The following is a 56,000-nucleotide window of genomic DNA, read 5'->3' as shown; positions in this document are numbered from 1 at the left end:
GTGACCACCGGGAGGAAGTACAGCACCCGGTAGAAGCCGCCGCCCTTGACGTTGTTCAGCGCGACGGCGATGAGCAGCGCGAGGCAGAGCCCGAAGGGCACGGTCAGCAGCGCCAGCTTGACCGTGTTCCACACCGCCAGCCCGAACCCGGGATCGGAGAGCTGGGCGGCGAAGTTGTCGAAGCCGACCCATTCCTTCTGCCCGAGCCCGTCCCAGCGCATGAAGGCCAGCACGACGGCGAAGCCGAGCGGGAAGACGAGGAACACCAGCAGCGCGGCGACCTGCGGCGCGAGGAAGAACGCGGCCCACCAGCCGTCGCGGTTGCGCACCGGCCGCGCGCGGTGGACCGTGCGGGGCCGGGCCCGCGTGAGGACGGTCACGGCTAGCCCAGCTTGCCTTCGACGAGCTTCTGGAGCTGGGTCATGCCCTCGTCGAAGCCGACCTTGCCGGTCCACACCTTCATCAGGTGCTCGTTGATGTCGGCGGTGAGGCCGGGCACGGCGACCTCCTCGGGGTAATTCGCGAAGCCCGTGTCGCGCACGTCGAGAAAGGTCTGGGCATGGGCGGGGTAGCCGTCGGCGAGGACGACCTGCTCGGCGCCCTTGACGGACGGCACGGCGCCGCCGCTCTTGAGCCTGATGAGCTGGCCCTCCTTGCTGACGAACTCGGTGAGGAAGGTGAACGCCTGCTCGGGCAGCTTGGTGTCCTTGTTGAGCGCCAGGTAGGAGGCGGCCACCGCGCCGGGCATGGGCCCGCCGGTCTGCGAGGGGAACGGCACGATGTCGTAGTCGTCCAGCTCGCCGCCCTTCTTCAGGGTGTCGATCACCCACCGGCCTCCGGCGTAGAAGCCGGCCTTGTGCTTGAGGAACTGCGGGCCCGGGCCGTTGCTGTCGGGCAGCAGGTCGGCGCTGAGGAACGTCTTGTCCTGGTAGCCCTTGGCCAGAGCCTGCAGGGCCTCGCGTGCCTTGGGATCGGTGGTGGCGACGAACTTGCCGCCGTCCCAGACCTTCCCGCCGAAGCCGTTGATCATGGAGTACGTGGAGCCGTACCAGTTCCAGAAGATCGACCCGGCCTTGCCCGCCGCCTTGAGCTTGGCGTTCATGCCGAGGTACGTGGCCATGGTCCACCGCCCGGCCTCGTTGAGCGCGGCGGGGTCCTCGGTGATCCCGGCGTCCTTGAGCGCCTTCTTGTCGAACCAGAGCACCTCGGGGTTGGTGTCGTTGGGGACGCCGTAGATCTGGCCGTCCTTCCTGGCGCCGCCGTAGATGCCCTCGAAGAAGCCCTCGGGCTTGCTCTTGGAGGAAGGGCCGGCCAGCTTGTCGTTGAGCGGGGTGAGCACCCCGGCGGAGACGAACTTGCCGATGTTGTCGTCGCCCACGAAGAACACGTCGGGGGCGGTCTTGCTGGTGAGCTGGGCGAGCAGCTTGGGGTGGTAGTCCTCGTACTTGGCGACCGGCTCCAGCTTGAGCTTGATGTCGGGGTGGCGCTTCTCGAAGTCCTCGGTGAACTTCTCGTAGAGCTTGATGTCCTCGGCCGATCCCCAGGTGGACCAGCGGATGGTGACCGGGCCGGATCCGCTGCTCACGCCTGGGACGTTCCCGCCGCCGCTGCCGCTGCACGCGGTCGTCGCGACGGCGAGGATGCCCAGGACTGCCAGGGCACGGTTCATGGTCGGCTCCTTCAGGGGGTTGCGTGGGGGGTGTGGGGGTCAGGCGAGCCCGCCGCCGTCGACGACGAGGGCGGACCCGGTGATGTAGCTGGCCGCGTCACCGGCCAGGAAGAGCACGGCCTGGGCGATCTCGTCCGGGGTGCCCGCGCGGCCCATCGGCCGGTCTGCCGCGTCGGACTGGAAGGCGGCCCAGTCCTCGCCGAGCTGGCGGGCCTCGTCGCGCAGCATGGGCGTGTCGGTGTCGCCGGGGTTGACGGAGTTGACGCGGATGCCGGCCTTGGCGTGGTCGATGGCGAGCGCGCGGGTCATGTTGACCACGGCGGCCTTGGAGGCGCAGTACGAGATGGCGTTGCCGCCGCCCTTGAGGCCCCATCCCGACCCGGTGTTCACGATCGAGCCGCCTTCGGTCATCGCCGGGATGGCGTGCTTGCACATGAGGAACACCGAGCGGACGTTGACCGCCATGACGCGGTCCCACTCCTCGACGTCGAGGTCGAGCGCGGTGGTGCGGCGGATGATGCCCGCGTTGTTGAACAGGACGTGCAGGCCGCCGAAGGTCTCGACGGCGGCGCCGACGACGCGCCGGCAGTCCTCGGGGTCGGAAACGTCGGCCTGCACCGCCACAGCGGTCGCGTCTCCCGCCTCCGCGACGATCTGCGCCACGGTGGCGTCCGCGCCGGCCGCGTCGATGTCGGCGACCACCACCCGGGCGCCCTGCCTGGCGAAGAGCAGGGCGGTGGCCCGCCCGATGCCCGAGGCTCCGCCCGTGACGATCGCGACCTTGCCGTCGAGCGTCTTCATCCGTCGAACTCCTCACTTGCCGCACAAATGCGATAAATCGTGCTTTCGCGGTATCCAGTGATCACCTGGACGTGCCCGCCGAGCTTGTTGTCGAGGTCCTCGTCGCCGCTGTCGGCCAGCAGCGGCCGTCCCTTCAGCGACGCGAGCTTCTGCTGGGTGGCCAGGACGAGCAGCTGCTCACCCGGTCCGGAGCGGCCCCCGTTGAGCACCGCGTCGAGCACTCGGGGCGAAACCTGCTGGTTCCCGCGCCCCAGCACGAATCCCTGCCCGCCGATGACCGACAGAACCAGCACCGCCTCCTTGCCGCTGACCAGGTCGAACAGCTCGGATTCCGCGACGTCCGCCGCCACCAGGCGACCGCCCTCCGGAGCCGGCTCCACCACGTCCACGCCGAGCAGCGTGGTGGCGAGGCCCAGCGCGCGGCCGACGGCCCGCGTGGTGGCGCCCGGCCCGAGGACGTATCGGATGCCGGGCCGCATCCTGGCCACGACCTCCCGTGCGACGCCCTCGGCGGTGGCGGGCGCCACGCCTGACGATCCGGTCTTGCGCCCCGACAGCGCGGCGCGGGCGGCGGGGACGCGCAGGCTGCCGTACAGCCGGGGGCTGACCAGGCCGCGGCGGTAGGCGTCCTCGTCGAGATCCACCACCTCGGCCTCGGCCGTACGCGCCGGGTCGAACTCCGCCGCGGCGAATCCGGCGGCGGCCGGGCTGACGGCGAAGCAGCCGGAGTAGACCTTCACCCCGGCCGGGACGCCGAGCACGGGCGGCGCCTGGCCACGGAGCGCGCGGACCGCGTCGAGCACGTCGCGCGCCGTCCCGTCGCCGCCCGCGAACAGCAGCAGGTCCACCCCGGCCAGGGCGGCCACGGCGCGCCGCGTGTCCTCGGCGCTCGTCCCGGCGGACCCCCCGGGAAACGCCTTGGAGGGCCCGGTCGGCGGCCGGACCAGGTCGTACGGGGCGCCGGAGGCGCGCACGCTGTCCTCGCCCATCCGGCCGGGCACCGTGAGGACCCGGGTCCCGGGACGGCGGGCCATCAGCGTGCGGACGGCACGCGCCGCCCGCTCGCCGGCCCGGGGCCTCGCGCCCCTGGCCAGGGCCGCACGCTGCACCTCCACGCCGTCGCTGCCTTTGAGCCCGGCCGCGCCGCCGAGACCGGCGACCGGGTTGACGACCAGCCCGACCACCGCCGCGCCCGTCATGACAGGTGCTTGCGGACGTAGGCGCGCCAGGTGGGCGCCCACTCCTTGGGGTCGTCGAGCGACGTCATGTCGATCTTGTGGACGGTCTGGTTGTACGGCGCGCCCTTGACGAACTCGGGATCGCGCCGCGCCTCCTCGGCCACGTGCGCCAGGATGAGCGCGTACTCGTCGAGATCCTCCTTCGAGTACGACTCCGTGGGCTCCAGCGTGAACGGCTCGGGCACCACGTACGGGTGGTGGCTGGTCCAGTAGTGCACCCCGAAGTCGGCGGCTCTGACACCGATCTCCTCCGAGTGCACCCCGGTCTGCTCCGACAGCTCCTGCCACGAGTAGCGCACCTGCTCGACCCTGCGCCTGTCCCACGGCGCGGACGCGCCCGGGATCTGCAGGATCTTGTGCATCAGGTAGTTGTTGTTGAGTACGGCCGTCTCGGCGACTTGCCGCAGGCCCTCGGCGCCGAGCGCCATGATCCAGGCGTAGGCGCGCACGATGTTCGGGGTGACGCCGAGGAACGGCCGCACCTTGCCGATGGAGGCGGGCGGCGTCTCCAGGCGGTAGGTCTCGCCGTCGAAGGCGACGACCGGGCCGGGCAGGAACGGCGCCAGGTCCTCGGAGACGCCGCACGCCCCTGCCGCCGGGCCCCCGCAGGCGTGCGGTGTGGAGAACGTCTTGTGCAGGTTGAAGTGGCACAGGTCGAATCCGGCGTCGCGGGCGCGGGTGATGCCGAGGATGCCGTTGGCGTTCGCCTGGTCGTAGCAGGCCAGGCCGCCCGCCTCGTGCACCAGGTCCACGAACTCCCTGATCCGGGGGTTGAAGATGCCGGTGTCCTCCGGGTTGGTGATCATCAGTGCGGCGGTGCGCGGGCCGACGGCGGCGCGCAGCGCCTCGAGGTCGGGCAGGCCGTCGGCGTCCGGCATCAGGGTGATGACCTCGTAACCCGCGGTCTTGGCGCAGGCCGCGTTCGACGGGTGGGAGAACATCGTGGTGATCACCTGGTCGCGGCGCGCCTCACCGCGGGCCGCGTGGTACGCACGGATCATGGCGATGTTGGCGTAGATGGCCGCCGACCCGGAGCCCGGCTGGAGCGAGACCCGCGCCATGCCGGAGATCTCCGCCAGCATGCGTTCGAGCCGCCAGTAGATCTCCAGCACGCCCTGCACGGTGTCCTCGTGCTGGAGCGGGTGCAGCTCGGCGATGGCGGCGGCGAACTTGTCGTTGACCTTGGGGCTGTACTTCATCGTGCAGGTGCCCTGCCCGACGTCGATGTTGAGGTCGACGCCCAGGTTCTCCTGCGACAGCCGCAGGTAGTGCCGCAGCACGTGCAGCTGGGACATCTCGGGCAGCTTCGGCGGCTGCGCGCGGCTCACGGAGCCGGGCAGCTCGACGCGGGGGGCGCCGGGCTCGGGCACGGCGACGCCGCGGCGGCCGGGCGCGGACAGCTCGAAGATGATCGGCTCGTCCCAGCGCGCCTGGTGGAAGCGGCGCAGCGGCGGCTTCGGCGCGACGGGGAGCTCGGCGAAGGACTCCGTGGTGTTCACAGCGTCTCCTGTACGGCTGCGGCGAGCCGGTCGATGTCGGCGATGGAGTGGCGTTCGGTCACGCAGACCAGGACCGTGCGGTCATCGAGCGCGACGCCGCCGTAGATGCCGCGCTCGCGCAGCCCGTCAAGCAGGGCCGCGCTGGAGGGCACCTCGACGGCGAACTCGCGGAAGTGGATCGCGTCGCGGTGCAGCACCGTGACCGACTCGGCCAGGGCGTCCATGGCGTAGCGGGTGCGGGCCAGGATCGTCTCGCCCAGATCGCGCATGCCCTGGGGACCCATGAGCGCCAGGTAGACCCCGGCCGTGATGCCCCAGAGGGCGGCGGCGGTGCCGACCCACTCCTTGCCCTCCTCGCGATGCGCGAAGGAGGTGCGGTCGTAGTAGACGTCGCCGAAGCCGTACTCGCCGGGCACCTTCGTCGGCGCGATGCCGAACAGCCGGGACGGGTACTCCGCGACCAGCGGCTCGTGGTCATGGGTGGCGATGTAGCCGGCGTGACCGCCGCCGTAGCTCTGGTGCATGCCGAGCGACTGGATGTCGCCGCAGGCGATGTCCGCGCCGTAGGACGCGGGCGGGGCGAGCACGCCGAGGGAGATCGGGTCGGCGCCGACCACGAGCAGCGCGCCGTGCGCGTGGGCCAGGTCGGCCAGCTCGCGGCCGCGGGTCTCGACGACGCCGTAGACGTTCGGGGTCTCCAGGTAGATCGCGGCGTAGGAGTCATCGAACGCCTCGACCGTGATCTCGCCGCCCTCCCCCACCGCGGCCAGGACGATCTCGATGTCCGGGGCGAGGAAGTCACGCAGCTTGCTCAGTTTGTCGGCGCTGATGGCGGCGCTGACGCAGACCTTCGAGCGCGTGGTGTAACGGCACGCCATGCGCAGGGCGGTGCCGGCCGCCTGGAAGCCGTCGTAGGTCGGGACGTTGACGACGTCCATCTCCAGCAGCTCGCCCATCATGCTGACGTACTCGAACAGGGCCTGGAAGCGGCCGTGGTCCTCGTACGGCTCGCCCGCGTACGCGGTGAGAAACTCGCTCCTCGAGTTCACCTCGTCGCACACGGCCGGGACGTGGTGCGGGTAGCAGCCGTGGCCGAGGAAGCTCAGCGCCTGCTCCGTGTCGGTGACGCGGTCCAGCAGGCCCTTCATGTGGCGTACCAGGTCGTGTTCCGCCGTGAACGGCGCGGGCAGGTCGAGCGGCCGGGCCAGGCGCAGCTCAGAGGGAATGTCGGCGTAGAAGTCCTCGACGCTCGACGCGCCGATGGCGGCGAGCATCTCGGCCCGCACGCCGGGTTCGGCGTTCGGGATGTACGGGTGCGTCACGTGTCTCCTTCGATCCTGAGCACTACGGCGTCGCGCGGGGCGAGCTCGATGTCGCCGCGCAGGCGGGTCTGGGTGAGCAGGTCCGTGCCGCTGTACGGCAGGGTGATCCGCTGCGGGGTGGTCGTGTGGTTGAGCAGGAAGAGGTGGCGACGGCGGCGGACCGCCTCCACGCCCGCGGGCACCTCGACGGCCGCGACGCCGCCGAGCACCTGGTCGAGCACGGGCGTCACGTCGTCGAGCAGACAGCTGACGTAGGTGACGTTGCCCTTGCGGGTGATCGCGGGCAGGCCGTGGAGCTCGCCGCCCTCGTACGTGGCGAGCACCGTCGCGGGATCGTCGCCGTCGAGGCGCACCCACTCCGTCCAAGTCCTGGCCAGGCCGGTGGCGCCGCCCGCGTACCGCACCGGCTGGGTCGCGCCGTCGGTGAGCGGCCAGAACTCGTCGATCGCGACGCCGAGCAGGTCGCGCAGCGGGCCGGGCGCGCCGCCGTCGTGGACGCGGTCGGCGGTGTCCACGACGCCGCTGAACGGGCCGACCACCAGCTCGCCGGTGACCGACGCCAGCCTCCCGGCCTGTTCGGGGGTGCACAGGTAGAGGTTCGGGACGATCACCACGCGGTAGCCGGACAGGTCGCCGTCCGGCGGCGCGAGATCGACCGTGATGCCGCGGGCGTGCAGCGGCGCGTACCAGGCGAGCAGCAGGTCCTTGAGCTTGAGCCGGTTGGACGGCATCGACTCCGGCGCCTCCATGCCCCACCAGCTGTCCCAGCCGAGCACGAGTGCCACCTCGGCCCGCGGGTCCGTGCCCGCGACCTCCGCGAGTCGCCGCAGGTCGGAGCCGAGGCGGAGGGTGTCCTGCCAGCCGCGCGTGCGCGTGCCGCCGTGCGGGAGGAGGGCCGAGTGGAACTTCTCCGGGCCGTACCTGGCCTGACGCCACTGGAAGAACATCACGCCGTCGGCGCCGTGCGCCACCGCCTGGAGGCTGTGCAGCCGCATCATGCCGGGCGGTTTGGGGACGTTCACCTCGCGCCACGACACCGCCGACGGCGCCGACTCCAGCAGCAGCCAGGGGCGCCGTTTGAGCGAGCGCATCAGGTCGTAGCTGAGCGCGACCGCCACGTGCGACTCCGGGTCGGCCGGGTCGGGATAGGCGTCGTCGCTCACCAGGTCCTCGGCCGCGGCCCACGCCCAGTAGTCGAGGCCGTGCAGGATGCTCATGAAGTTCGTGGTGACGGGAACGTCCGGGGTCATCACGCGCAGCACGTCACGCTCGGCCGTGAACAGCTCCAGCAGCGCGTCGCTGCAGAAACGGCGCCAGTCGAGGAGCTGGGCCGGGTTGACCGGGCCTGGCGCCTTGCGCGGCGGCTCGATCTGGCCGAACGCGGTGTAGTGCTGGCCCCAGCAGGACGTGCCCCAGGCGGCGTTCAGCGACTCGATCGTGCCGTGGCGGGCCTCCAGCCAGGCGCGGAAGTGCCGGGCCGACTCCGGGCAGAAGCACTCCAGCGTGTGGTCGGCGTACTCGTTGCCGACGTGCCACATGGCCAGGGCGGGGTGGCCGCCGTACCGCTCGGCCATGGCGGTGGCCAGCTGCACGGCGTGCTCGCGGAAGACCGGCGAGCTCGGGCAGTAGCCCTGGCGCGAGCCGAACTCCAGCCGCACCCCCTGCGCGTCGACCGGCATGACCTCCGGGTGCTCGCGGACCAGCCACGGCGGCGGGGTCGCGGTCGCGGTGGCGAGGTCGGCCGCGATGCCGTGCTCGTGCAGCAGGTCCAGGACGCGGTCGAGCCAGCCGAAGTCGTACGCGCCGGGCCGCGGCTCCAGCCGCGACCACGAGAAGACCGCGACGGTGACCATGGTCACCCCGGCCTCGGCCATGAGTCGCACGTCCTCGGCCTAGACCTCCTCGGGCCACTGCTCGGGGTTGTAGTCGCCGCCGAACACCAGACCGGGCACGCGCGTCAGGATCACTCTCGCCCCCTTCTCGTGATATTTTGTATTCAGAATTCATAGTGCAGTATTTTGTATCGCGTCAAGCGGTAAGCTTGGCCCGGCCGGAAACCGAAGGAGCGTCATGCCCATCGAGCGGCGACCGCTGCGCGAGCAGATCAGGGAAGAGCTGCTGACCAGGCTTGACCGGGGCGACTTCGCCGCGGGCACCGACATCAACGAGGCCGCGCTGGCCGCGGAGCTGGGCGTCAGCCGCACACCCCTGCGCGAGGCGCTCATCACCCTCGCGGGCGAGGGCGTGCTGGAGAGCAGCCAGGGCCGCGGCTTCAGGTTCGCGCCAGTGAGCCGCAAGGAGTTCCGGGAGCTGTGCGAGATCGTCGCGGCGCTGGAGTCGCTCGCGCTCGACTGCTCCGACCCCGCCCACCTGCGCCGCATCGCACCCGAGCTGCTGACGATGGCCCAGGAGTTCCCCGACCGGATCGCGGAGCAGCAGGAGATAGAGCGTCACGACGACGAGTGGCACGACCTGCTGCTGAGCGGCTGCCGCAACGAGCGGCTGCTCGACCTCATCACCAGCGTCAAGGCGGGGATGCGGCGCTACGCCCATCTGCTGGCGGGCGACGACACTCCGCTGGAGCGGGAGGCGACCGAGCACCGCGTGGTGGCCGAGCTGCTCATCGCCGGAGACCTTCCCAAGGCCGCGCAGGCCCTACGCGACAACTGGGTCAACGGCATGGAGCGCATGATGTCCCGCATCCCCTCAGCCGATTAGCCCCCGGCAGGCGGGACAGCGCCGTCGCCGCCAGCAGCCGATGCCCGGGCCGCATCCCAGCGACATGATTTCCGCGCCACCGGGCCAGGTCCGCCCTGGCTCGGTCATGTCCCGTCGGGTGGTGTAGATCCGGCCTCGAACGCAGCGCACCCGCACGTCGTTGAGTGAGGGTGCGTGCAGGCATACGGGCCCGTACGGCCGAAAATCGCTTGCCTCGTATGGCGGGCTCAGAGAATGTGGTGTCCATGATCCTCTGACGGACAGCACTCTGCTACTCCGAGATGCCACGGCGCCGACTCGCGCCGTGATGCCGCCCGTCCATACCTTGTTCAGCGAAGAGAGCGTCTTTGTCTCAGCAACCCTCTCGGCAGGAGTTTCCGCTGCCGTCCACCCCGGCCATGGGGTCGGCCACCGTCACCGTGTTCGCCTCCCCCACCAGCTGGATCGAGTCCGATGCCGTCGCGCAGTGCCATCAGGTGGCCGCCCTCGACGGCATGATGCACGTCGCCGCCATGCCGGACCTGCACCCCGGCAAGGGAGCCCCCATCGGCGCCGCCATGGCGTCGACCATCTTGTACCCGTTCCTGGTGGGCTCCGACATCGGTTGCGGCATCGCCGTGTTCCCCGTCAAGCTCAAGCGCGCCGTACCCGAGAAGCTCGCCGCCCGGTTCCCCGACCTCGATCGCGCGCTGGACCCTGAGCGGGATGCCGACGACCCGGCCTGGGCCGTGGTGAAGGGCGACATCCCCGCCGGTCACCTCGAGGGCCTCGGGACGGTCGGCCGGGGCAACCACTTCGTCGAGCTGGCGCGCATCGGGACCGTCTTCGAGCCGGACCACGCGAGCCGTCTCGGACTCGCCGCGGGCGACCTGGTTCTCATCGTCCACAGCGGCTCCCGAGGGTTGGGCGAACGGATCCTGCGGGCGCACACCGAGGTCCACGGCGCGGGCCCCGCCCCTGATCCCGATGCCTACCTGGCGATGCATGACGACGCCGTACGCTGGGGTTCACTCAACCGGCGGCTGCTGGCCGCCCGGGTCGCCCATGCCCTGGGGTTCGAGCCCACCGAGCCGATCGTCGACCAGTGCCACAATCTGGTCGAGATCCGCGACGGGATCTACCTGCACCGCAAGGGGGCGGCGCCGGGTGACGGCCGCGACGTGCTCATCGCCGGTACGCGAGGCACCCCTTCCTACCTCGTGGCCGGCCACGCCGGGCCGGAGGCCGGCCATTCCGTGGCGCACGGCGCGGGCCGCAAGATGTCGCGCGCGGACGCCCTGCGCCGGGGGCGGGCCAAGCACACGGTCGAGGAGCTGCGCCGTACACCGATGGGGTCGCTGGTGGTGTGCGGCGACCGCCAGCTGCTCTTCGAGGAGGCGCCGACGGCCTACAAGCGCATCGAGCAAGTGATCGACGACCTCGTCGACCATGACCTGGCCACGCCCGTGGCCACCACGATCCCTCTGGTCACGTACAAGACGCCCGACCTCGGGTCGGCGCCCCAGAGGGACCACCGGGAGCACCGCCGCAAGCGGGGGCGTCCGTGAGCGTCCACCTGCTCATGTCGGCCGGGCGCGGCCCGCAGGAGTGTGCCTGGGCCTTGGCCCAGCTGCTGCACCGCCTGGAAACCGAGGCCACCCGGCAGGACCTGGAGACCCATCGGGCCCAGACCGTTCCCGGTGACCGGCCCGGCACCTACCGATCGGTCCTCATCCGGATCGCAGGAGACGGCGCCGAGGCGTTCGCCGCCTCGTGGACCGGAACCCTGTGCTGGCAGGCCCCCAGCCCGTACCGGGCCACCACCGGCCGGAAGAACTGGTACGTCATCGCCCAACTGTGCCAGGTCGACACCCCGCGCACGACGTTCGCGGAAGCGGACGTCGACATCGTCGCCTGCCGCACCGGCGGCCCCGGCGGTCAACACCGCAACAAGGCCAGCACGGCCGTACGGGCGACCCACCGGCCCACGGGCATCGTCGTCGTGGTCGACACCGAGCGGCAGTTCAGCCTCAACCGCCGCATCGCCATGCGGCTGCTGCGAGAGCGCATCGAGCACGGCGACGAGGCGGCGGAGCGCGCCGGCACCACCGCCCGCTGGCGCATCCACGACGAGCTCGTACGCGGCAACCCCACCCGCGTCGAACGCCCGGTTCGGTCTCCACACTGACTCGAGAACCGGACCGCCACCATGCGCGTGGCGGCGGCAGCAGCGACCCGCCGATCAGCTTCGCCACCTCTCTGAACGAGCGATCATCGGGAGTTGTTTGTTTCGTCAGGCGAAGATGGCGTTCACGGCCTTGCTCACCTCCGCGAGGGGGACTTTCTCGCGTTGGCGTTCGAAGGCGATCCACTCCTTGCCCTCCGCGGCGACCCCCTCCAGGACGTGCAGGGCGTTGCCGAGCCCCGCCGTGCCGAGGGTCAGCTGTGACGCGCCTTGCGGATCCTTGTCCTCGGTCTCGGTGACATCCGTGGGCGGGTCGGTCACCTTGACCTTGATCGGATCGCCGTTGGTCAGCGTCAGCTCGAAGACGTTCTCTCCGTTGTCGGTCTCGGCCACCTGGACGGAGGTGAACGCGTCGTAGCGGTAGTTGGTGCGGGCCCGGCTGCGGAAGGTGGCCTTCTGGAAGTCGAGGTGCACGGTCAACTGCCGCACACCGTCCTTGGTGAGCAGGAAAAGCAGGATCTTGTACTTCGAATAGCGCCATGGCCCGCCCTCGACGCGTGCCCTGTCGTAGAAGGGCGTGGCGGGCGCCTCGATGAAGGCGTGGGCGAGGACGTCCTGCCGCTTCAGCCTGTAGAGGCCCATCGCCTGCTCCATCAGCGCCTTGCGGTCGCACTCCAGCCAGCGGGCCATCTCGAGATCGTCCGGCCTGTCGGCGAGCTTGCGCTTCCACCGGTCGAAAGCCTCCTGGCGGCCGGCCAGCAGTCCCTCCTTTTCCGCCTTGTCGGCGGAGTGGCGCCTGTACTCCGCGACGATGCGCAACCAGACGCGAGCCGCGGACCAGACCGAGGCCACGGCGACGAGCGCGGCCAGCGACACGAGCAACAGGCTGACGTGCGCGCCGCTCCAGACCAGGAAGGCGCCTGCCGCGGCCGCCGCGATCGCGGCGAGCACGCACATCGCTTTCACGAGCAAGGGGACGCGCAGCTCCTTGCGGTAGTCCCACAGCTTGCCCGCCTGCCAGCGCCGCGCGACGTCGGCGACCAGGTATCTGGTGAGCCAGGCGACTCGCTTGGCGTTGACCGTGCTCTCCCGGTAGATGGTGACGACCTCGTCACGCAAGGCGCGGCGGACGCCCGCCGTCTCCGAGAGCCAGCGGGCCTGGTCCGCGTCGCGCGGGGTGTACAGCGCGAAATAGTGGTTGAACTGCCGGTCGATCTTGCTCGCGAAACCGTCGCCGCGCGTGGTGGCCGGCCGGCGCAGATCCTCGCGGTCCTTCGCCTGGCGGCGCTCCTTCCTGCACCGCCACTCCACGCCGCTGCGCACGCTCGCGTAGCAGCCGGCCGCGAGAGCCAGCAGGGCGGACAGCGCCGCCGTCCCGCTGTGCTGCCATGCCGTGGCGCCGATGAAGCCGACGGTCGCCAGGGCCAGCGCGCTGGTCGCCGTGGCTCCGGTCCAGGTGCCGAGTCCGATGAGGACAGGATCCGCCGGCCGTACCCGTGCGCCGATGGGCTCCGGCTGGAAGAACTTCCAGGCCCGGCGCAGCCGGTCCTTCGCGCGGCGGTCGCTCCTGGCCGCGTCGAAGGCGCGCGCCCAGAGGGCGTCCTCGGCGGAGCTGTCCAGGAACATCTCCATGTGCTGGAGGACGTCGTTGCGCTGCTCGTCGGTCAGCTTCTGGAGCTCCTGCTCTATGTCGGCAGCCCCGCCCTCCGGAGGACGGGACGTCAGGAGGTGGTCGACCAGCTTGATCGCGTCGGCCCATTCGTCGTCGTCCCTGACGGCGCCGCGCACGCAGCGCAGCATGGCGATCTCGTTCGGCGGGACCTGCTGCAGGGTGCGTCCGCTGAGCAGAGCCAGCAGCAGGTAGAAGCAGGAGTGGCCGTTGACGTAGTTGCGCAGGACCACGGCGTCGCGGATGTGCTCGCGCGCCTCCGGAGCCATCCCGGCGCGCAGGGAGTTGAGCCCCACCTCGAAGGTCTCCTCGGGCGATGGGGCGGCCGCGACCTGGTAGACGTTGACGGGTCCGTGGATGGCCTCCGCCTGGACGGCGACGTTCGCCGAGTCCTGGGCGAGGTTGGTCGGGCCGGAGGGGGAATCGTTCACAGGACGCCCCGGATGGCCGCGATGACGGCTGACACGTGTGCCGCCAGCTCTGCCACGTCTGCCAGGAGCCCGCGGAGTTTCTTGAGCGCGATCATCGCCTTGCTCCTACCCGCCTCGGTGCTCTCGGACAGCGACTCGGCGGCGACGGCGATCTCCTCCTCCGCCGCGGTGAACGTGTCCTCGTCCACCTCCTGGGCCTTGCGCGCCCTGGCGAGCCGGTCGCGCAGCTCGGCGAGCTGGGCGGCCGGGTCGGCTGCCGGGGTCTGGGGCGGGTGACCGATGGTGACGTTGCCGTGGATGTGCCCGGCCTGCACGCCCACCCTGGCGTTGTCGCGGGCGACGTTCTTCACGCTGTCGGACATGCTGTTCGCCTCTCTCGCCTTGCTCGCCGGATGGTTCTCGTGCTCCACGGCCAGTTCCTGGGCGAGGGCCACGGCGAAGGCGGCGGCGTTGGCCGCCGCCGTCGGCTGCCAGTTCAGGCCGTCGGTCGCGGTCTTGCTGCCGTCGGCGCGGTCGCTGATGCCGCGCACGACGGCCATGGGCAGCGACCGGTTGTGATGGGCGGCCTGTGCCACGCCGGCCGCCTCCATCTCGATCGCGAGCGCGTCGTTGTAGGTCCGGCGCACCCACTGGGCGTGCGCGGAGATCGCGGAGTCCTGTACGACCTCGCCGGCCGCGATCGGGCCGAAGCGAACCGCGGGCACGGCCGCGCCCGCGGGCAGGCGGCGGGTCCAGGTCTCGGTGCGGTAGAGGTGGCGGGCGATCTGGTCGGTCTCGTGAGCGATCTCCCAGACGCGCGGGCGGGCTTTGAGGCCGTCGTCCTCGCTGGTGCCGCCGTGGTAGGCGTACACGTGCGTGGCCACCACCACGTCGCCCAGGCCGATGCCGGGCCACAGGGCCCCGGCGACCCCCACGAACAGCAGCGCCGACGGCGAGAACTCCGCGATCGCCCGCTCGGTGATCACCGCCGAAGGGTGGTTGCCCTTGCCGACCAGGCCCAGGGCCACCCGGCGTCCGTCGCCGGCGAGGCGGCCGAGCTCGAAGCGGGTGCCGGCGGTGTGGCGGTGTACGCGCGGGTCGGTCAGGTGCGCGCGGACGGCCTGATACTCCAGATCCAGCGCGGTGAGGATCACGATCATGACCATCGACCTCCTAAGGTCGAGTCATCGGGGGATTGAGGACGTGGGCCGGACCCGCCTTGAAGAGCCGGGCGGGCCGCCCGTTCGGGGTCTTGCGCATCGGGCCGTCGGCGATGATGAAGTCGCGGGTGCCCTGGACCTTGCGGTAGAAGTTGCGGGGATCGAGGCGGACGCCCCAGACCGCCTCGTACACCTGCTGGAGCTCCGAGATGGTGAAGGTCTCGGCGCAGAACGCGGTGGCCAGGGTGGTGTGCTCCAGTTTGGTACGCGCGCGTTCGACCCCGTCGATGACGATGCGGCGATGGTCGAACGCCAGGTTCGTGCCCGGGGCAAGGGCGTCGTCCACCGGGGTCCAGGAGGCGTCGGCGGCGTCGGTGCCGGCGATGGGCTCCGGCAGGCGGGGTGCGATGGCCAGGTAGGCGACGGACACGACGCGGCCGCGCGGGTCGCGGCCCGGCTCGCCGTACACGGCCAGAGGCTCCAGATGCACGTCGGACAGGCCCGCCTCCTCCGACAGCTCGCGCCGCGCCGCCGCCTCGATGTCCTCGTGCTCGTCACGCAGGAAGCCGCCCGGCAGGGCGAGGGCCCCGAGGAACGGGTCGATGCCACGTTCCACGAGCAGGACGTGCAGGCGCGCGTCGCGCAGGGTCAGGATCACCAGGTCGACCGCGAGGAGGATGCGCGGCGGCTGCCATGGGTCGTCGGGCATGACCACACCATAGCTTTTTGTCAGATCGACAGGAAGTCCTTGTCGAGGACGGAGTTACCGCCGCGTGGGACACTGTCTCGCTGACGCCCGCCGCCGGCTCGCGCTCGCCGATCGCAGGCCGGCGGTCGGGAAACGGTGCGCGGGGGCGAAGTGGTCGGCCGGTTCCTCGCCGTCGTGGACCAGCGCGACGCAGCATGAACTCCCGGTACAGGCGCGGCCCTGTCCCCACGACGACGAGTCTCTTCATGACGGCCGTTCCGCGCCGATGCCGACGAAGGCCATCAGCGCCGGTGTCCGGAGCGTGGGTTCCGGTGTCGTGGATGAGTGCGATGTCGCCGTCGCGTGGCTCGGGCAGCTCACGGCTTCACCTACGACGGCCGCCTGCGTCCCGCCGAGCTGATGCTCACCGGCGGCGGCGACGTGGTGGAGATCCGGCGGGCCGAGACCTACGACGACTACATCGCGACCGTCCGCCGGGGAGTGTGATCTTGAACAGGAGCTTGGTCGAGAGCGCCTTCGAGCGGCGGGAGTCGTTGTCCGAGGACGAGCTGGCGGCCCTCGCGCCGCACGTCACCGCCGGAACTCGCGCAGGACGGCGACGAGAAAGTGCGCTACGCGCGACTCCTCGGCGAGGTGCCGCGCCTGCCGGGTGAGGAGGAGCTGGACGCGCGGATGCGGGAGGTGCTGCATCTCGGAATGGCAGGGCCGCTCGCCGTCGTGCTCGACCGCGAGGAGCGGATGACGCGATGGCCGACATTCTCCCGCCGACGACGCTGACCCGGCAGAAGAGCGCGTACCCACATGTCCAGAACCCGGCTCACGATCAGGCGCTGGCGAAGTGGACGGTGAACGCGAGCGGGTCGCCGCTGCGCGCGATGTTCGACACGCCGTGCCTCAACGCCCTGCCGAGACAGATCGCCACCGGCGAACCGCACGCGCGGCTGCCGGGCGGGGCGAGCGCCGCCCAGCCGCTGGTGCAGCTCGTCGAGCTGAACGCGTGGGTGCGTGAGTATCGCGTGTCCGTATCCTGAGGGCCCATAGGGTCACCCGCCAGAGCGCCTCGAAAAGGACGCCACCGCTCATCTTGCTCGCCCCACTCGTACGGTCGACGAAGGTGATCGGCACCTCCGCCACCGTGCATCCGTGACGTACGGCTCGCAGCGTAAGATCCACCTGGAAGCAGTAACCCCGCGACTCCACGCCTCCGACAAGGATCTCCTCGAGTGCGGCGGCCCGGTAGACGCGGAACCCGCCGGTGGCGTCGGCGACGGGAAGCCGGAGCGCCAGCCGTACGTAACGGTTCGCGAGTCGTGAGAGCAGCTCCCGTCTCCGCGGCCAGTTCGCCACGCGGCCGCCGGGCATCCAGCGTGAGCCGATGACGAGGTCGGCCTGCTCCGCCGCGTTCAGCAGGGCGGGGAGCCGCTCGGGAGGGTGCGAGCCGTCGGCGTCGATCTCCACCAGCGCGTCGAACCCCCAGGCGAGTCCCCAGCGGAAGCCCGCCAGGTACGCGGCGCCGAGCCCTTCCTTGCGTTCCCGATGCAGGACGTGCACGCCGTCGAGTTCGGACGCGAGCCTGTCCGCGATCAGGCCCGTCCCGTCCGGGCTGTTGTCGTCGACGACGAGAATGTGGGCGGCGGGTACGGCTGCGCGGATCCTGCCGACGATGCCGGGAAGGGTGTCTCGTTCGTTGTAGGTCGGCGTGATGACCAGGACGTTGCTCATGATCGCTCCTCAGCTCGCGTGCCGGAAGTCGGGCCAGGCGGTCTTCCACGAAGTACGCGGTGCTGAGCAGACCGTGATGGGCAGGCCCTGCTCCTCGTTCGCGACCCCGGTGCCGTGATCGATGACCCCGGCGGATTCACAGCGCGCGAAGCGCAGCCGCAACTGCTCCGGCGGCAACCCCACGGCGACCACCGTCTGCGCCGTTTCCGGCGGTGGCCCCTGGTACCACAGCTCGTTGTGGCCGCTGTAGACGGGAATGTCCGGCGCGAACCGGTCCAGCGCACCGGCCTCGCCGTAGTTCGAGGTGAGCACGACCGTTCCGGACGGCAGCGCCCGGTACACCCCGGCCACCTGGGCGGCGAAGCGCGGCCAGCCCACCGACTCCCTGGGCACCTCGTTGGGCGAGGAACTGAGCGCCGACAGCGGGAGCAGCGGCAGCGCCACGACGATCCCGATGACCGAGCTGCCGAGCAGTCCCCACCACACCAGCCGACGCCGGGCCGCCCGGCTCTCCATCCACGCGGCGGCGGGCACGCAGCCGGCCACGAAGGCGAAGATCACGCTCCCGGCGACATAGTCCGCCCGTCCCCCTGACGCCCAGCCGAGCAGGATCGTCACCAGGGCCGCGATGGCCAGTGGCCGGGTCTCCGGCCGCCCGCGCAGCCAGAGCCACCCGACGGCCGCGATCGCGAACGCTCCCATGCTGAGCAGCGCCACCAGCATGGGCACGAACATGATCCGATTCGCGGATTCGCTGAGCGTGGCGGCCATGGTGAGCTGGGGCCAGCCGTTGGTGGCCTGGTAGAGAAGGTTCGGAGAGGCGATGACGGCCGCCAGGAACGCCCCGGACCAGAACCACCTGTCGCTGAAGACGGCACGCGGCCCCTTCACCGCCATGCCGACGGTGATGAGCAGGCCGGTGGCCAGTCCGGTGAGCAGCAGGACGATGAGGTGCTTGTTGAACGTGGCGGCTCCCGCGACGGCGCCGGCCGCCACCCACCATCGCCCGTCGCCGCGCAGCAGGGCACGCAGCACGAACAGGATGCAGACCGTCCAGAACATGAAGTCGGCCGATTGGGTCAGCAGGGTGTGCCCCGCGAGCAGGGGGAACATCCCGGTGCCGAGACCGGCAGCGGCGAGCGTCTGCGCGTTCGCTCGGCCGCCGAGTTCGCGCGTGATCGCGGCGCCGATGAGGATCAGCAGTCCGGCGCACAGCGCGGGGACGACCCGCAGCCCGACGATGGTGTCCCCGAACAGCTCCGTGGACAGCCGCGCCAGGAGTGGGGTCAGCGGAGGCTGGTCGAAGTAGCCCCAGGCGGGGGTCTGACCGAGCAGGCGGAAGTAGAGCTCGTCGCGGTGGTAGCCGTACCACGGGCTCAGCACCAGCAAGGTGACCACGACGACGCCCGCGATGGGAGCGATGGTCCTCCAGGCGATCGCCGGGAGCGAGGGAGCGGTGATCCGGAGACGGGGGGCTTGAAGAAGCATGCCTCCACGGTTTCCGACGGCGCCGCCGCTGTCGTCTGGCCGGGAACAGAACCTGGAGTCAGACCCCAGGCATAGGCGGCGGCTCCCCGGGGCGGACCACGCCGTGGTCGAACGCGAAGACGACCGCCGCGGCCCGGTCGCGTACCGCCAGCTTCGTGAAGATCCGGCCGACGTGGGTCTTGATCGTGCCCTCGCCGATCACGAGCCGGCGGGCGATCTCGGCGTTCGTGAGCCCTCGGCCGATGAGCTTGAGCACGTCGAGCTCGCGAGAGGTGAGGTCGCCGAGCCGCCGGACCGCGTCGGGGTCGGTCACCGGATCCGCGCGGTAACGCCGCAGGACCCGCCCGCAGACGGCGGGGTCCAGCCAGCCGTCGCCTGCCGCCACCGCCCGGACGGCACGCTGGATGTCCTCGGCCGGAGCGTCCTTGAGGCAGAACCCTGACGCTCCGGCCCGCAGAGCCGCCGCGAGAACGCCGTCCTCACCGAACGTGGTCAGCACCAGGATGCGGGACGCCGGGTCCGCGGCCAGCAAGGCACGAGTGGCCTCGACCCCGTCCATCCGCGGCATGCGGATGTCCATGACCACGGCGTCGGGCCGGACGCGCGCGACCTCCGCCAGCGCGGCCTGGCCGTCGGCCGCCTCGCCGACCACGTCGAACCCGTACGGCTGGCGCAGGATCGTGCGCAGTCCTGCCCTGGCGAGTTCCTGGTCGTCGACGAGCACCACCGAGATCATGCCGGCAGCTCCGTCCGCACGACCCACCGGTCGTTCTCGACGCCGGCGGTGACATGGCCGCCGACCATGCGCACCCTGTCGGCCATCGCGCGAAGTCCCATGCCGCCATTGTGCCGAGATGGGCTGTCGGGCAATGAATTGGTGACCGTGCCCCGCACGGCGCCTTCCTCCGATATGCGCAGCCGTACCTCGACGGAACTTCGCGGAGCGTGGCGGCTCGCGTTGGCCAGTGCCTCCTGCACCAGCCGGTAGAGCACCATCCCGGTCGTCGGACTCACCGCCGTCAGCTCACCGTCGACGCTCGTCTCGAGTTCCAGACCCGCCGTCCGGTATTCCTCGAAGAGCTCGGGAAGCCGGGGCGCGGTGGGCTGGGGGGCGACCACGGCGGGGTCGGAGCCTTCTTCCGCGAGAACGCGCACCACCTTTCGCAGCTCCGCCATGCTCTGCCGGGCAAGGCGCTCGGCCTCGGCGATCCCCGCCGCCGCTTCCGTGGGATCGTGCTCGAGCGCCAGCCGTGCACCTCCCAGATGCAGCACCGTCACGGCCAGCGTGTGCGCGACGATGTCGTGCAGATCGGCGGCGAGCCGCTGCCGCTCGGCCAGAGCGGCGGCAGCGGCGGCGGCGTTCTCCGCGCGGTGCAACCGCTCCCCCACCTCGATGCGGTAACGCGCGGCCCAGCCGCTCCAGAAGACGAGCGTCACGGCGGCCAGCCAGTTGGGCCACCCGGGGTCCGGCGTGGTGAACGCCGCCGCGACCACGACGGAGAGCGAGGCGAGCCACATGACGATGCCCGGCCAGAGTCGCAGGTTCAGCGCGACGAACGCGATGTAGATCACCAGAACGAACCAGCCGATGCTGTTGACCGCGAGCCCCGTGAGCGCCGCTATGGCCGCGGGAGCCAGGAGCCCGGCCACCTCGGCGGAACGGCCCGGCACCGTACGCACGATGACGAGACAGAGAGCGAGGAAGGCGCCCCCTCCGGCGAACGGCCACACGCAGTCGCAGCCACGCGTGATCGTTTGCGCCCACGACAGCCCGACCAGCAGCATCAGCAGCCCGAGTCCGGCCGGTAACAGCCAGCGGGGAGTCACCACCACCCGCCCATCGTAGGAACGGCCGGTTCCACCCGCATCCACCCGGAGTGGGACCCGCCATCTGCCCACGGTCAGAGTCGGATAGATCCACCCTTCGAACGGCGCGTCGCCGTCAACGGCCGGGAGCGGATCCGCTGTCCTTCACTTTCTCGAAGGCATCGCGACCCAGGCTGATCAACCAGTTCACGAAGTACTCGAAGCCATCGGACGGCCCGAACCCGGTGATGGTCCGGGTGCCATCAGGGGCTGACCGCTCCGGCGCCTATCGCGTTCCGGACCGCGGCGAGAAGGTTCGCGGCCCTCAGATCCGGCACGCCTTCCACGACGTGGTTCATGACGTAACCGAACGCGAGGCCGGTCGCCGGATCGGCGAAACCGAGCGACCCGCCGCGGCCGGGGAATCCGAAGGCGGTTGGGGAGTACCAGAACGCGTCCGGAGTCGGGAGGCCGAAACCGGTGCCTATGCGGACGGGCACGCGCAGGATGCGGTCCACGCCACTGGCCTGTTCCGCGGTCGCGGCGGTCAGGGTGGCGGGGGTGAGAATGCGGTGCCCGTCGACCTCGCCGATGAGCGCGGCGTAGAAGCGGGCCAGCGCGCGGGCCGTGCAGATGCCGTTGGTGGCGGGCATCTCGGCGGCCTGCTCCTCCGGCCTGTTGTGGTCCAGCGGGGGTGTGACGACGGCGAGCGAGCGCCTGGTCAACGACGTGGGGTCGGCGAAGGCCGCCATGACCTCGCGCATGGGTTCGGGAAGGGCGTTCAGGTCGATTCGGGCCATGGCCTGGAAGTCGGGCGGGGTCTCGATGATCCGGCTGACCCGGTGCTGCTCGGTTTCTGGCAGCCCGATCCACAGGTCCAGTCCGAGAGGGGCGGCGATCTCGTCCGCGAGGAACGTGCCCAGGCTACGGCCGGACACCCGGCGGACGACCTCTCCGACGAGCCAGCCGTAGGTGAGCCCGTGGTAGCCGTGGTCCGTACCCGGCTCCCAGTACGGGCGCTGGGCCGCCAGCGCGGTCACCATGGGCTCCCAGGCGATCGCCTGCTCCGGGGTGATCGGGTGGTCGATCGCGGGTAACCCGGCCTGGTGAGTGAGCAGCCAGCGGACCGGGATGCGGTCCTTGCCGTTGGCCGCGAACTCCGGCCAGCACTCCGCCACGGGTGCGTCGAGGTCCAGTTCGCCCTGCTGGGACAGCAGAAGGGCGCAGGCGGCTGTGACGGCCTTGGTGGTGGAGTAGACGAGCTGCAGGGTGTCGCGCTCCCAGGCGCGGCCGGTGTCGGGGTCGGCGATGCCGCCCCACAGGTCGACGACTTTCCGGCCGTGCAGGTAGACGCTGACCGCGGCGCCTGCTTCCGGCTCGCCGGCCAGATCGGCCGCGAACGCCTCGCGTACTGCTTCGAATCCCGGTGCGGTGTCTCCGCCGATTTCGGGCATGCGTCATCGCCTTCCGTGCTGATGGGGGTTGGGGGAAGGGTTTCAGCCGCGCCATTTCCCGACGAGCCAGGCGCAGATTTCCGGCTCGGTCATCTCGGGAAACTCTTCGGTGAACGTGGCGAGCGCGCGTATGGCCTCGTCGCGGGTCAGGCCGCGCGCCCCTGCTTCCTTGAGGTACTCCTGACGTGCGAGGGAAGGACGGCCCCCGCCCGCGCCGCGGCCGGGCAGCCCCTCGCGCCACCGCACGATCTCCGCCAGCCGATCGGACCGCCAGCCGGGAGCTCCGTCGACTTCGACGTCGGGCAGGGGGAACGGGTGATCGGAGTCGTCCGCATAGCGGCTGCGCCACTTGTGCACCGCATGACGGCTCACGCCCAGGGCCTCGGCGATGCCGAGGACACCGAGATAGCGCTCGGGCATGGGTGCACCTGCTTGTCTGTACGGCCTCCTTCGCGGATTTCCAGTACTACCACGGCCGACACGGAGATCTCTCAAACGTCGTCTCTGGCGAAGACAACGTTAGCGCGCGAGGGAAACCTCGTCTACAGGAGAGACGATCTTTTCCGGTCGTCGGCGGGGTCACTGCAGGAGTCGCGCTTCGAAAGGTGCGAGGGTGACCGTGCCTGGCAGTCGGTCTCGCTCGCCAGATGGCGCTCCTGAAACCGGGAAACGCGAGGCATCCCGCGGTCGGACAGGTTCACCGCCACGAGGAGTGACTTCTCGCCGTCGCCGCGGAGGTATGCGAGATGGTCCGGGTGGGCGGAGAGCACGGTGATGCCGCCTGACGCAGCGCGGCCAGCTCTCGCCGGAGCTTCAGGAGTTCCCGGACGAGGGAGAGGGGCGGGGGTCGAGCTCCTGGCTCTCGACGCTGAACCGTCCCGCCCATCCGGGTATGGGCAGCCACGGCTCGACGTCGTCGGGCGTGGATCCGGCGTGTGACGGCGTCGCCTCCCAGTCGGGGCCTGTCGTGGTTGCTCAGCACCCAGTTGGGGGGCGCGGCGTAGTGGCGCTGGATGAGGTCGCCGCCACACCGCGGCCCTCGCGGTTGACGAGGAGGCGGCCGTCGCGGAGCTGTTCGCCGACAACGCCACTCGGTTGCTGGACGGGCACGAGCGTGAACGTCGTCGACACGGGCGAGTTCCACTGATGACACGGGTGGGGACCGGCCGATGTGGCGAAGATGGCTTCGGGCGTCCCCCTCACGGACGACGACCGCCCGCAGCTCGTCACGGTCGAAGGCGCTCTGGCCGGCTTACGGGCCGAAGGGGCGGTCGGCGTCGACCCCGACCTGATCCAGTCCAGGCCGCCCGCGACGCCGGTGTTACGCGGGAGGCCCTGGCGCCCGTGCTGCGGATCGGCGACCGGCGCGCCGCCCGGTGCCGGCACGGCGTTGAGATCCGGCATCTCCCGACCGCACAACAGCCGAGCCCGGAAGGCGCAGGTCAACTGCCCCGTGCCAGTTCTGGCACCGGACACGCGGTTTTGACAAGCCGGGCACACCTGCGCGCGCTCGGGACGCCGAGGCCGCACGGGAGGCGATGCGACTGCACTTCCGCGACGTCAAGGCGCGGATCGCGCGGGCGGAGGCCCGGCCGGTACCCGCGCCGACCTGACCCCGGTCACACCAGTCCGGCGGCAGCGAGGCCCCGACCCGGATCCGCCGTCCCGAAGGGTGGGGCAGGGCACGCGGGGTCCTCCTGACGACCTGGCTGACACGCCGCTCACTTTGCCAGGAAGCCTTAAGGATCGATCGGTTGATCGGCCGTATTGAGCGCTATTAGCCTGCGTTCCACCCTCATCTTCGAACGTTGTAAAGAAGGCGGTCATGGCGATGACCCGACATATCCGCAGAGCCTTAGCGGTGGCCACCGCGCTTCTCCTCAGCCTGAGCCTGGTCTCGCAGGCGAGCGCAGGGACGGTCACGGTCGCCAAGCCACAGCGGCCGAACATCATCTTCTTCCTCGTTGACGACATGTCCGCCGACCTGCTCGCATACATGGACACCGTGCGCGGCCTGGCCGACGACGGCACGACGTTCAGCAATTACTACGTGTCCAACTCGCTGTGCTGCCCGTCACGCGCCTCGATGTTCACCGGCCAGTTCCCGCACAACACCGGCGTGGCCACGAACAAGAACTCCGATCACGGGGGCTACAAGGCGTTCGCGCCGCACGAGTCCAGGACCTACGCCGTCTCGCTGGAACAGGCCGGATACCGCACGGGCTATCTCGGCAAGTACATCAACGAGTATCCGGTGGGCGCCGATTACCACGTCCCACCCGGCTGGGACGAGTGGCATGTGGCGTCCGGCGGCGGTTACAGCGAGTTCAAGTACCAGCTCACCCGCTACGTCAAGGGGGAGACTCCGGGCCTGGACACCTCCGACGGCACGTACCTCGTGGACGAGCTTGCCCAGCGGGCCACGGACTTCATCGAGCGCTCGCGCGAGCGCGCCGCGGGCCGGCCGTTCTTCCTGCAGGTTTCGCCGTTCGCGCCGCACTCCAGGATCGGCGCCAAGCCGGGCGACAAGGAGCCGCGCTTCCCGCCCGCGCGCCGCGACCGGCCCAAGACCCAGTTCCCGGCCGGGGAGTTCCCGCACGGCGACTGCGGCGGGCCCGACTGCAACGGCATCGACGTCAGCACTTTGCCGGCGTTCAATGAGGACACCGCCGACAAGCCTTCGTGGGTACGCCGCGCTCCGCTCGCCCCCGCGCTGGTCAAGGAGCTGCGCAAGGACTTCCGCGACCGGATCCGCATGGTGCAGTCGGTGGACGACATGGTGGCGCGTGTCCTTTCCACGCTGACGGACGCTGAGAAGCGCAACACGTATGTGGTGTTCACCAGCGACAATGGCTTCCATCTAGGCCAGCACCGTCTCGTACGCGGCAAGTCCACCGCCTACGACCACGACGTTCGGGTGCCGCTGCTGGTCAAACGGCCTACGGCAGGACGGCACGGCAACCTGGTGACCGGCGCCATCGCCCAGAACGTCGACCTGTTCGCCACCTTCCTCGACATGGCCGGGGTCGGCGCGGCCACCCGTGACAGCCGCGACGGGCGCAGCCTGCTGCCGCTCATCCAGGGCCACAAGGTGAAGGACTGGCGGAGGGCGGCGCTGATCGAGCATGTCAAGCCCGACCCGGCCGCGCCAGGCGAGCCGGACCCCGATGCCGAGCCGCTCCAGGCGGGGAACTCACAGCCGCCTGGCTACGCGGCGGTGCGCACCGCCGGAGAGCTGTACGTGGAGTACGAGGGCGAGGCGGAGCCCGAGTACTACGACACGGTGGCGGATCCGAACCAGGAGTCCAATGACCCCGGCAACGCCAGGACTTCCGACCTGGGCAAGGTCCTCGACGCGCTGGCGGGATGCGGGAAACCTGGCGCGCCGGACTGCTGGACGGCGGCCCGGCTCTGACTTGGCCCGGTCAGACGTGCGATCCGGGTCAGTCGTCCCCGCCCGCCATCCGGGAAGTGCCGGGCTTCCGCACGTCAACCCCTACTTCAGCAACTGCCTGGCCATGACCAGGCGCTGGATCTGGTTGGTGCCCTCGTAGATCTGGGTGATCTTGGCGTCGCGCATCATCCGCTCCACCGGGTAGTCCCGCGTGTACCCGTACCCCCCGAGCAGTTGCACCGCGTCCGTGGTGATCTCCATGGCGGCGTCGGAGGCGGCGCACTTGGCGGCGCTGGAGAAGAAGGTCAGCTCCTTGACCGGGGTCCCGCGCATGGCCGTCTCCGACATGCCCGCGGCCGTGTACGTGAGCTGCCTGGCCGCCTCCAGTTTCATGGCCATGTCGGCGATCATGAACTGCAGGCCCTGGAAGTCGGCGATCGGGCGGCCGAACTGGCGGCGCTCCTTGACGTAGCCGATCGCGTAGTCGAGGGCGCCCTGGGCGATGCCGAGGGCCTGGGCGGCGATGGTGACGCGGGTGTGGTCGAGGGTGGCCAGGGCGGTCTTGAAGCCGGTGCCCGGCGCGCCGATCATGCGCCAGGCGGGGATGCGGACGTCCTCCAGGATCACCTGGCGGGTGGGTGAGCCCTTGATGCCGAGCTTCTTCTCCTTGGGGCCGAAGGAGACGCCCTCATCGGACTTTTCGACGACGAAGGCGGAGATTCCGCGCGCCCCGGCTGAGGGGTCCGTCACCGCCATCACGGTGTAGTACTCCGACACACCGGCGTTGGTGATCCACATTTTGGTGCCGTTGAGGACGTAGTCGTCGCCGTCCCGGACCGCCCGGGTCTTCATCGACGCCGCGTCCGAGCCCGCCTCCGGCTCGCTCAGCGCGTACGAGAACATCGCCTCGCCGCCGGCCACCGCGGTCAGGTAGCGGGACTTCAGCTCCTCCGAGGCCGACAGCAGGAGCGGGACCGTGCCGAGCTTGTTGACGGCCGGGATGAGGGAGGACGAGGCGCAGGCGCGGGCGACCTCCTCGATGACGATCACCGTGGCCAGCGCGTCCGCCCCGGCGCCCCCGTACTGCTCAGGGATGTGCACGGCGTGGAAGTCGGCCGCGACGAGGTCCTTGTAGACCTCCCAGGGGAACTCCTCGTTCTCGTCCGCGGCGGCGGCGCGCGGGGCGATCTTCTCCTCGGCGAGGGCCCTGATCGCCTCGCGGAGCATGGGGTACTCCTCCGCCACGTCGTGCAGGTGGCCGGCCAGGCTCATTCGCTTCTCCCAACTCAAGGACAGGCACTAAGTGACTTAAGATAAGGCACTGAGTGACATGACGCCAGAGCGGGTGTACGGTGAAGCACCCCATAGGCGGATGGAAGGGAGCAGATGTCCGCGAGGCGAGACGCGCGCCGGGAGTTGATGTCCGCGGCCATCAGCCTGTCCCTTGATGCCGGGTTCGACGCGACCACGGTGGACGAGATCGCCAAGGCCGCCGGAGTGGCCAGGCGGACGTTCTTCCGGCACTTCCGCACGAAGGAGGACGCGATCCTCCCCGACCACGACGCGTGCCTGGGGCGGGTGACGGAGTTCCTCCAGGCGGCCTCTCCGCTGCGCTCGCCGCTCCTCGTGATCGCCGACGCCGCCGGGATCGTCCTGGACATGTACGCCGAGGACCCGGAGACGGCCGTCAGGCGGTACGAGCTGACGCGGCGGGTGCCGGCGCTGCGCGAGTGGGAGATCGCCGCCATCAGCCGCTACCAGCGGGCCTTCGTCGGCTACATGGACGGCCGCCGCGCGGAGGACGGCGGGCAGCAGTTCCGGCTGCGCCATGAGGTCGCCTCCGCCGCCGTGGTGGCCACGCACAACCACGTGCTGCGCGGCTGGCTGCGGTCCGGCGGCCAAGGGGACGTACGCGCGCGGCTCGCGGCGGCGATCTCCGAGGTGACCAAGGCCCTCGGCCCCTGGGTGGACGGCCTCGAGGCCGAGGCCGCCGCGGACGAGGTCATGGTCGTGCTCACCACCCGCCGCACGCCGCTGTGGAAGATCGCCGAGGAGATCGAGGCCGTCGCCCGCCGCCCCGACGATCCGGCTACTCGATGACCAGGTTGACGGGGATGTTGCCGCGGGTGGCGTTGGAGTAGGGGCACACCTGGTGGGTGGCCTCGACGAGCGCCCGGGCCGCCTCCGGCGCGATGGAGTCGGGCAGCTCGACCCGGAGCGTGGCGTCGAGCTGGAAGCCGCCCTTGCCGTTGGGCGACAGGCCGACCTCGGCCGTGACCGACGCGTCCGAGACGTCGAGCTTCTGCTGCGCGCCCACGAGCCGCATCGCCGAGGCGAAGCAGGCGGCGTAGCCGGCGGCGAAGAGCTGCTCGGGGTTGGTGCCCTCGCCGTCGCCGCCCAGCTCCTTCTGCATGGCCAGCTTGACGTCCAGCTTTCCGTCCGAGGAGACCGCGCGGGCGTCGCGTCCGGCGGAGGTGGCGATGGCGGTGTAGATGCTCATGGCGTTGCCCTTCGTTAAGACAGACCTGTCTGTCTGCCGCTGAACATGAGAGTAGACAGGTCTGTCTGGTATCGTCAACTGGTGAGCGCAGAAACGTTGGAGGGCCGTCGCCCCAGCCCGGCACGCGAACGCGTCCTCGAGACCGCGACGCGCCTGTTCTACACGGAGGGCGTCCACTCGGTCGGGATCGACCGGATCATCGCCGAGGCGGGCGTCGCCAAGGCGACCTTCTACCACCACTTCCCGGGCAAGGACGACCTCGTCCGCGCCTACGTGGTCCAGCAGACCTCGCTGCAGCGCACCCTGGTCACGACTCTGCGGGCCGCCTCGCCGCGCGAGAAGCTGCTGGAGATCTTCGCCTACATGTGCGAGTTCGGCGCGGGCACCAGCTATCGCGGCTGCCCGTTCGTCAACACGGCGGCCGAGTATCCCGACCCCGACCACCCCGTACGGCAGGCCATCAACGAATATCGCCGCTGGGTCCGTGGCCTCTACCGCGACCTCCTGGCCGCCGACGGCCACCCCGACCCGGAGCGGACCGCCGACATCCTCCTGCTGCTCAGGGACGGGCTCGTGGTCGGCTTCGACCTCGACGATCCCGCCACGGTCCGGGCCGCCGTCCAGGAGGCGCTCGCCAGGGTGCTGTGAGCCCCCGGCCGGGGGCTCACAGGCTCAGCCGGCGAGCAGGTTCGCCGTGGGGATGATCTGCCGCTGTACGGTGGGGCTGGACCAGTGGAGCTGGGCGATGGCGTCGTAGCCGCTGTCGTAGAACTCCATCTTGATGTCGTGCGCCCCGGCGCTCAGCGCGATCTGGCCGCTGTCGTCGCGCTTGGAGTGATCCGTCCAGTTGTCCACGAGGAGCGTGCCGTCCACCCAGAGCCGCACGCCGTCGTCGCTCGTGGTGATGAACGTGTACGTCTCGGCGCGCTCGGCGATCACCTTGCCCGTCCACCGCACACTGAACGTGTCGGCGGAGACGGCCGGGTCGGGGGCGTTCGCGCCCCAGTCGAAGTCCACCGCCGGGTCGATCCGGGTCAGCTTGGGCGCGGTCAGGTCGGCGTTGTCGAAGTAGGTCGCGGACAGGCCCTGCTGGTCGATGACCAGGGTCGTGGCCGAGCCCGCGGGGAGCGTGAGCGTCGCGGCGCCGCCCGCGATGGCGGCCGTGCCGGTGCGGTGCGGGGCCCACGCGTCGGAGGTGCTCTGCCAGATGGCGGCGGTGCCCGCCGTCAGGCCGGTGAATGTGAGCTTGGTCTCCAGCGGCTGGGCGCCGACGTTGACCAGGACGACGTTCCTGGCCGAGTCCGAGGCGAACGCGTACAGCTGGTCGGTGTCGGCCGTCGCCTGCACCATGGTCGTGCCGAACGGGCGGAACAGGCCCTCGCCGGTGAACATGCCGATGCCGTGGTAGATCGGCAGCGGCTCACTGCGCTGGATGCCGCCCTCGCCCTTCGTGCTGGTCAGGCCGAGCTGGCCGTTCTTGTCGCCGTACTGGTAGGCGGCGGCTCCCGCGTGCAGGATCTGGCCCAGCGCCGCCGCGCCCCACAGCGTGTTGAAGTGGGTCAGCGTACGGTGGCCGTCGGGGTCGTCGAAGTCGGAGTTGAACTCGCCGATCTGAAGGTCGATCTTGCGGCCGAGCACGGACTCGGCCAGCGCGCCGACCTCCTTCAGGTCCGTCTCGTAGCTGCGGATGGCGGCGCCCAGGAGGTCCTCGTCGGTGATCGGGTCCTGGCCGTTGCCGTAGTCGTGGTAGTCGAGGAAGTCGACCCGGTCCCGCGATCCCTCCAGGAACGTCCTGATGTACGGCAGGTCGTTCCAGGCCGTGGCGGGGCCGCCGACGCGGACCGCGGAGTCCACGGCGTCGAGGGCGTCGGTGATCAGGTTGAAGCGCCGGCTGTACTCAGATGCCGACATTTCCGGCTTTTCTGGGGTGCAGGTGCAGTTGAGCTCATTGCCCAGAATGAAGCGCCGCACCGGCGTGCCCGAAGCGGCGAAGTGCCGGTAGAGGGCGACCGCGTCGTCCCGGTTCACCTCGGCGGTCTGGCGGCCGTCCACCTGGAGGATGACGACCGGCTCGGCGCCCAGGTCGCGGATGGCCGCGATCCAGGCGTCACCCGTGATGGTCGTGTCGCACTTGTACCCGCCGCACACGATCGGGCTGGAGTGGTTGCCCGGCTCCTGGTAGTGCAGCTCTATGCGCATCCGGCCCGCTTTGAGGTTGCGCAGGTTTTCGCGGTGCCGGGAGTCGTTCGTGATGTACGAGCCCTCGCCGTACCCGGTGATGCCGACACCGTAGTCGCCGGCGGACAGCGTACGAACCGGCTTGGTGAAGTCCACCGAGACGGCGGCGGCAACGGCCGCCTCCGCGGGTGCCGCCACCGGCCAGATCGCCACGGCCGCGGCCAGGCCGCCCGCGAGAGCGGCGCGGAGCGCGCGGCGCGCTAATGCAGTCATCCTTCTCCTGTCACAAGATCCGTGAGAACTCGTGGATCATGACATATACGGATGACAACCGAGTGAACGCCGCTGTGGCGGGCGTGACGGTGTGCGGTCGCCCAGCCTCAGCGTGCCGGGCGCGGGCTTGCCGGCGAGGCGTGCGCGCGGTTCATACTGGGGCGCACGGATCTCGCCGCGGAGGGGTGAGCGTGGTCACGGAACTGGTCGCGCATGTGCGCGAGGCGTTCGGGTGGGACGCCGACATCGTGGTGTCGGCCGGGCCGCGGGGTGCGCTGGGGCAGATCTGGCGGCTGGAGGTGGGCCCGGCGCGGTACGCGCTGAAGGAGATCTTCGGCGAGCCGCCGTCGGAGGCGTTGATCGAGGCAGAGCTGGCGTTCGCGCGGCGGGCGGCCGAGGCGGGGGTGCGGCTGCCGGCCAGCCACCCCGACCGCGAGGGCCGCCACCTGCTGAGCGCGCCCGGCGGGACGTGGCTGCGCCTGTACGACTGGGTGGACCTGCGGCCGGTCGATCTCGCGGCGCGGGCCACGCCACGCGAGCTCGGGGCGCTGCTGGCGCGCCTGCACCGATGCGCTCCCGCCGCGACGGCGGAGGCCGACGGCGGGCCGCCCGCCGCCTGGTACCACCAGGTCCCCGCCGAGCACGAGTGGCAGACGGACGCGGCCTGGGCCGGGCGGCTGGCCGACCGGGTGGCGACGCTGCCCGAGCTGTGCGCGGCGGTCGCGCCGGCCGATCCCGCCGACCTCATCGTCTGCCACCGCGACCTGCACCCGGAGAACGTGCTGGCCGACCCCGCGGGCACGCTGGTGGTCGTCGACTGGGACAACCTCGGGCCGGCCGCGCCGGGGCGGGAGCTGGCCGGGGCGCTGTTCGACTGGTTCTGCGACGGCCCGGACGCGGACCTCGACGCCATGCGGGCCATGTACGAGGCCTACGTGCGTGCCGGCGGGCCGGGCCGCATCACGGAGCCGGCGGACTTCTCGATGCTGCTGGCGAGCCGCCTGAACTTCCTGCTGGTTCAGACCCGCATCGCACTGGACCCGACGGCAGAGCCGCGGCACCGCGAGTGGGCGGAACGCGAGATCGACGAGGCCCTGCGCATCCTGCCGACACCACGCCAGCTCGCGGACGTGCTGGCGCTGACCGCCTCCCACTGACTCCGCGGGCGGTTGGTGTGGCTATGACCGCAATGGGTATGCCATCCCATGATTACTTACAGTAATCAACACACTACGTAGCGAAGAGGGCCAGCCAGATGAGAGTCGTCGTTGATCTCACCCGCTGCGAGGGCTACGGGCAGTGCGCCTTCCTCGCGCCGGATGTCTTCGCGATGCGCCGTTCCGAAGCCCTCATGTACGAGCTCCACCCGGACGACTCCGAGCGCACCCGCGTCCTGCGCGCCGCCGCGGCCTGCCCGGTCCAGGCCCTGGTGGTCGACCAGGTCCACACGCTCGGAAGGCCCGCGAAGGCCGCCCCGCCCAGGCCTGTGAACGGCAAGAGGCCCGTGGAGGTCGGCCGCATCGTCATCGTGGGCGCCTCGCTGGCCGGGCTGCGGGCGGCGGCGACGCTGCGCAGGGAGGGTTACGCCGGTTCGCTGACCCTGATCAGCGCGGAGCCGTACGAGCCGTACGACCGGCCGCCGCTGTCCAAGCAGGTCCTGACCGGGCAAGTGGCCGCCGACGACACCGCGCTGCCCCGGCGGGCCGAGTTCGAGGCCGAATGGCTGCTCGGGCAGGCGGCGACCGGACTGGACCTGGCGGCCAGGCAGGTTCGCCTCGCGGACGGCCGGAAGGTGGACTTCGACCGCCTGCTGATCGCCACGGGAGCGCGCGCCCGGCCCTGGCCGAACCCGCAGGAGGCCGCCCTGGACGGGGTGTTCCTGCTGCGTACCAACGACGACGCGGCCCGGCTGCGGGAGCGGCTGGCCGCGGGCCCCGGGCGCGTGCTGATCATCGGCGCCGGCTTCACCGGGTCGGAGATCGCCTCCGTCTGCCGTGAGCTGGGCCTGGACGTCACCGTCACCGAGCGCGGGAAGGCGCCGCTGGTCGGCGCGCTGGGCGGGACGATCGGGGCGATCGCGGCGGACATGCAGCGCGATCACGGCGTGGACCTGCGCTGCGAGGTCAGCGTCGAGGCGCTCGAAGGAGACGGGGAGGGGCGCCTGCGCCGCGCGCGCCTGTCCGACGGCACCACGCTCGACGTGGACGTGGCGGTGGCGGCGCTGGGCGCGGAGCGCAACGTCGAATGGCTGGAGGGCTCCGGGCTGGCCGCCGGGGTGTGGGGCATCGCCTGCGACGCGGGCTGCCGCGCGTTCGACGTCAACGCCCTGGTCACCGACAACGTCTTCGTCGCCGGCGACGTGGCGCGCTTCCCGCACCCGGTGTACGAGTACCAGTTCCTGTCGCTCGAACACTGGGGCAACGCGGTGACCCAGGCCCAGGTCGCGGCGCACAACATGATCAGCGCCGAGAGCGACCGCTGGCCGCACGTGTCCCTGCCGGTCTTCTGGTCCGCCCAGTTCGGCGTCAACATCAAGTCCGTCGGGGTGCCGACCTTCGCCGACGAGGTCGTCATCGCGCAGGGCTCGGTCGCCGAGCGCCGCTTCGTCGCCGTCTACGGCAACCGGGGCCGCATCACGGCCGCGGTCGCCTTCGACCAGGCGATGTGGCTCGACTTCTACCAGGCGCAGATCGAGCGGGCCGCGCCGTTCCCGCCCGGCCCCGGCATGGTCGGACGGCCCGACGGCGTCCAGGTCATGCCGGCCGACGTGCCGCAGCGGGTCTCCCCCGCCTACGGCGCGACCGTGGTGCTGACCGGCCACAACCCGGACGAGCGGCGCGTCACGCTGCAGCCGCGGCACTGACCCACACCGAGCCAGCACATCAGGGAGCCGTCATCGTGACAGAGGAAGTGGCAGCGGAAGTGGCAGAGGAATTGGCAGCGGCAAGCGTCTACGAGCAGATCCTCGACCACGCCAACCGCGCCGATCCGTACCCGCTCTACGGCGAGCTCCGCAGGACCCCGGTGGCCCGGCAGCCGGACGGCAGCTACGTGGTCAGCGGCTACCGGGAGATCGTCGCGCTGCTGCACGACCCCCGCGTCAGCTCCGACGTCCGCAACATCCCCGAGATCGCCGCCGAGCGGGAGTCGGGGACGGCGCTGCCGTCGTCCTTCATCAGGCTCGACCCGCCGGACCACGACCGGATCCGGTCCATGATGATGCGGCACTTCGGGCCGCCCCACTCCCCCGGCCGGGTCGACGGCATGGCACCGCGGATCACGCGGATCGTCACGGACCTGATCGACGGGTTCGCCGGGAAGACCCGGGTCGACATCGTCGAGGACTTCGCCTATCCGATGCCGGTCACGGTGATCTGCGAGCTGCTGGGCGTGCCCCGCGAGGACGAGCCCCGCTTCCACCGGTGGTCGCAGGCCATCATCGAGACCGTCGACCCGACGACCGGGACCATCGGCGAGCGGGAGCGGCGGAACATGGAGGTCAGGACGGAGCTCGGCACGTACATGAAAGAGCTGGTGGACGCCCACCGGCGGCGGCCGGGCGACGACCTGCTCTCGGCCATCGTCACCGACCCCGCCATCGACCTGCGACTGGACGAGCTGCTGAGCGCCGCCTCGACGCTGCTCGTCGCCGGCCACGAGACCACCGTCAACCTCGTCGCCAACGGCGTGCTCACCCTGCTGCGCAATCCCCGCGTGCTGGACCGGCTGCGCCACGAGCCCGATCTGGTCGTCGGGACGGTCGAGGAGCTGCTCCGCTTCGAGCCGCCGGTGCAGATGCTCAGCCTCCGGCGCTCCGCGCTGGCCGACATCGACATCGCGGGCACGACGATCCCGAAGGGCTCCGTCATCAGCCTCGTGCTCGCCGCCGGCAGCCGTGACCCCGCCCGTTTCCCCGATGCCGACCGCTTCGACCCCGACCGGCAGGACAACCAGCACCTCGGCTTCGGCAGCGGCATCCACTACTGCTTCGGCGCCCCGCTGGCCCGGCTGGAGACGCAGCTCGCGCTGGGCGAGCTCGCGCGGCGGCTGGTCAATCCGCGCCTGGCCGGCGACCCGCCGCCGTACCGGCCGAACCCGGGCCTGCGCGGGCCCCGGCACCTCTACGTGGAGTTCGACGGCCTCCTCCCGGCCTGAGCGATCCACGCCTCGCCGACGAGGTGATTCAGTCCGGGCCGTTCTCGTTGCAGACTGGCCCGATGGGGGTGCGGGTCCGGGTCGAGGGCGTCGTTCAGGGGGTGGGGTTCCGGCCGTTCGTGCACGGGCTGGCCACGCGGCTCGGGCTGGCCGGCCGGGTGGGCAACGACGCGCACGGCGTCTTCGTCGAGCTGGAGGGCGGGCGCGGCCAGATCGCGGAGTTCCTGGTACGGCTGGAGCGCGACGCGCCCCCGCTGGCCGCGATCGAGCGGGTGACCGTCGCCTCCCGTACAGTGCGCGCGGACGGCCGGTTCGAGATCGTCGCGAGCGACCCGTCGGGGGCGTCACGCACGCTGGTGTCGCCCGACATCGCGACCTGCGCCGACTGCCTGGCGGAGCTGGCCGACCCCGCCGACCGGCGCTACCGCTACCCGTTCGTCAACTGCGTCAACTGCGGGCCGAGGCTGACGATCGTGCGGGCGATGCCGTACGACCGGCCGCTGACCACGATGGCGGGGTTCGCCATGTGCGAGGGCTGCCTGGCCGAGTACCACGATCCGGCCGACCGGCGCTTCCACGCGCAGCCCATCTGCTGCCCGGCGTGCGGTCCCACGCTCGGACTCGTCGGCGCGGCGGGCGACCCACTGGCCGGCGCCGTAGAGGTGCTGCGCCAGGGCGGGGTGCTGGCGGTGAAGGGACTCGGCGGCTACCACCTGTCGGTGCCGGCCGGCGACGAGGGCGCCGCCGCCGAGCTGCGGCGGCGCAAGCAGCGCGAGGACAAGCCGTTCGCGGTCATGGTCGCCGACCTGGCCGCGGCCCGGCGGCTGTGCGAGGTGGACGAGGCCGGCGCCGCGCTCCTGACCGATCGCGCCCGGCCGGTCGTCCTGCTTCCGCGCCTCCCGGACGCGGCGGTGGCCGGGGCGGTCGCGCCGGGCAGCCGCCAGCTCGGGTTGATGCTGCCGTACACGCCGCTGCATCACCTGCTGCTCGCCGACGTGGGCGCCCCGATCGTGCTGACCAGCGGCAACCGCTCGGACGAGCCCATCGCGTACGACGACCGCGACGCCCTGGAGCGGCTCGGCGGCATCGCGGACGCGTTCCTCACGCATGACCGCCCGATCCACCTGCGCGCCGACGACTCGGTGGTGCGGCCCTTCCGGGGCAAGGGGATGGCCGTGCGGCGCTCGCGCGGCCACGCCCCGCGCCCGTTCACGCTGGCCGGGGAGGCGCCCCGGCCGATCCTCGGCTGCGGCGCCGAGCTGAAGAACACCTTCTGCCTGGCGAAGGGGCGCCACGCGTTCGTCTCGCCGCACATCGGCGACCTGGAGGACTACGAGACCTTCCGGTCGTACGTCGAGGGGATCGAGCATTTCGCCGCGCTGTTCGACGTGCGTCCCGAGGTGGTGGCCCACGACCTGCACCCGGAGTACCTGTCCACCAAGCACGCCCTGGGCCTGCCGGACGTCGAGCTGGTCGCCGTCCAGCACCACCACGCGCACATCGCCGCCTGCCTGGCCGACAACGGCGAGCACGGCCCGGTGATCGGGGTCGCGTTCGACGGGCTCGGCTACGGCCTCGACGGGACGCTGTGGGGCGGCGAGTTCCTGCTGGCCGACCTGGTCACGTTCGAGCGGGCCGGGCATCTGGCGCCCGTGCCGATGCCGGGCGGCAGCGCGGCGATCAGGCAGCCGTGGCGGATGGCCGCCGCGTACCTGGACGGCGACGACGAGGGGCTGGCCGTGGCCCGGCGCAACGGGCAGCGGTGGCGGCAGGTGAGCGCGCTGGCCCGGCGGGGCGGGCAGGCCGCACCGCTGACGTCGAGCGCGGGCCGCCTGTTCGACGCCGTGGCGGCGCTGCTCGGCGTGCGCGACGCCATCACGTACGAGGGGCAGGCCGCGATCGAGCTGGAGCAGCTCGCCGACCCCGGCGAGCGCGGCGGCTACCCGGCGGCCGTCTCGCGCGACGGCGGCGTGCTGGTGGTGGCCGGCTCGGACCTGGTACGGGCCGCCGTGGCGGATCTGGCCGCGGGCGTCGGCGTGCCGGTCATCTCCGCCCGCTTCCACAACGGCGTGGGCGATCTCATCGTGCGCTGCTGCCGGATGCTGCGCGACGGGACGGGGCTGACGACGGTCGCGCTGTCCGGCGGCGTCTTCCAGAACCTGCTGCTGCTGCGGCGCACGGTGGACCGGCTGGGCGGGGCCGGGTTCCGGGTGCTCACCCACTCCGGCGTGCCGGCCAACGACGGCGGCATCAGCCTCGGCCAGGTGGCCGTCGCCGCCGCCCGGGACCGGTTCGGCGATCAGTCCATAGGTCACTCCATGGGGCTTTCCGGCACGTCCCGGTGAGGCCACGGGGAGGCGCCGACCACGACCCCGTACAGCAGGTGGTCGGCCAGCAGTGCCAGGCGCTCCGGCGTGGTGCGGGGATGGCGCGGCAGGCCGAGGGCGGGCGCGATGGCCGCCTCGAAGGCGAGCCAGAACGCCACGCCGTAGGCCGGTCCCGCCCAGGGATGGCGGCGGAACGCGTACGGCAGCAGCCCGTACAGCGCGCCTCCGGCCGTGCCGTATCCCCAGTGCGTCAGCTCCACCACCGCGGGGCGTCGCCGGTGGTGCACCCGGCGGAAGATCCGCGGGACGGTGCGCTCCAGCACGGCCTCGGGCGGCACCTTCGCCACGAGGCCGATCGCCGTCGTGAACTGCCGCAGCCCGGACATCGCCATGGAGCCGATCGCTCCCCGCGCGGCGGCGCGGATCAGGACCTGCGCGGGCCGGGTGGACACGCGTTCGCGCAGCTCATCACGGGTGCCGGTACGGGGCGGCAGGGTCTGCGTCATGGTTTACAACCTCCGTCATCACGGTATGTCCGCTACGTAGAGTCGCAGGTCGGATACCAAGCGATATGGGGGCCTAAACCTCTACACAGGCCAACAAGGGGGCTTGGGCCATGACAACCACACAAACACCGAAAGCCTTGGACGAGGTGCACATCCTGTGGACCTCGGAGGGCATGAGCTGCGACGGCGACACGGTCTCGGTCACCGCCGCCACGCTGCCGAGCCTGGAGGACGTCCTGCTCGGGCTCGTACCGGGACTGCCCAAGGTGCACCTGCACAACAAGGTGCTGGCCGCGGAGACGGGCGACGCCTTCATGGCCCCGTTCCACCGGGCCCACCAGGGCGAGCTCGGCCCGTTCATCTTCGTGGTCGAGGGTTCCATCCCGAACGAGAGGATCAACGGCGAGGGTTACTGGACGTCCATGGGCAACGACCCGGCCACCGGCCAGCCCATCACGGTCAACCAGTGGATCGACCGGCTCGCGCCCAAGGCGTGGGCCGTGGTCGCGATCGGCACCTGCGCGACGTACGGCGGCATCCACGCCATGGCCGGCAACCCGACCGGGTGCATGGGGCTGTCCGACTACCTGGGGCGGGACTTCCGCTCCGCGGGCGGGCTGCCCATCGTCAACGTGCCCGGCTGTCCCGTCCAGCCGGACAACTTCACCGAGACGCTGACCTGGCTGCTGTACCAGGCGGCGGGCATGGCGCCGATGATCCCGCTCGACGAGATGCTGCGTCCCACCTGGCTGTTCGGCAAGACCGTGCACGAGGGCTGCGACCGGGCCGGCTACTACGAGCAGGGCGACTTCGCCCATGACTACAACTCCCCCAAGTGCCTCGTGCGCGTCGGCTGCTGGGGGCCGGTGGTCAACTGCAACGTCACCAAGCGCGGCTGGATGGACGGCGTCGGCGGCTGCCCGAACGTGGGCGGCATCTGCATCGCCTGCACCATGCCCGGCTTCCCCGACAAGTTCATGCCCTTCATGGACGAGCCCCCGGGCGCGTCCGTCTCGGTCGCGATGAGCGGCGCGTACGGCGCGATGATCCGCAGGCTTCGCGCGATCACCAACAAGGCAGCGAACAAGGAGCCGAAGTGGCGCCACAACCGCCGCAGGCTGACGAGCGGGTTCGACCCGCGCTGGGGAAACGGTTGAGAGGGAGAGCGGCGAGGTGGCAATCCGTACGGCGGGTGAGAAGAAGCTCAAGGGCGAGGCCCGCGAGCTCGTGGAGATGTCCTGGGACCCGATCACCAGGATCATCGGGAACCTGGGCATCTACACGAAGATAGATTTCAAGAACCGCGAGGTCGTCGAGTGCAAGAGCACGTCGTCGCTGTTCCGCGGCTACAGCGTGTTCATGAGGGGCAAGGACCCGCGCGACGCCCACTTCATCACCAGCCGCATCTGCGGCATCTGCGGCGACAACCATGCGGTCTGCTCGATCTACGCGCAGAACATGGCGTACGGCATCAAGACCCCGCCACTGGGCGAGTGGATCATCAACCTGGGCGAAGCCGCCGAGTACATGTTCGACCACACGCTCTTCCAGGACAACCTCGTCTTCGTCGACTACTGCGAGCAGATGGTCAAGGAGACGAACCCGAGCCTGCTGCGCCGGGCCGAGACGACGCAGGCGCCCAACTCCGCGATCCACGGCTACCGGACGATCGCCGACATCATGCGCGCGTGCAACCCGTTCAGCGGTGACCTCTACCGCGAGGCGCTGCAGGTGAGCCGGATCACCAGGGAGATGTGCTGCCTGATGGAGGGCCGGCACGTGCACCCGTCCACGCTGTACCCCGGCGGCGTGGGCACCGTGGCCACCCCTCAGGTGTTCACCGACTACATGGTGCGGCTGCTGAAGGTCCTCGACTTCGTCAAGAGGGCCGTCCCGCTGAACGACGACCTCTTCGACTTCTTCTACGAGGCGATGCCCGGCTACGAGGAGGTCGGCCGCCGGCGCGTGATGCTCGGGTGCTGGGGCGCGTTCCAGGACCCGGCGGTGGTCGACTACGACTACCGGACCATGAACGCCTGGGGCCGCCGGATGTTCGTCACGCCGGGCATCGTGCTGGACGGCGAGCTGATCACGACGAACCTCGTGGACATCAACCTCGGCATCAGGATCATGCTGGGCAGCTCCTACTACGACGACTGGCAGGCCGAGGAGACGTTCGTCACCCACGACCCGCTGGGCAACCCGGTGGACCAGCGCCACCCGTGGAACCAGACGACCCTGCCCAAGCCGCAGAAGCGCGACCTGGAGAACGGGAACTACAGCTGGGTGATGAGCCCCCGCTGGTACGACTCGCGCACCGGCGACCATCTGGCGCTCGACACCGGCGGCGGCCCGCTGGCGCGGCTGTGGACCACGGCGCTCGCCGGCCTCGTCGACACCGGCACGGTGCGGGCCACCGGCCAGAGCGTCGAGATCAACCTGCCCAAGAGCGCGTCCCTCCCGGAGACGCGGCTGGAGTGGAGGATCCCGCGCTGGGCGAACACCATCGAGCGCAACCGCGCCCGCGCCTATTTCGTGGCGTACGCGGCGGCGATGGCACTGTACTTCCTCGATCAGGCGATGGGCGAGGTCAGGGCCGGACGCACGCAGGTGTTCACCGACTTCGAGGTGCCGGACGAGGCAATCGGGGTCGGCTTCCACGAGGCGGTGCGCGGAGTGCTCTCGCACCACCTGGTGATCCGCGAGGGCAAGATCGCGAACTACCATCCGTACCCGCCGACGCCGTGGAACGCCAGCCCGCGCGACATGCACGGCACGCCGGGCCCGTACGAGGACGCGGTGCAGGGGCTGCCGATCTTCGAGGAGAACGGCGCCGACTCGTTCAAGGGCATCGACATCATGCGTACCGTGCGCAGCTTCGACCCGTGCCTGCCCTGCGGCGTGCACATGTACCTCGGCGGCGGCAAGGTGCTCAAGCAAGTCCACTCGCCCACCTTCGGCGCGAGCGTCTCCGGCTGATGAACGAGCGCGTCCGCAGGATCGAATCCCTGCTCGACAAGGCCGACTCGGCCGCCACGGAGCTCGTCGCGGAGGTGCTCGGCCTGTACGGCGAGGGCCTGGCGCGGGTCATGACGCTCGTGGGCGAGGAGGCGGCGGCGCGCCTGGGCGCCGACGAGCTGGTCTCGCCCCTGCTCCTGCTGCACGATCTGCACCCGCTGGACACGCGGACCCGGGTGGAGCAGGCCCTGGCCGGCGCCGCCGACCTGCTCTCCGTCGAAGGCGACCTGGTACGGCTGCGCGTACGCCCGTCCGGCTGCCGCTCCTCGGCGGCCGGGGCGGCCTCGGCCCTCCGGGACGCGGTACGCGAGGCGGCCCCGGAGATCGAGCGGGTCGAGATCGAGGTCGCGGACGCGGCCCTGATCCCGATCGAGAGCCTGACCGTCCGCCCCGCCTCGCGGGCGCCGGTGCCATGACGGGCCTGCTGCGCCGGCTCGCCGCGCAGTCAGTCGAGCCTGCCCGGCGAGAACGGCGCACCCAGCGCTGCGAGCTGTGCGCCGAGCCGCTGCCGGCCGTCCACCGCCACCTGCTGGAGCTGGCCGGGCGCGAGCTGCGCTGCGCGTGCCGCGCCTGCCAGGTGCTGTTCGACCACGCGGCGGCCGGCGGCGGGCACTACCGGCTGGTGCCCGAGCGCCGCTGGCGGCTGAGCGGCTTCCGCCTGGACGAGGGGGCCTGGGCCCGCCTGCGGGCCCCGGTGCGCACGGTGTTCCTGATCCACGACTCGGACACCGGTGACCCGGTCCTTTACTACCCGAGCCCGGCCGGGGCGGTGCGGGCGCCCGCCGACCGGACCGCCTGGGAGCTGCTGCGGCGCGACAACCCGGTGCTGCGGCAGCTGGAGCCGGACGTCGAGGCCCTGCTCGTCGACCGCGAAGCCTGGATCGCGCCGGTGGACGACTGCTACGCGCTCGTCGGAGCCATCCGCGCGCACTGGCGGGGGCTGACGGGCGGCAAGGACGTACGCGAGCACATCACCCGATTCTTCACCGACCTCGGCGGCCGGTCCGTCACCGTGCCGGCCACCAGCAGCGACAGGAGCCCAGCGTGAAAAAGAAGTCGACGATCAAGACCGGCCGGCGCGACGTGCGCCCCGACGCCCCCTCCCACGTCAAGGGCGTGGCCGAGGGCAACGCGCCGGGCGGCTACGGCAAGCAGAAGGGCCATTTGCCCGACGGCCGCTCCACGGCCAGGCGCTCGACCGGCGTCAACCCCCGCATGCACGACCCGATCGACCCCGACATGCCCAACCTGTCGCCCGCGTGATGCCGTCGACATCAATGGCGACGTCAATGACGACATCAATGGCCACACCACCGACCCTGCGGATCGAGGTGCGCGACGTCGAGCCCGCCACGCCCGCCGTCGCGCCCACTCTGTGTTTCCGGCTCGACCTGCGTGCGGACGCTCCGGTCCAGGCGCTCACGCTGGCCACGCAGATCCGCATCGACGCCACCGCACGCGGCTACGACGAGCCCGCGCCGCAACGGCTCAAGGAGCTGTTCGGCCCGCCGGAGGAGTGGGGACGCAACCTGTCCAGCCTGCTGTGGACGCAGACCGTCACCCACGTCCCGGCCTTCACCGGCGGCACGACCACGCCGGTCACGGTCGCGTGCACCTACGACTTCGACGTGGCCGCGGCCAAATACCTGCACGGCCTGCCGGACGGCGAGGTGCCGCTGCGGTTCCTGTTCACCGGGACGGTGTTCTACCTCGACGACGGCCGCCTGCAGGCGGCCTGCCTGCCGTGGGACACCGAGGCGGACTTCCGCATGCCGGTGGAGGTGTGGAAGGACCTCATGGACCGCCACTTCCCGGACACCGCCTGGATCCGGCTGGAGCGCGGCACGTTCGACCGCCTGTACGCGCACCGGGTCCGGCACACCCTGCTCGGCTGGGACGACGCGGTGCGGTCGCTGCTGGAGACGGGCGGAGGCTGATCCCACATGGATCCTGTCAGGCAGATCGCGCAGGCCGTGCTGTACGAGGGCTACCTGTTGTGGCCGTACCGGGAGTCGTCGCTGAAGAACCGGCACCGCTGGACGATCGGCGGCGTGCACCCCGAGGCGTACGGGCGGGCGGGCGGCGACCCGTGGCTGATGCGTACCGAGTGCCTGCTCGAAGCCGGGCCCCGCGACCTCGTCGACGTGTCCGTGCGCTTCCTGCACGTCGTCACCCGGCTCCGCGCCGGAGAGCCGGAGGCGCCCGGCACCGGCGAGGAGGCGCAGGAGCGTGAGGTGAGCATGCCGGGCCTGGTCCTGGAGGACCTGCTGAACGGCCCGGTCATCGAGAAGATCGACGTGCCCGCCGGGGAGGAGTCTTCCGAGGGGACCGTGCTGCGCGGCTGGCGGGAGCTGTGCGGCCGGATCGAGGCGAGCGCGCGGCGGCTGCGCGCGGACCTGTTCCGGATCACGGTCGAGGTGGTCAACACCACGCCCTGGCCCGGGGGCACCCGGGAGGAGGCCATGCGGCGCACGCTGGTCTCCGCGCACACCGTGCTGCGTGCACCGCAGGCCCGGTTCGTCTCCCTCATGGACCCGCCGGAGGACCTGCGGGCGGAGGCAGCGGCCTGCGACAACGCCGGCGTCTGGCCGGTGCTCGCCGGACCGGAGGGCGACCGGCACACCGTGCTGTCCGCGCCGATCATCCTCTACGACCACCCGCGGATCGCGCCGGAGAGCCCCGGCGACCTCTTCGACGCGACCGAGATCGACCAGCTCCTCACGCTGAGCGTGCTCGCCCTCAGCGACCGCGAACGGGAGGAGATCCGCCACGGGGACCCGCGCGCCCGCGCGATCCTCGACCGCTGCGACTCCCTCACACCCGACGAGCTGATGCGGTTGCACGGCATCATGCGCAGGACGGAGCCTCACGAATGACTGGATTCTGGACCCGGATGGAGGGCCGCGGCCCCGCCGAGGTGGTCATCGGCGGCGTGCCGGTCGGGCCGGGCAGCCGGGTACGGCTGCGGCCCCGCGCGCAGGCCGACGTCTTCGACCTCGTGCTCGACGGCCGCGTGGCCGTCGTGGAGAGCGTGGAACAGGACGAAGAGGGCGCCTTCCACGTCGCGGTCACGCTCGACGACGATCCCGGGCGCGACCTGGGCGAGGCCCGGCTGCCCGGGCACCGGTTCTTCTACTCCCCCGAGGAGATCGAGCCCCTCGGGGAGCAGGACGGCCGCCCGGACCCCGGCCGCGTCCTGGTGGCCGGGATCGGCAACGTGTTCCTGGGGGACGACGGGTTCGGCGTCGAGGTGGCCCGCCACCTGGCCGGGCAGGCGGGCGTAGCGGGCATGGAAGTCGTCGACTTCGGCATCCGCGGCATGGACCTGGCTTTTGCCCTGCAACGGGACTACACGGGCGTGGTGTTCGTGGACGCGGCCCCGCGTGGCCTGGCTCCCGGCACGCTCACCGTCCTCGAGCCCGAATTGCCGGACGGGGACGACGCGGCGGTGGAGACGCACGGCATGGACCCCGTCAGGGTCCTGCGGCTGGCCCGGCAGCTCGGCCGGCTCCCCGCGCGGGTGCGGGTCGTCTGCTGCGAGCCGGCGTCGGTCGAGGAGGACCCGTTCGAGCTGAGCACCCCGGTACGCGCGATGGTCGGCGAGGCGGCCGGTCTAGTGAAGTCCCTGGTTATGGAAATGATTGCGGAAAGTGCCACTCCGGACGCCCGCGATCCGGCACCCACGGTGAGGTGATGTGAGATGTGGAAGTCGCGCACGGTGAAGCTGGTCGTGCTCTGCGGGATGGCGCTGGTCGTCATCCGCATGTGGCCGGACATCCGGCGATACATCAAGATGGAGCGAATGTAGGGGCAGCATGCATGAGATCGGGATGTGCGAGGGGCTCGTCGAGCTGATCGAGCAGCAGGCGGGAGGCAGGGCGGTCGCGGCCGCCCGGGTACGCGTCGGCGCCCGGCACGCCGTCGTCGACGAGGCCTTCGGGCAGGCGTTCACGCTGGCCGCGGCCGGCACGACCGTGCAGGACGCGGTGGTGGAGCTCGTCATCACGCCAATGACGGTCGGCTGCCGCAACTGCGGCGAGCACTCCGAGTCGGTGGACACCCTGGCGGTCTGCCCGGGCTGCGGCGACGACGGCGTCGACATCAGCGGCGGCGACGAGCTGGTCCTGGAGTCGCTCACGTTCGCCACGTCAGGCGCTTCCGACGGGGAGGTGCCCGGTGTGCCTTGGCATTCCAGGTGAGCTCGTCGAGCGCCTCCCCGAACACGAAGACCTCGCCGTGGTGGACGTCAGCGGCGTGCGCCGGCGCATCAACGTCGGCCTGCTCGCCGACGAGGCGCTCGGGCCCGGCGACTGGGTGCTCGTGCACGTCGGGTTCGCGCTGTCCAAGATCTCCGAGCTGGAGGCGCAGGCGGTGCTCGACTATCTCAACGGGCTCGGGCAGCCGTACGCGGACGAACTCGACGCGCTGCGCGCCTCGGACATCGCCTAGGAAGGACCTGTGATGCGGTTCGTCGATGAGTACCGCGACGCGGGCACGGCGCGGGCGCTCGCCACGCAGATCGCCGCCCGCTGCCGGCCGGGGCGCCGATACACGTTCATGGAGGTGTGCGGCGGCCACACGCACACCATCTACAAGCACGGCCTGGAGGACCACCTGCCGGCCGAGGTGAACCTCGTGCACGGCCCCGGCTGCCCGGTCTGCGTGATCCCGATGGGCCGGGTGGACGACGCCATCCACATCGCCCGCCAGCCGGACGTCATCATGACGTCGTTCGGCGACATGATGCGGGTGCCCGGCGGGGCGGGCTCGTTCCTGGACGCCAAGGCGGCGGGGGCCGACATCCGGATGGTGTACTCGCCGCTGGACGCGCTCAAGATCGCACGGGCCAACCCGGACCGCAGGGTCGTCTTCATGGCCATCGGCTTCGAGACCACGGCGCCGTCCACGGCCATGACCGTGCTGCGCGCGGAGGCCGAGGGGCTGGCCAACTTCTCCGTCTTCTGCAATCACGTCATGATCATTCCGGCGATCAAGGCCATCCTCGACTCGCCGGACCTGCGGCTCGACGGGTTCATCGGGCCGGGCCACGTGTCGGCGGTGATCGGCTGCGAGCCGTACGAGTTCATCGCCCGCGACTACGGCAAGCCGCTGGTGGTCGCCGGGTTCGAGCCGCTGGACATCCTCGACTCGGTGCACCGCCTGCTGACGCAGCTCGCCGAGGGCCGCTGCGAGGTGGAGAACCAGTACGCCCGCGTCGTCCCGTGGCACGGCAACCGCATCGCGCTGTCGGCCATGGGCCGGGTGATGCGGCTGCGGCCGCACTTCGAGTGGCGCGGGCTCGGGTTCATCGCGCACTCCGCCCTCGCCATGGCGGACGAGTACGCCCGCTTCGACGCCGAACGCGTCTTCGACCTGCCCGGGGTGCGCGTCGCCGACCCGCGGTCGTGCCAGTGCGGCGAGGTGCTCAAGGGCGTGCTCAAGCCGTGGGAGTGCAAGGTGTTCGGCACCGCGTGCACCCCGGAGACACCGATCGGCACCTGCATGGTCTCCTCCGAGGGCGCGTGTGCCGCGTACTACAACTTCGGGCGCTTCAGCCGGGAGGAGCTGCGCTCGACTGCCGCTCCCGAGCCGCTCGCGGAGGAGGCGGGCCGGACATGAACCGCGAACAGCAGGTGCTCGCCCGCATCGAGCGGATCCGGCGGCGCAAGCCCGTCGTCAGGGAGGAGCGCATCACGCTCGCCCACGGCGCCGGCGGCAAGGCCACCCACACCCTGATCGAGGCCGTCTTCCTGGAGGCGTTCCGCAACCCGCTGCTCGCGCCCCTGGACGACGGCGCGCTGCTGCGGGTGGGCAGCGAGCGCCTGGCCTTCACCACCGACTCCTTCGTGGTCTCGCCGCTGTTCTTCCCCGGCGGGGACATCGGCGACCTGGCCGTCAACGGCACCGTGAACGACCTGGCCATGTGCGGGGCCCGGCCGGCCCACCTGTCGGCCGGCTTCGTCCTGGAGGAGGGCTTCCCCGTCGCCGACCTGCGGCGCATCACCGACTCGATGGCCGCCGCCGCGGCGGCGGCCGACGTCACGATCGTGACCGGCGACACCAAGGTGGTCCAGCGCGGCAAGGCCGACGGCTGCTTCATCACCACGGCCGGGGTCGGGCTCGTCGAGCAGCCGGTCACGCTGTCGGCCTCGCACGCGCGGCCGGGGGACGCGGTCATCGTCTCGGGCCCGATCGGGGAGCACGGCGCCGCCATCATGCTGGCCAGGGACGACTTCGGCATCGAGGCCCCGATCGTCTCCGACACGGCGCCGCTGCACGCCATCGTCGCCGAGCTGCTGGCCGCGATGCCGCAGCACGTCCGTACGCTGAGGGACGCCACCCGGGGAGGGGTGGCCACCGTCGTCAACGAGGTGGCCAACGCGTCGGAGGTGGCCGTCGTCCTGCGGGAGGACGACATCCCGGTACGGCCGGAGGTCACCGGCGTCTGCGAGCTGCTCGGCCTCGACCCGCTCTACGTCGCCTGCGAGGGCCGTTTCGTCACGGTGGTCGACGGGGAGCACGCCGGGCGGGCCCTCGAGGTGCTGCGCTCCCACCCGCTGGGCGCCGAGGCCGCGATCATCGGAACCGTCGCCGCGGCACCGGCCGGGCTCGTCCTGCTCCGCACCACCTTCGGCGGCACCCGGGTGGTCGACGTCCTGGTGGGCGACCCACTGCCCCGCATCTGCTGAGCTCTGGTCGGCGGGCGGCCCGTCTACCGTGCGGCGGCTGAAACCAGCTCGGCCAGCACGTGGTAGAGGGTCGCCTGCGCCTCCTGGATGCGGTGCACCGACGACGACGGGACCACGAACAGGTGCTCGGCCAGCCGCTCCTCGGCCATGCGGCCGCCTCCTGAGCCGGCGAACCCGATGGTCACCATCCGCAGGCTCGCGGCCCGTTCCAGGCCGCGCAGCACGTTGGCCGAGCCGCCGCTGGTGGACAGGGCGCAGGCGACGTCACCCTCGCCGCCGAGCGCGGCGAGCTGGCGGGCGAACACCACCTCGAAGCCGACGTCGTTGCCGAGCGCCGTCACGAGCGCCGTGTCGGCCGCCAGCGACACCGCGGGCAGGCCGCGCCCGGTGAACAGATCCGCCACCGACTGCGCGTCGGTGCTGCTGCCGCCGTTCCCGAACGTGAACAGCCGCCCGCCGCCGCGGAAGGCGGCGGCCAGCGCCGCCGCGCACGCCACCAGCGGGCCCTCCATCTCGTCGAGCACCCGCCGCCGCAGTTCCAGGCTCTCGCGGGCTTTCTCGGCGGTGGACGCCAGCGGGTCGAGCGGGTCGCGCCGCAGGAACGGGTAGAGCGTCTCGGTCACCGGTCGTCCCTTCCGAGCACGGCGATCGCCTCGCCCGCGTGCACGAGCACGGTGTCCCCGACTCGCGCCTCCACCAGCGCCACGCTGATCTCCTCGGTCCCGGCGCCGGTGTCGGCGCGCGCCAGCCCGTCGGCCAGCAGTCCCACGACCCGCACGGCCACGGCCACATCGCCGCACGTCACGCAGGAGTCGCAGACCTCCTCGTCCGTCGGCTCGCCGTTCACGCGGGGCACTCCGATTCCTGGAACACGTGGACCAACTCCCACAGCAGGTGGTACATCGTGATGTGGATCTCCCTCGCGACCAGCGGATCCGCGCTCCGAGCGGTCAGCACGTGCTCCGCCTGCGCGCACTCCTCGTCCGCCGTCAGGGCGACGGTCAGCATGCCGAGCCCGCGGGCGGCGGCCAGGTCGCCGTCGAACGGCCGGATCCCCACGGCGATGTCCTGGGGGCGTCCCAGCACCGGCAGCGAGGAGGGCTCGGCGCCCAGGCTGAACGCCGGAAGCGCGCGCTTGCCCACGATCACCGGGTGGGTGAACTCCACGGCCACGTGCGCCGCGTCCGAGGCGGCCTCACCCCGGCCGAAAGCCAGCAGCCTGCCTCCGCGCCGGAACCGGCCGGACATGGCCGCCGCCGCCGCGACGACCGCGCCGACGTCTTCCACCAGCGCCGTTCCGGCGGCCTCACGGACCCGATCGAGCACTTCGGCATCCCGTCTTCCTGCGCTGCACGACATCGCCCATTCCACCGTGGTCCGGTACGAACGGCGCGGCTTTCCCCGCCACCGATTCGGCAAGATCCCGGCAAGATTCGCCCTCCCCAGGCGGCCTGCCGAGCCTCTAGACTCACCGATCATGACTCAACTGGACGAGCAGGGCCGCCCCGAGCCGCCTCTGGCAGCCGACGAGACCGCGACCCTCCTGGGCTTCCTCGACTTTCAGCGCGCGACCTTTGCTTGGAAGTGCTCGGACCTGGACGCGGCCGGGCTGAAGGCGACCGTCGGCGTGTCGTCGATGACGCTGGGCGGGATGCTCAAGCACCTGGCCTACGTCGAGAGCTACTGGTTCAGCCGGTCGCTGCGCGGCGGCGAGTGGCCGCCCCCGTGGGACACGGTGGACTGGAAGTCCGACCGCGACTGGGACTGGCGCTCGGCCGCCGACGACTCCCCCGAGCAGCTCTTCGCGCTCTGGCAGGAGGCGGTGTCCCGCTCGCGGTCACTGGTGACGGAGACGCTGGCCGACGGCGACCTCGGCCAACTGGCCACGCTCAGCTGGTCCGACGGCCAGGCGCCCAGCCTGCGGTGGATCCTGTGCCACATGATCGAGGAGTACGCGCGGCACAACGGCCACGCCGACCTCATCCGGGAGTCGGTGGACGGGCTGACCGGGGAGTAGCGGCCGGGCCACGAATATTGTCGGTGGGCTGCTCTAACCTCGGGGCGATGGACATCATCCTGATTCCCGGCCTCTGGCTCGACGGCTCGTCGTGGGACGCGGTCGTCCCCGCGATCGAGCAGGCCGGGCACCGCCCGCACGCGCTCACGCTGCCCGGCATGGAGTCGAAAGACGCCGACCGCTCCGAGATCACCCTGCGCGACCACGTCGACGCGGTCGTCAAGGTGATCGACTCCTTCGACCCCGCCGGGGGCAAGGTGGTGCTGGTCGGCCACTCCGGCGGAGGCACGATCGCGCACGTCGCCGCCGACGCGCGTCCCGACCGGGTCGCCCGGGTCGTCTACGTCGACAGCGTGCCTCCCGGCGAGGGCGGCCTCATCAACGACGAGCTCCCGGTCGAGAACGGCGAGATCCCGCTGCCCGACTGGGGGCTCTTCGAGGAGGAGGACCTCATCGACCTCGACGACGAGCTGCGGGCGGCGTTCCGCGAGCGCGCGATCCCCTCGCCGGCGCGGGTCGCGAGCGACCGGGTGCGGCTGTCCGACGAGCGCCGCTACGAGGTGCCCGTCACCGTCATCGCCTGCGAGTTCTCGACCGCGACGCTCCGGAAGTGGATGGAGCAGTCGCTGGCGTTCACGCGGGAGCTCGCCAAGATCCGCCACGCCGACTACGTCGACCTGCCCACGGGCCACTGGCCCCAGTTCACCCGTCCGGAGGAGCTGGGTCGCGCGATCGCCACAAGCCTCGGCCCCGCCTGACGGCCCGGTCCTGACGGCCCGGTCCTGACGGCCCGGTCCTGACGGCGCGGTCCTGACGGCGCGGTCCTGACGGCGCGGTCGTGATAGCGCGATCGCGCTGGCCGAGCCCGACCGCCCCGCCCCGGTCGGCGCGCCTGACGGCGCGGTCGTGCTGGCCCAGCCCGACCAGCCCCCGATGGCCCGGTAGGATGCCCAGCCCGGTGGTCGAGCCCGGTGGCCGCGCTCCTGGAGTAATGGGGGGTGACGGATCCGGGTGGGTCCTGGTGCGGTGAGCGTGCGCGCCACGCGTAGGTCAGCCTGCGGGGGCGGGGCCGATGGCGGCGTCCGTTGGGCAGGGTGGGTCGTAGGGCACGTCGGGCAGGTACTGGCGCCACTCGGCCGGGGTGATCGGCGGGAAGGCCAGCGCGCAGATCCGCCGGGCGGCGGCGCCGGGGTCGACCGGCCACAGGCGGGCGGTCGAGTCGCTGGACACCGCGGCCAGGGTGGCGCCGTCCGGGCTGAAGGCCGCCTTGTTGACCTGCTCGAGATGACCGGTCAGCGTGGCCAGCGGAGTCGCCCTGGCCGGGTCGGCGATGTCCCAGAGCATCGCGGTCCTGTCGTCGCCGGCGGTGGCCAGCGTGCGGCCGTCGCGGCTGAAGGCCACCGACTGCACGCTGTCGGCGTGCCCCCGCAGGACGGCGATCGGCCGGTCGAGGGAGCGTACGTTCCAGAGCCGGGCCGTGCGGTCGCCGCTGCCGCTGGCCAGCAGCGTGCCCGTGCGGTCGAAGGCGAGGTAGAAGACCGTGCTGCCGTGGCCTCTGGCGACGCCGAGCGGGGCCAGGTCGGCGGTGCGCCACAGCCTGATGGCCCGGTCGCCGCCGCCGGTGGCCAGCAGCTGGCCGTCGAGGCTGAAGGCCACGGCGTTGATGGCGGCCTCGTGGCCCTTGGCGACGGCCCGGCGTACCGGACGGCTGGGGTCGGAGATGTCCCAGACGTACACGTCGAACTTCTCGCCCGCCACCACCAGGCTCCTGCCGTCGGGGCTGATCGCCGCGGCGAAGATGTTGCCGATGCCGGCGTTCGTCTGGGACAGGAGCCGGGGGCGGGCCGGGTCGGTGAGGTCCCACAGGCGTACTGAGCTGTCCAGATCGGTGCTGGCCAGCAGCGTGCCGTTCCGGGCGAAGGCGACGGCGGTGACCCCGTTGGCGTGGCCGGTCAGCGTGGCCAGCGGGCGAGGGGCGCCCGACACGTCCCAGATCTTGATCACCGGATGACTGGCCGTGGCGAGCAGGCGGCCGTCGGGGCTGTAGGCGAGCGCGTAGACCGTTCCGCGGTGGCCGCCGAGCAGGGGCCGGCCCAGGTCCCACACGCGTACGGTGTCGTCGCGCCCGCCGGACGCGAGGGTGCGGCCGTCGGGGCTGAAGCGCACGGTGTAGGCGGTGCTCGAGTGCCCGGTCATCACGATCGGGTCGGCGTGGAGGTCGGTCAGGTCCCACAGCCGGATCGTGCGGTCGTAGCTGCCGGTGGCCAGGGAGCGGCCGTCGGGGCCGAAGTCGATGGCGACCACGCCGTTCTCGTGCCCGGAGAACGTGGCCAGGTGTTTGCCGTGCCGGGGATCGCGCAGGTCCCACAGCCGTACGGTGTTGTCGAAGCCGCCCGTGGCCAGGGTGTCGCCGTGGAAGGCGGCCGCCAGCACCGCCTTGGTGTGCCCGCGCAGGTCGGGCAGGCGTTCGGGGTGGCGCGGGTCGCCGACGTCCCAGAGCATGACGTCGTTGGAGAAGACGGTGACGGCCAGCGTCCGGCCGTCCGGGCTGAAGGCGACGTCCGACAGTTCCTTGGGCGCGCCTTTGAGCGTGCTCACCAGGTATGGCTTGCGGGGATTCGTAACGTTCCACAACCGGGCCGTGGCGTCGTAGGAGGCGGTCGCCAGCATCGTCCCGTCCGGGCTGAAGGCCACCCCGATGATCCCCATGGTGTGCCCGCTCAGCGCGGCCAGCGCCACGGGGCGCCGGGGGTCGCGCACGTCCCACAGGTCGGCCGTGTTGTCGTTGCCGGCCGTGGCCACCACGTCCCCGCCCGGCGCGAACGCGGCCGCGGCAATGCCCTTGGCGTCGCCCACCACCGACGACAGCGCGGCCGGCCGCAGCGGATCGGTCATGTCCCACATGCGTAGCGTGCCGTCGAGCGCCACCGTGGCCAGCCGCCTGCCGTCGGGGCTGTAGTTCACCGCGTAGACCGCGCTGGCATGGGCGCTCAGCACGTTGGCGTACGGGTTGCCCAGCGTGCTGAGCACCGCGCCGCGCGACTCGGTGGTCGGCGTGAGCCGCTGGGCGGCCAGGGCGAGCTGGGCGGCCAGCGCCGGGTTGCCCGCCCGCAGCGCGACCGACTCGTTGGCGACCTTGCCGGACAGCGCCGCGTTGCGCTGGTCGCTGATGTCGCGCTGCCCGCGTACCGCGACCACCACCGCCGCCGTGGTCAGCAGCAGCAGCGCCGCCAGCACGGCCACGAGCCGGCGCAGCCGCCGGGTGCCGCGCCGCTGCGCCGCGGCCTCCGCCTCCTGGCGTTCGACGGACGCCGCCAGGAACCGCCTGGCCTGCGGCCCGGGCGCGGCGTGCGGTCCGGCGCCCTCGGCCCAGAGGCGGGCCACGGCCAGCCGCGATCCGCGGTAGAGCGCGCCGGGGTCGTCGCCTTCCTTCGCCCACCGCGCCGCGGCCTCGGCCAGGTCGCGGCCGACGACCAGTCCCGCCCGGTCGCTCTCCAGCCAGCCGGCCAGCCGGGGCCAGGCGGTGAGCAGGGCCTCATGGCTGATCTGCACCTTGTCGAGGTCGACGGTGATCAGGCGCTCGGCCACGAAGCGGTCGAGCACGTCCTCCGCCTCGGCCGCCACGGCGGGGTCGTGGTCGGCGAGGACCTCGGCGATCGTCATGCTCCTGCGGGTGGCGGCGGTGTCGGACGCCACGTGCACGAGGGTCAGGAACAGCCTCCTGGCCAGCTCCTGGCGGTGTTCGCTCAGGGCCAGGTAGACCTTCTCCGCGCTGTCGGCCACGGCCCTGCCGATGCCGCCGACCTTGCGGTAGTCGGCGATGGTCAGCCGCCTGCCCTGGCTCTCGCGCCACATCGCGTACAGGGCGTGGGAGACCAGCGGCAGCGTGCCGGCCTCGTGCGCCTCGCCGTCGGCACGCGCCGGGGCGACCTCGCGCAGCAGCAGCTCGACCAGGCCGTTCTCGATCTCTATGCCGGCCTTGCGGGCGGGCTCCACGACGGCGGCGCGCAGTTCGTCCTCGCACATCGGGCCGACCACGAGCTGGCCGGAGCGCATCGCCGCGAGCAGCTCGGGGTGGCGCATGGCCTGGCCGTAGAAGTCGGCGCGCAGGCCGATCACGACCACCGCCCGCTCCGCCGCCTCGCTCAGCGCCGCGACGAACCTCGTCCGCTCGTCCTGGTCCTCGCAGACTGTGAAGACCTCCTCGAACTGGTCCACGATCAGCACCTCGCCCCGCTGCCGCGCCAGCGCGGCCATCGGGTGCGGCCCCGGCGTGAACACGGCGGTGCTCCGGCCCAGCGCGGGCACCACCCCCGCGCGCAGCAGCGAGGACTTGCCCGAGCCCGAGGCGCCCACCACGAGTTGCAAGCCCGGCTCGGTCAGGCGGGCGACGAGTTGCCCGGTCAGCGCCGTACGGCCGAAGAACCACTCGGCGTGCTCGGTCTCGAAAGCCGCCAGCCCTCTGTACGGCTCCGGCCCCGCCGGGCGGCGGCCGGGCGCGCGGCGTACCCGGTGCCAGGCGTTGAGCCACTGCTCGACGGCCGCGTCGTCGCTCACCCCGCACACCCGCAGGACCTCGACCAGCAGGTCGCGTGAGGAGAGGGAAGGCAGGCCGCGCCCGGCGAACCAGTCACCCAGCGTGCTGGGGGCGATGTCGGCCCCCACCTTGGCCGCCACCTGGCGCACCGACACCCCGGCCGATTCGCGCAGCCGGGTCAGCGCCTGGCCGAACTCCTCGCGGGTCGTGATGAGTGCCTGCTCCTGCACGAGCGCCTCCTCAGGCCCGGCTCGTCGTCATGGTAACCGGCCGCGTACGGAGTTGTACGGATAATCGCCGGCCACTCCCCCGGCGCTGGTCGCAGGCGTTGAATCTTTCGGAGAAGGAGCTGACGTTGATCGACGTATTCGTTTCCTACGCCGGCGAGGACGCCGCCTGGGCGCGGACTCTGGCCGGGAAATTCATAGCAGGCGGCCTGACGGTCTTCTTCGACGAGTGGGACGTCCTGCCCGGCGACGTGGTGCTGCACCGGCTGGACGAGGCGATCAGGGACTCGATGGCCTGCGTCGCCGTCGTCAGCCCGGCGCTGTTCCGCTCGCCGAGGGCGATGGAGGAGCACGCGGCGCTGATGAGGAGGGACATCCGGTTCATCCCGGTGCTCATCGGCAACACCGACGGCCCCAGGTCCGGCTCCCACCGCCGCACCGTCACCACACCCCGACGCACCACCACAACCGGCTGCTCACCCTCCTGCCTCCCCCGCAGGCCGGCCTTCCTGCGTCTCGGGGTCAACGCCCTCGCTTGCCGGCACAGGTTCGGCGGCAGGCGAGGCCGACTCACCCAGAATCTCCTCCACCGTTTCCTGCGTGATCACCAGCCGGGACAACCGGTCCTTCTCGGCGTCCAGACGTGACTGCACCTCGGCCAACTGCTCGCGAAGCCACTGTCAGTAGGTGACGCTGCCCTTGACCTGGAGCGCGAGGACCTCGGCCGCGCGGAATGCCTGCGCCTGATCGGGCAGCGCGACTCGGGGCGGATCGCCTTCGACGACACGCTGCTCCCCGTCGGCTACGCGGTGCGCCCCCACACGGTGACCCTACGGTCACTGCACGCCGACCACGCCGACGGGACGTCCTTCGCCTCAGGGGCGGCCGTGTCCACCAGGTGGACCGCATCGACCCGCACCGGCTGCACGGCTGGAACGTCCTCATCCAGGCCCCCCCGCTGCACGCGGACGGGCTGCCCGGGCTCCGCCTCGAACTCGTGCCGCACCCCAGGTCACCGGACACCTGGTCTACGAGTCACCCCTGTTTGAGGCCCTACCTCAGGCCGCCGACGGACAGGCCGCCGCGCCAGTGTCGCTGAAGCGTGAAGAAGGCGATGACGAGCGGGATGACCGACACGAGCGCGCCCAGGATGATGAGACTCCAGAGGGACGTGCTGCCCGCGTTGTTGGCCGAGGCGATGCCCTGCCACATGCCGAGCCCGACGGTGACGGGGAAGAGGCGGTTGTCGGAGAGCATGGCGAGGGGCAGGAAGTAGTTGTTCCAGGAGGCCACGGCGGACAGGAGCAGCACGGTGACCACCGCCGGCCGCATCAGCGGAAAGGCGACCTGGACGAACGTCCGGATCTCCCCCGCCCCGTCGGCCCGCGCCGCGTCCAGGATCTCGTCGGGGACCGCGTCACGCGCATATACGTGCATCAGATAAACGCCGAACGGGTTGAGCAGTGAGGGCAGGATCACCGCCCAGATCGTGTTGGTCAACCCCAGCTGCGAGAACATCATGAAGGTGGGAATCACCAAGGCCGTCGCGGGCACCATCAACGCGCCGAGCACGAGGGCGAAGGAGAAACGCCTGGCGGCGAAGCGGTATTTGGCGAATCCGTAGCCGGCCATGACGGACAAAACCGTGGCCCCGACCCCGCCCGCGATCGCGTACAGGGTGGAGTTGAGGATCCACCTGCCGTAGATGCCATTGTCGTAGGTGAACAACTGCCGCAGGTTGCCGAGATAGTCGATGTGGTCGGCGAACCACAAGGTGTTGCCGCCCCCGAACAGTCCGGGGGCGTCCTTGGAGCTGTTCACGATGACCCACCAGAACGGCACCAGGAAATACACGACCAGAAAGCCGAGGAGCACCTGCAGCGGGAGGTGGCGTGACGGCCGGCGGCGGGCGCCGGCCAGGGAGCGGTCACTCATCACAGAAAGCTCCTCCGCTTGCGGGTGAAGAACAGGAAGGCGTAGACGCCGACGAACACGATCCCGCCGAGAGCGAAGGAGATCGCCGATCCGTAGTTGAAGTTCGCGAGTGCGAACGCCTGCTGGTACGCGTACATGTTGGGGGTGAAGTCCGGACCGATCGTGCCGGCCGCGAGGGAGCGCAGGATTTGCGGTTCGTTGAAGAACTGCAGGGTGCCGATGAGCGAGAAGACCAGGATCAGGACCAGCGCGGGGGTGATCAGCGGGATCTTGATCCGCAGCGCGATCTGCCACTTGCCGGCGCCGTCCATGCGGGCGGCCTCGTAGAGCGCCGGGTCGATGCCCTGGAGCGCCGCGTACAGGATGATCATGTAGTAGCCGGCCCACTGCCAGGTGACGACGTTGACCAGGCCGT

At 71.3% G+C, this 56,000-nt stretch carries 54 protein-coding genes (2 of these 54 running past the window's edge); 27 read left to right on the top strand and 27 right to left on the bottom strand.

Annotated features, from left to right (window positions below; all coding sequences use genetic code 11):
• The 7 genes in view from ACIBI9_RS53315 to ACIBI9_RS53285 are tightly spaced (at most 39 nt apart) and all read right to left on the bottom strand, a layout consistent with a single transcriptional unit that may run on beyond the window.
• Positions 1–380, bottom strand: the 5' end (the start) of a protein-coding gene (locus ACIBI9_RS53315; RefSeq protein ID WP_397235117.1) for a carbohydrate ABC transporter permease. The gene continues 547 nt to the left of window position 1, outside the view; 380 of the gene's 927 nt are visible here — the first part of the coding sequence; the start codon lies at positions 378–380; its stop codon lies off the left edge, out of view.
• A gap of 2 nt (positions 381–382) precedes the next feature.
• Complete coding sequence (locus ACIBI9_RS53310) at positions 383–1,669, bottom strand: ABC transporter substrate-binding protein (RefSeq protein WP_397235116.1); 1,287 nt, start codon at positions 1,667–1,669, stop codon at positions 383–385.
• A gap of 39 nt (positions 1,670–1,708) precedes the next feature.
• The gene (locus tag ACIBI9_RS53305; protein ID WP_397235115.1) at positions 1,709–2,470 is read right to left on the bottom strand and encodes an SDR family NAD(P)-dependent oxidoreductase; all 762 of its coding nucleotides are present in this window, start codon (positions 2,468–2,470) and stop codon (positions 1,709–1,711) included.
• Positions 2,467–3,669 carry an ATP-NAD kinase family protein gene (locus ACIBI9_RS53300; RefSeq protein WP_397235114.1) on the bottom strand — a complete coding sequence of 401 codons (1,203 nt, stop codon included), beginning with the start codon at positions 3,667–3,669 and terminating at the stop codon, positions 2,467–2,469. Before ACIBI9_RS53300 ends, ACIBI9_RS53305 begins: the two co-directional genes overlap by 4 nt.
• Entirely contained in the window at positions 3,666–5,207 is a 1,542-nt protein-coding gene (gene gcvPB / locus ACIBI9_RS53295; protein ID WP_397235113.1) for an aminomethyl-transferring glycine dehydrogenase subunit GcvPB, read from the bottom strand. The genes ACIBI9_RS53300 and gcvPB overlap by 4 nt, the downstream gene beginning before the upstream one ends.
• Positions 5,204–6,529: an aminomethyl-transferring glycine dehydrogenase subunit GcvPA gene (gene gcvPA / locus ACIBI9_RS53290; RefSeq protein ID WP_397235112.1), complete on the bottom strand. Its 1,326-nt coding sequence runs from the start codon at positions 6,527–6,529 to the stop codon at positions 5,204–5,206. Before gcvPA ends, gcvPB begins: the two co-directional genes overlap by 4 nt.
• Positions 6,526–8,412: a beta-galactosidase gene (locus ACIBI9_RS53285; RefSeq protein WP_397235111.1), complete on the bottom strand. Its 1,887-nt coding sequence runs from the start codon at positions 8,410–8,412 to the stop codon at positions 6,526–6,528. The genes gcvPA and ACIBI9_RS53285 overlap by 4 nt, the downstream gene beginning before the upstream one ends.
• A 187-nt stretch (positions 8,413–8,599) precedes the next feature.
• Between ACIBI9_RS53285 and ACIBI9_RS53280 the strand changes: the two genes are divergently transcribed.
• The 3 genes from ACIBI9_RS53280 to prfH all read left to right on the top strand — a co-directional run bounded on the left by ACIBI9_RS53280 (position 8,600) and on the right by prfH (position 11,414).
• A complete protein-coding gene (locus ACIBI9_RS53280; RefSeq protein ID WP_397235110.1) occupies positions 8,600–9,247 on the top strand; it encodes a GntR family transcriptional regulator in 648 nt (215 codons plus the stop codon).
• Positions 9,248–9,594: 347 nt separating this feature from the next.
• Positions 9,595–10,794, top strand: a complete 1,200-nt coding sequence (locus tag ACIBI9_RS53275; RefSeq protein WP_397235109.1) for an RNA ligase RtcB family protein — start codon at positions 9,595–9,597, stop codon at positions 10,792–10,794.
• Positions 10,791–11,414, top strand: coding sequence for a peptide chain release factor H (gene prfH / locus ACIBI9_RS53270; protein WP_397235108.1), 624 nt, complete (start codon positions 10,791–10,793; stop codon positions 11,412–11,414). Before ACIBI9_RS53275 ends, prfH begins: the two co-directional genes overlap by 4 nt.
• Before the next feature lie 105 nt (positions 11,415–11,519).
• On the opposite strand, the gene ACIBI9_RS53265 is transcribed toward prfH, so the two are convergent.
• The 3 genes from ACIBI9_RS53265 to ACIBI9_RS53255 are packed head-to-tail and all read right to left on the bottom strand — an operon-like array spanning position 11,520 to position 15,359.
• Complete coding sequence (locus ACIBI9_RS53265) at positions 11,520–13,511, bottom strand: hypothetical protein (protein ID WP_397235107.1); 1,992 nt, start codon at positions 13,509–13,511, stop codon at positions 11,520–11,522.
• On the bottom strand, positions 13,508–14,656 hold the full coding sequence (locus ACIBI9_RS53260) for a purine phosphorylase (protein WP_397235106.1): 1,149 nt from the start codon (positions 14,654–14,656) through the stop codon (positions 13,508–13,510). Before ACIBI9_RS53260 ends, ACIBI9_RS53265 begins: the two co-directional genes overlap by 4 nt.
• Before the next feature lie 7 nt (positions 14,657–14,663).
• On the bottom strand, positions 14,664–15,359 hold the full coding sequence (locus ACIBI9_RS53255) for an NUDIX hydrolase (RefSeq protein ID WP_397235105.1): 696 nt from the start codon (positions 15,357–15,359) through the stop codon (positions 14,664–14,666).
• 342 nt (positions 15,360–15,701) lie between these two features.
• Between ACIBI9_RS53255 and ACIBI9_RS53250 the strand changes: the two genes are divergently transcribed.
• The gene (locus tag ACIBI9_RS53250; protein ID WP_397235104.1) at positions 15,702–15,845 is read left to right on the top strand and encodes a hypothetical protein; all 144 of its coding nucleotides are present in this window, start codon (positions 15,702–15,704) and stop codon (positions 15,843–15,845) included.
• A gap of 408 nt (positions 15,846–16,253) precedes the next feature.
• Here ACIBI9_RS53250 and ACIBI9_RS53245 read toward each other — a convergent pair whose 3' ends face one another.
• From ACIBI9_RS53245 to ACIBI9_RS53220, 6 genes are all read right to left on the bottom strand, one after another.
• Positions 16,254–17,081, bottom strand: coding sequence for a polyprenol monophosphomannose synthase (locus tag ACIBI9_RS53245; RefSeq protein WP_397235103.1), 828 nt, complete (start codon positions 17,079–17,081; stop codon positions 16,254–16,256).
• 9 nt (positions 17,082–17,090) lie between these two features.
• Positions 17,091–18,569: an ArnT family glycosyltransferase gene (locus tag ACIBI9_RS53240; RefSeq protein ID WP_397235102.1), complete on the bottom strand. Its 1,479-nt coding sequence runs from the start codon at positions 18,567–18,569 to the stop codon at positions 17,091–17,093.
• A gap of 58 nt (positions 18,570–18,627) precedes the next feature.
• Entirely contained in the window at positions 18,628–19,305 is a 678-nt protein-coding gene (locus ACIBI9_RS53235; RefSeq protein WP_397235101.1) for a response regulator, read from the bottom strand.
• A complete protein-coding gene (locus tag ACIBI9_RS53230) occupies positions 19,302–20,402 on the bottom strand; it encodes a sensor histidine kinase (RefSeq protein WP_397235100.1) in 1,101 nt (366 codons plus the stop codon). Before ACIBI9_RS53230 ends, ACIBI9_RS53235 begins: the two co-directional genes overlap by 4 nt.
• 236 nt (positions 20,403–20,638) lie before the next feature.
• Complete coding sequence (locus tag ACIBI9_RS53225) at positions 20,639–21,829, bottom strand: serine hydrolase domain-containing protein (RefSeq protein WP_397235099.1); 1,191 nt, start codon at positions 21,827–21,829, stop codon at positions 20,639–20,641.
• 42 nt (positions 21,830–21,871) lie between these two features.
• Positions 21,872–22,249 (bottom strand): helix-turn-helix domain-containing protein, encoded by a 378-nt coding sequence (locus ACIBI9_RS53220; RefSeq protein WP_397235098.1) that lies wholly within the window; start codon positions 22,247–22,249, stop codon positions 21,872–21,874.
• Positions 22,250–23,654: 1,405 nt separating this feature from the next.
• On the opposite strand from ACIBI9_RS53220, the gene ACIBI9_RS53215 reads away from it, so the two are divergent.
• Positions 23,655–25,244 carry a sulfatase gene (locus ACIBI9_RS53215; RefSeq protein ID WP_397235097.1) on the top strand — a complete coding sequence of 530 codons (1,590 nt, stop codon included), beginning with the start codon at positions 23,655–23,657 and terminating at the stop codon, positions 25,242–25,244.
• Between the two features lie 81 nt (positions 25,245–25,325).
• Here the strand turns inward: ACIBI9_RS53215 and ACIBI9_RS53210 are convergent, their stop codons facing one another.
• Complete coding sequence (locus tag ACIBI9_RS53210; protein ID WP_397235096.1) at positions 25,326–26,495, bottom strand: acyl-CoA dehydrogenase family protein; 1,170 nt, start codon at positions 26,493–26,495, stop codon at positions 25,326–25,328.
• 114 nt (positions 26,496–26,609) lie between these two features.
• Here ACIBI9_RS53210 and ACIBI9_RS53205 point away from each other — a divergent pair, with 114 nt between their 5' ends.
• Positions 26,610–27,323: a TetR family transcriptional regulator gene (locus ACIBI9_RS53205; RefSeq protein ID WP_397235095.1), complete on the top strand. Its 714-nt coding sequence runs from the start codon at positions 26,610–26,612 to the stop codon at positions 27,321–27,323.
• Here the strand turns inward: ACIBI9_RS53205 and ACIBI9_RS53200 are convergent.
• A complete protein-coding gene (locus ACIBI9_RS53200) occupies positions 27,313–27,723 on the bottom strand; it encodes an organic hydroperoxide resistance protein (RefSeq protein WP_397235094.1) in 411 nt (136 codons plus the stop codon). The genes ACIBI9_RS53205 and ACIBI9_RS53200 overlap by 11 nt on opposite strands.
• An 81-nt stretch (positions 27,724–27,804) precedes the next feature.
• Here ACIBI9_RS53200 and ACIBI9_RS53195 point away from each other — a divergent pair, with 81 nt between their 5' ends.
• Positions 27,805–28,371 carry a TetR/AcrR family transcriptional regulator gene (locus tag ACIBI9_RS53195; RefSeq protein ID WP_397235093.1) on the top strand — a complete coding sequence of 189 codons (567 nt, stop codon included), beginning with the start codon at positions 27,805–27,807 and terminating at the stop codon, positions 28,369–28,371.
• Between the two features lie 24 nt (positions 28,372–28,395).
• Here the strand turns inward: ACIBI9_RS53195 and ACIBI9_RS53190 are convergent, their stop codons facing one another.
• On the bottom strand, positions 28,396–30,174 hold the full coding sequence (locus ACIBI9_RS53190) for a PA14 domain-containing protein (protein WP_397235092.1): 1,779 nt from the start codon (positions 30,172–30,174) through the stop codon (positions 28,396–28,398).
• A 191-nt stretch (positions 30,175–30,365) separates the two neighbouring features.
• On the opposite strand from ACIBI9_RS53190, the gene ACIBI9_RS53185 reads away from it, so the two are divergent.
• The 4 genes from ACIBI9_RS53185 to hypF all read left to right on the top strand — a co-directional run bounded on the left by ACIBI9_RS53185 (position 30,366) and on the right by hypF (position 36,674).
• Positions 30,366–31,331 carry a phosphotransferase enzyme family protein gene (locus ACIBI9_RS53185; protein ID WP_397235091.1) on the top strand — a complete coding sequence of 322 codons (966 nt, stop codon included), beginning with the start codon at positions 30,366–30,368 and terminating at the stop codon, positions 31,329–31,331.
• A gap of 98 nt (positions 31,332–31,429) precedes the next feature.
• The gene (locus tag ACIBI9_RS53180) at positions 31,430–33,037 is read left to right on the top strand and encodes an FAD-dependent oxidoreductase (RefSeq protein WP_397235090.1); all 1,608 of its coding nucleotides are present in this window, start codon (positions 31,430–31,432) and stop codon (positions 33,035–33,037) included.
• Between the two features lie 35 nt (positions 33,038–33,072).
• On the top strand, positions 33,073–34,329 hold the full coding sequence (locus ACIBI9_RS53175) for a cytochrome P450 (RefSeq protein WP_397235089.1): 1,257 nt from the start codon (positions 33,073–33,075) through the stop codon (positions 34,327–34,329).
• Between the two features lie 62 nt (positions 34,330–34,391).
• On the top strand, positions 34,392–36,674 hold the full coding sequence (gene hypF / locus ACIBI9_RS53170; RefSeq protein ID WP_397235088.1) for a carbamoyltransferase HypF: 2,283 nt from the start codon (positions 34,392–34,394) through the stop codon (positions 36,672–36,674).
• Here hypF and ACIBI9_RS53165 read toward each other — a convergent pair.
• On the bottom strand, positions 36,641–37,162 hold the full coding sequence (locus ACIBI9_RS53165) for a hypothetical protein (protein ID WP_397235087.1): 522 nt from the start codon (positions 37,160–37,162) through the stop codon (positions 36,641–36,643). The two genes, hypF and ACIBI9_RS53165, sit on opposite strands and share 34 nt — an antisense overlap.
• Before the next feature lie 110 nt (positions 37,163–37,272).
• Between ACIBI9_RS53165 and ACIBI9_RS53160 the strand changes: the two genes are divergently transcribed.
• The 13 genes from ACIBI9_RS53160 to hypE are packed head-to-tail and all read left to right on the top strand — an operon-like array spanning position 37,273 to position 46,869.
• Positions 37,273–38,319: a hydrogenase expression protein HypE gene (locus ACIBI9_RS53160; protein ID WP_397235086.1), complete on the top strand. Its 1,047-nt coding sequence runs from the start codon at positions 37,273–37,275 to the stop codon at positions 38,317–38,319.
• A 16-nt stretch (positions 38,320–38,335) separates the two neighbouring features.
• Entirely contained in the window at positions 38,336–40,141 is a 1,806-nt protein-coding gene (locus ACIBI9_RS53155) for a nickel-dependent hydrogenase large subunit (RefSeq protein WP_397235085.1), read from the top strand.
• Complete coding sequence (locus ACIBI9_RS53150; protein WP_397235084.1) at positions 40,141–40,596, top strand: hypothetical protein; 456 nt, start codon at positions 40,141–40,143, stop codon at positions 40,594–40,596. Before ACIBI9_RS53155 ends, ACIBI9_RS53150 begins: the two co-directional genes overlap by 1 nt.
• Positions 40,593–41,228 carry a DUF5947 family protein gene (locus ACIBI9_RS53145; RefSeq protein WP_397235083.1) on the top strand — a complete coding sequence of 212 codons (636 nt, stop codon included), beginning with the start codon at positions 40,593–40,595 and terminating at the stop codon, positions 41,226–41,228. Before ACIBI9_RS53150 ends, ACIBI9_RS53145 begins: the two co-directional genes overlap by 4 nt.
• On the top strand, positions 41,225–41,443 hold the full coding sequence (locus ACIBI9_RS53140; protein ID WP_397235082.1) for a hypothetical protein: 219 nt from the start codon (positions 41,225–41,227) through the stop codon (positions 41,441–41,443). Before ACIBI9_RS53145 ends, ACIBI9_RS53140 begins: the two co-directional genes overlap by 4 nt.
• 38 nt (positions 41,444–41,481) lie before the next feature.
• Positions 41,482–42,117 carry a DUF6084 family protein gene (locus ACIBI9_RS53135; protein ID WP_397235081.1) on the top strand — a complete coding sequence of 212 codons (636 nt, stop codon included), beginning with the start codon at positions 41,482–41,484 and terminating at the stop codon, positions 42,115–42,117.
• Positions 42,118–42,123: 6 nt separating this feature from the next.
• The gene (locus ACIBI9_RS53130; RefSeq protein ID WP_397235080.1) at positions 42,124–43,056 is read left to right on the top strand and encodes a hypothetical protein; all 933 of its coding nucleotides are present in this window, start codon (positions 42,124–42,126) and stop codon (positions 43,054–43,056) included.
• Positions 43,053–43,874 (top strand): hydrogenase maturation protease, encoded by an 822-nt coding sequence (locus ACIBI9_RS53125; protein WP_397235079.1) that lies wholly within the window; start codon positions 43,053–43,055, stop codon positions 43,872–43,874. The genes ACIBI9_RS53130 and ACIBI9_RS53125 overlap by 4 nt, the downstream gene beginning before the upstream one ends.
• Before the next feature lie 6 nt (positions 43,875–43,880).
• A complete protein-coding gene (locus ACIBI9_RS53120) occupies positions 43,881–43,988 on the top strand; it encodes a DUF6893 family small protein (RefSeq protein WP_394501639.1) in 108 nt (35 codons plus the stop codon).
• Between the two features lie 7 nt (positions 43,989–43,995).
• Positions 43,996–44,379, top strand: coding sequence for a hydrogenase maturation nickel metallochaperone HypA (locus tag ACIBI9_RS53115; RefSeq protein WP_397235078.1), 384 nt, complete (start codon positions 43,996–43,998; stop codon positions 44,377–44,379).
• A complete protein-coding gene (locus ACIBI9_RS53110) occupies positions 44,357–44,629 on the top strand; it encodes a HypC/HybG/HupF family hydrogenase formation chaperone (protein ID WP_397235077.1) in 273 nt (90 codons plus the stop codon). Before ACIBI9_RS53115 ends, ACIBI9_RS53110 begins: the two co-directional genes overlap by 23 nt.
• A 12-nt stretch (positions 44,630–44,641) precedes the next feature.
• Positions 44,642–45,799, top strand: coding sequence for a hydrogenase formation protein HypD (gene hypD / locus ACIBI9_RS53105; RefSeq protein WP_397235076.1), 1,158 nt, complete (start codon positions 44,642–44,644; stop codon positions 45,797–45,799).
• Positions 45,796–46,869 carry a hydrogenase expression/formation protein HypE gene (gene hypE / locus ACIBI9_RS53100; RefSeq protein WP_397235075.1) on the top strand — a complete coding sequence of 358 codons (1,074 nt, stop codon included), beginning with the start codon at positions 45,796–45,798 and terminating at the stop codon, positions 46,867–46,869. The genes hypD and hypE overlap by 4 nt, the downstream gene beginning before the upstream one ends.
• A gap of 23 nt (positions 46,870–46,892) precedes the next feature.
• Here hypE and ACIBI9_RS53095 read toward each other — a convergent pair whose 3' ends face one another.
• The 3 genes from ACIBI9_RS53095 to ACIBI9_RS53085 are packed head-to-tail and all read right to left on the bottom strand — an operon-like array spanning position 46,893 to position 48,195.
• Positions 46,893–47,492 carry an SIS domain-containing protein gene (locus tag ACIBI9_RS53095; protein WP_397235074.1) on the bottom strand — a complete coding sequence of 200 codons (600 nt, stop codon included), beginning with the start codon at positions 47,490–47,492 and terminating at the stop codon, positions 46,893–46,895.
• Positions 47,489–47,725 carry a HypC/HybG/HupF family hydrogenase formation chaperone gene (locus ACIBI9_RS53090; RefSeq protein WP_397235073.1) on the bottom strand — a complete coding sequence of 79 codons (237 nt, stop codon included), beginning with the start codon at positions 47,723–47,725 and terminating at the stop codon, positions 47,489–47,491. Before ACIBI9_RS53090 ends, ACIBI9_RS53095 begins: the two co-directional genes overlap by 4 nt.
• A complete protein-coding gene (locus ACIBI9_RS53085; protein ID WP_397235072.1) occupies positions 47,713–48,195 on the bottom strand; it encodes a phosphoheptose isomerase in 483 nt (160 codons plus the stop codon). Before ACIBI9_RS53085 ends, ACIBI9_RS53090 begins: the two co-directional genes overlap by 13 nt.
• 151 nt (positions 48,196–48,346) lie before the next feature.
• On the opposite strand from ACIBI9_RS53085, the gene ACIBI9_RS53080 reads away from it, so the two are divergent.
• Positions 48,347–48,886, top strand: a complete 540-nt coding sequence (locus tag ACIBI9_RS53080) for a DinB family protein (protein ID WP_397235071.1) — start codon at positions 48,347–48,349, stop codon at positions 48,884–48,886.
• A gap of 47 nt (positions 48,887–48,933) precedes the next feature.
• Complete coding sequence (locus ACIBI9_RS53075) at positions 48,934–49,644, top strand: alpha/beta fold hydrolase (RefSeq protein WP_397235070.1); 711 nt, start codon at positions 48,934–48,936, stop codon at positions 49,642–49,644.
• A 292-nt stretch (positions 49,645–49,936) separates the two neighbouring features.
• Here the strand turns inward: ACIBI9_RS53075 and ACIBI9_RS53070 are convergent, their stop codons facing one another.
• The gene (locus tag ACIBI9_RS53070) at positions 49,937–53,653 is read right to left on the bottom strand and encodes a helix-turn-helix domain-containing protein (protein WP_397235069.1); all 3,717 of its coding nucleotides are present in this window, start codon (positions 53,651–53,653) and stop codon (positions 49,937–49,939) included.
• A 125-nt stretch (positions 53,654–53,778) separates the two neighbouring features.
• Here ACIBI9_RS53070 and ACIBI9_RS53065 point away from each other — a divergent pair, with 125 nt between their 5' ends.
• Positions 53,779–54,297 carry a toll/interleukin-1 receptor domain-containing protein gene (locus ACIBI9_RS53065; RefSeq protein ID WP_397235068.1) on the top strand — a complete coding sequence of 173 codons (519 nt, stop codon included), beginning with the start codon at positions 53,779–53,781 and terminating at the stop codon, positions 54,295–54,297.
• A gap of 33 nt (positions 54,298–54,330) precedes the next feature.
• Here ACIBI9_RS53065 and ACIBI9_RS53060 read toward each other — a convergent pair whose 3' ends face one another.
• The 3 genes from ACIBI9_RS53060 to ACIBI9_RS53050 form a co-directional block, all read right to left on the bottom strand.
• Positions 54,331–54,471 carry a hypothetical protein gene (locus ACIBI9_RS53060; protein WP_397235067.1) on the bottom strand — a complete coding sequence of 47 codons (141 nt, stop codon included), beginning with the start codon at positions 54,469–54,471 and terminating at the stop codon, positions 54,331–54,333.
• Between the two features lie 232 nt (positions 54,472–54,703).
• Positions 54,704–55,585 (bottom strand): carbohydrate ABC transporter permease, encoded by an 882-nt coding sequence (locus ACIBI9_RS53055; protein ID WP_355212539.1) that lies wholly within the window; start codon positions 55,583–55,585, stop codon positions 54,704–54,706.
• Positions 55,585–56,000: the final stretch of a carbohydrate ABC transporter permease gene (locus ACIBI9_RS53050; protein WP_397235066.1), read on the bottom strand. Its footprint extends 439 nt past the window's final position; 416 of the gene's 855 nt are visible here — the last part of the coding sequence; its start codon lies off the right edge, out of view — the gene reads right to left on this strand; it ends in the stop codon at positions 55,585–55,587. Before ACIBI9_RS53050 ends, ACIBI9_RS53055 begins: the two co-directional genes overlap by 1 nt.

The sequence above is a fragment of the Nonomuraea sp. NPDC050451 genome, assembly GCF_044458585.1.
This window is presented reverse-complemented; position numbering and strand designations above follow the sequence as displayed.

What these genes read in the sequence shown, in the direction of transcription:
- ACIBI9_RS53310 (WP_397235116.1), bottom strand. Translation starts at nt 1,669, where the DNA reads ATGAACCGTGCCCTGGCAGTCCTGGGCATCCTCGCCGTCGCGACGACC.
- ACIBI9_RS53305 (WP_397235115.1), bottom strand. Translation starts at nt 2,470, where the DNA reads ATGAAGACGCTCGACGGCAAGGTCGCGATCGTCACGGGCGGAGCCTCG.
- ACIBI9_RS53300 (WP_397235114.1), bottom strand. Translation starts at nt 3,669, where the DNA reads ATGACGGGCGCGGCGGTGGTCGGGCTGGTCGTCAACCCGGTCGCCGGT.
- ACIBI9_RS53280 (WP_397235110.1), top strand. Translation starts at nt 8,600, where the DNA reads ATGCCCATCGAGCGGCGACCGCTGCGCGAGCAGATCAGGGAAGAGCTG.
- ACIBI9_RS53260 (WP_397235106.1), bottom strand. Translation starts at nt 14,656, where the DNA reads ATGGTCATGATCGTGATCCTCACCGCGCTGGATCTGGAGTATCAGGCC.
- ACIBI9_RS53255 (WP_397235105.1), bottom strand. Translation starts at nt 15,359, where the DNA reads ATGCCCGACGACCCATGGCAGCCGCCGCGCATCCTCCTCGCGGTCGAC.
- ACIBI9_RS53245 (WP_397235103.1), bottom strand. Translation starts at nt 17,081, where the DNA reads ATGAGCAACGTCCTGGTCATCACGCCGACCTACAACGAACGAGACACC.
- ACIBI9_RS53240 (WP_397235102.1), bottom strand. Translation starts at nt 18,569, where the DNA reads ATGCTTCTTCAAGCCCCCCGTCTCCGGATCACCGCTCCCTCGCTCCCG.
- ACIBI9_RS53235 (WP_397235101.1), bottom strand. Translation starts at nt 19,305, where the DNA reads ATGATCTCGGTGGTGCTCGTCGACGACCAGGAACTCGCCAGGGCAGGA.
- ACIBI9_RS53225 (WP_397235099.1), bottom strand. Translation starts at nt 21,829, where the DNA reads ATGCCCGAAATCGGCGGAGACACCGCACCGGGATTCGAAGCAGTACGC.
- ACIBI9_RS53220 (WP_397235098.1), bottom strand. Translation starts at nt 22,249, where the DNA reads ATGCCCGAGCGCTATCTCGGTGTCCTCGGCATCGCCGAGGCCCTGGGC.
- ACIBI9_RS53215 (WP_397235097.1), top strand. Translation starts at nt 23,655, where the DNA reads ATGGCGATGACCCGACATATCCGCAGAGCCTTAGCGGTGGCCACCGCG.
- ACIBI9_RS53210 (WP_397235096.1), bottom strand. Translation starts at nt 26,495, where the DNA reads ATGAGCCTGGCCGGCCACCTGCACGACGTGGCGGAGGAGTACCCCATG.
- ACIBI9_RS53205 (WP_397235095.1), top strand. Translation starts at nt 26,610, where the DNA reads ATGTCCGCGAGGCGAGACGCGCGCCGGGAGTTGATGTCCGCGGCCATC.
- ACIBI9_RS53200 (WP_397235094.1), bottom strand. Translation starts at nt 27,723, where the DNA reads ATGAGCATCTACACCGCCATCGCCACCTCCGCCGGACGCGACGCCCGC.
- ACIBI9_RS53190 (WP_397235092.1), bottom strand. Translation starts at nt 30,174, where the DNA reads ATGACTGCATTAGCGCGCCGCGCGCTCCGCGCCGCTCTCGCGGGCGGC.
- ACIBI9_RS53180 (WP_397235090.1), top strand. Translation starts at nt 31,430, where the DNA reads ATGAGAGTCGTCGTTGATCTCACCCGCTGCGAGGGCTACGGGCAGTGC.
- hypF (WP_397235088.1), top strand. Translation starts at nt 34,392, where the DNA reads ATGGGGGTGCGGGTCCGGGTCGAGGGCGTCGTTCAGGGGGTGGGGTTC.
- ACIBI9_RS53165 (WP_397235087.1), bottom strand. Translation starts at nt 37,162, where the DNA reads ATGACGCAGACCCTGCCGCCCCGTACCGGCACCCGTGATGAGCTGCGC.
- ACIBI9_RS53160 (WP_397235086.1), top strand. Translation starts at nt 37,273, where the DNA reads ATGACAACCACACAAACACCGAAAGCCTTGGACGAGGTGCACATCCTG.
- ACIBI9_RS53150 (WP_397235084.1), top strand. Translation starts at nt 40,141, where the DNA reads ATGAACGAGCGCGTCCGCAGGATCGAATCCCTGCTCGACAAGGCCGAC.
- ACIBI9_RS53145 (WP_397235083.1), top strand. Translation starts at nt 40,593, where the DNA reads ATGACGGGCCTGCTGCGCCGGCTCGCCGCGCAGTCAGTCGAGCCTGCC.
- ACIBI9_RS53135 (WP_397235081.1), top strand. Translation starts at nt 41,482, where the DNA reads ATGGCCACACCACCGACCCTGCGGATCGAGGTGCGCGACGTCGAGCCC.
- ACIBI9_RS53130 (WP_397235080.1), top strand. Translation starts at nt 42,124, where the DNA reads ATGGATCCTGTCAGGCAGATCGCGCAGGCCGTGCTGTACGAGGGCTAC.
- ACIBI9_RS53125 (WP_397235079.1), top strand. Translation starts at nt 43,053, where the DNA reads ATGACTGGATTCTGGACCCGGATGGAGGGCCGCGGCCCCGCCGAGGTG.
- ACIBI9_RS53120 (WP_394501639.1), top strand. Translation starts at nt 43,881, where the DNA reads ATGTGGAAGTCGCGCACGGTGAAGCTGGTCGTGCTCTGCGGGATGGCG.
- ACIBI9_RS53115 (WP_397235078.1), top strand. Translation starts at nt 43,996, where the DNA reads ATGCATGAGATCGGGATGTGCGAGGGGCTCGTCGAGCTGATCGAGCAG.
- hypD (WP_397235076.1), top strand. Translation starts at nt 44,642, where the DNA reads ATGCGGTTCGTCGATGAGTACCGCGACGCGGGCACGGCGCGGGCGCTC.
- hypE (WP_397235075.1), top strand. Translation starts at nt 45,796, where the DNA reads ATGAACCGCGAACAGCAGGTGCTCGCCCGCATCGAGCGGATCCGGCGG.
- ACIBI9_RS53080 (WP_397235071.1), top strand. Translation starts at nt 48,347, where the DNA reads ATGACTCAACTGGACGAGCAGGGCCGCCCCGAGCCGCCTCTGGCAGCC.
- ACIBI9_RS53075 (WP_397235070.1), top strand. Translation starts at nt 48,934, where the DNA reads ATGGACATCATCCTGATTCCCGGCCTCTGGCTCGACGGCTCGTCGTGG.
- ACIBI9_RS53055 (WP_355212539.1), bottom strand. Translation starts at nt 55,585, where the DNA reads ATGAGTGACCGCTCCCTGGCCGGCGCCCGCCGCCGGCCGTCACGCCAC.